This is a genomic window from Hymenobacter telluris (assembly GCF_017313265.1).
In the GTDB taxonomy this organism is placed as follows: domain Bacteria; phylum Bacteroidota; class Bacteroidia; order Cytophagales; family Hymenobacteraceae; genus Hymenobacter; species Hymenobacter telluris.
This window is the reverse complement of record NZ_JAFLQZ010000012.1, coordinates 1-57671: the sequence shown is the minus strand read 5'-3', so window position 1 is coordinate 57671 and position 57671 is coordinate 1. Positions and strand designations below refer to the sequence as shown.

Sequence of the window (57671 nt, the reverse complement as noted above, 5' to 3'; positions counted from 1 at the left end):
ACTGTTGATAATAATTTTTTATTGCTTGGTTGAAAACCCGCTTTCCAGCCTTATAGGCGGGATTATAAATACTTTGAAATTCACTGTATGGGCAGCTTACCAAAACCGGACTCCTGATACAGGGGGAGTTGGAGCCAGCTGCATGCTGGGCGCTTTGGTTGCTAGCCTATATGGCTTAAGGCGCCGGAACGAGAAGAAACGGCGTAACGGTATTGGCAGCTTAGCCGCTGGCATTCACATAGGTACAGGGAATTAACACCGAGTTTTCAAGCTTGACGCACTAATATGTAGTACCTTGCGTTGGAAAGCGGATTACTCGTTTTTAGCGCATTTCTCTATGAAGCACTTCTTCCGTACTGCTACCTTATTTTTCGGCGCGGCCGGCTTGTTATTTTCCGCCTCTACGGGCGCCCAAGCCCAAGACAAAACCCCCAAATACAGCAACGAATTCCTGAATATCGGGGTTGGGGCGCGGGCGCTGGGTATGGGCAAAGTGCAAGTCAGTCTTGCCCAGGATGCTACTGCCGGCTACTGGAATCCGGCCGGCCTGCTCAGCCAAAAAGCCAAGTACGACGCGGTGCTGATGCACTCCGAGCTGTTCTCGGGCATTGTAAAGAACGATTACGCCGCCTTCTCCATGCCCCTCGACGACAAAAGCGCCATCGGCATCAGCGCCGTGCGCGTGGGCGTGGATGATATTGCTGACACCCGGGACTTAATCAACGAGTTCGGCTATATCGACTACTCTAAAATTCGCTATTTCTCGGTGGCCGATTACGGGGTGCTGCTGTCGTACGCCCGTAAAATTGGGAATGTGGAAGGGCTGAAATTCGGGGCCAACGCCAAGGTTATCTACCGCAACATCGGTGAGTTTGCCGATGCCTGGGGCTTCGGTATTGATGCAGGGATGCAATATGATAAAGGCAATTGGCGCCTCGGCCTTATGGCCCGCGACATTACCACCACCTATAACGCCTGGTCCATCAATGCCGACGAGTTGAAGCCAACGCCCGGTGCCCCACTTGAGGAAATTCCTACTAACCGCACCGAAATTACGCTGCCCACTTTCGTGTTGGGGGTAGGCCGGTTGGTGAAGCTACCAGGCGAGTTTACGGCCTTAGCCGCTGTGGACCTAGAAGTAACCACCGACGGACAGCGCAACACCTTGATTTCAAGTAGTGCGGTAAGTGTTGATCCGCGTGCCGGCTTAGAAATTGGCTATAAGAACGTGGCTTATCTGCGGGGCGGCGTCAGCAACGTGCAGCAAATTCAGAGTTTCACTGGGAGTGAAGAGTGGAAAGTACAGCCCAGCCTGGGCGTAGGAGTGGCGCTAAGCGGACTGCGCCTGGATGTGGCGTTGTCGCAGCTGGCTATTGAGAAGCTAGGCGGCCGTACGCAAACCAACAACATCATCGTCTCGCTAGGCTACGGTATTAAGTAATGGTTGATTACTGGTGCTGATTGTTGGATAACCTCGATAATCAGCATCGGTAATGCAATGAGTAATAATCAGTAATTAGTATGAAACAACGCTACTACACCACGCAACTTCTGGGCTGGTGCGGACTGCTACTCGGATGGCTGCTGGCGGCGGCACCGGCGGCAGCGCAAAACACCACGCCTTACGGCAACGAGTGGATAGTGCCTGGCCAGCAGTATTATAAAATTAAAGTTACCAAGGATGCCCTCTACCGCATCGACCAGCAGTATCTGGCGCAGGCGGGTATCAGCGGCGTGAATCCCCAGCGGATTCAGCTGTGGCGGCGCGGGCGGGAACTGGCCATCTACGCCGGTGGCAACCAAGCCACGCTCGACGCTACCACGTTTTTCGAGTTTTATGGCCAGCGCAACGACGGCAAGCTCGACCAAGCCATTTATAAAGGCGGTGCTAGCGCGCAGCCGCACGACCTATACAGCCTCTACACCGATACGGCTGCTTACTTCCTGACGTGGTCGGCTACTACCAACGGCAAGCGCATGACGGCCGTGGCTACCACGCCTACTGCCACACCACAGGCCGCCCGGTTGGCGCAACGCCAATTGATTTACAATGGCAACCCCGTGCAGGGGCAGTTCGCTTATGTGAACGATGAGCCAGGGGTGAACGTGTACCAACCCTGGGGCGAATCAGGGGAAGGCTTTTTATCGGTCCAATTTGGTGGTAGCACTCCGAATGCAAACCAAGTAGCCAACATGGTATGCGACTCAGTGTGGGCCGTGCCTCGTGCCGGTGCAACTCAGCCGCAGGTTGAACTGCTGTTTGTTGGAGCTTGGAGCGGGCCCCACACCGTACAGATAAGCGTATTACAGCCCGGCACCAACACCGAACGGGTAATCGGCTCGGTTTCATTCAACGGGTACGAGAAGCGCATATTTCGGACGCAGTTGCAAAACTCCGACGTGAGCGGAGCCGGTGTGCTGTGGACATTCGCACGGGACACGGGCCCTCGGATTGCAGGCCAGCAGCATGGTTTCCGAGTGGGGTACGTACGCTACACGTTTCCGCAGGCCAGCCGGTGGCGCGCTGGTATGAAGCAAATGGCGTTCCGCAACGATTCCACGCTGGCGGGGCCGGCTTACTACGCCGTGGACAGCATTCCGGCTACCGTACGCGGCTTCGACCTGACTGATATTTACAACATGCAACGCGTGGAAGGTATTGCCCTGGCCGGCCAGCAGCGTGGCTACAGCTTCCCTGGGGCCACTGCCAGCCAAACCCGGCGCCTGCTTTTAGCCGATGAAGCCCAAGCCGCAACGCCCCGGCCCGCTACGCGCGTGCAGTTCCGAACACTGAATGGTGCGGCTTCCAACTTTTTGATTATCACGCACTCTACTCTTATGCGGCCTGTAAATGGCGTGGATGCAGTGCGGGCTTATGCCACCTACCGGGCTTCCACTCAGGGTGGGCGCCACGACACCGTGGTGGTTACCTCGGAGCAGTTGTACAACCAGTTTCACTACGGCGAGAAGTCGGTAGGGGCTATGCGCAACTTTGTGCGCTGGGAGCTGGCCAATTCGCCGGCTTCGCAAACCAACTACCTGTTGATACTAGGCAAAGGCCTGATTGTGGCCGAGCGGCGACAAGGCTCCCCGCTTGACCTGGTGCCTAGTACCACGCGCAGCGGCTCCGACAACTTCCTCTCTGCCGACTGGGAAAACAACCAGTATACCGCCCGCATGCCTACCGGCCGGCTGCCAGCTACGAGCCCCCAGGAAATAATCCGATACTTGGATAAGCTGAAAACCCACGAGGCACTGGGCGCAGAACCGTGGCGCAAGAATATTGTGCATCTGGGCGGCGGCGACGGGGTAAACCAGCAGTTGGAATTTGAAGGCTACTTGGATAGATACAAGCGCCTGGCCGAGAAGCCGCTGTTTGGTGGAACTGTAGTGAATACCTACCGCCGGCGTTTGTCCGGGGGCACCAACTTACCGGTAAACATGACTATTGCCCCGGAAATAAATGCGGGCGTTTCCTTGGTCACGTATTTCGGGCATGGCTCTACATCCACGTTCGACCTCAACTTCGGTGACCCCACTGAACCAAGCAAAGGCTACAACAATCTTGGTAAGTACCCGGTATTTCTGCTGAACGGTTGCGCTGCCAACGCAGTGGATAGAAACAACAGCACAAAAACCGTATCGGAAAACTGGATTTTTGCAGAAAACAAAGGAGCAGTTGGCTTTATGGCTGCTTCCGATGAAGCTTTTGCTTATGACTTGGATGTATTCAGCACCGAGTTCTATAAAGTAGCTTTCAACGAGCCGGCTTGGTATGGCAAGCCGATTCCGGTGTTGCAAGCTGAAGCAAACCGCCGCTTGCTACTTGCAACCGGTGGCGGTGGCTCGGCTATAGCCTTGGCCATGATGAATACCTGGCTTGGCGACCCGGCCCTACGATTCTATGCTCCCGAACGGCCTGACTTCATCACCAGCAACGCCGACCTCCAGCTTCAGCCCAATGGTACAGGAACAATTCAGGCTTCCTCGCCCGATTTCAAGCTGCTGGTACGCGTCAGTAACCCTGGCAAAATCACCTACGACTCGTTGGATATCCGCATCACCCGGACCTACCCAGTGGCAACCGGCCGCATCCCCGATATCAAAACGTACACCGTTCGTCAGGCGTGGCATGACAGTACTTACACGTTCGTGCTGCCCAACACCGGGAACGTGTTCGGGGATAACCGTTTTGAAGTAGCCCTCGACTACCGCAACCGGGTAACCGAACTGAGCGAAACCAACAACACCGGGCAAATCAACTTCAACTTCCTGCAAGGTGGTGTCCGGACGGTGTGGCCGCCGGAGTTTGCCATTGTGCCCGCTACCAACCTGCGCTTAGTTGGCCAAACCAACGACCCGCGCGGGGCGTCAAGGGTGTATGAAATGGAGCTGGATACGGTACCTACTTTCACCAGTGCCAGTCCCATCAGGCAAACCCGCACCATCACCACTACGCTGGTGCCCGATTGGCGGCCAACCTTGCCAACGCTGGCTGGGCGCGATAGTGTGGTGTGGTACTGGCGGTTGCGTTTCCAAGCGCCGGTAGGAGATGAAAGTCCGGAGTGGGCTACCAGCTCGTTCCGCGTGATTCAGGGCACCAACGGAGGCTGGTCGCAGAGCCACCACGGGCAGTTCCGCCGCGACCAACTGACAGGCGTGAGCGTAGCTGCCCCATCGGGACGCTGGGATTTCGCGGATATCAGCGAGCCAATAGCGTTGGCTACGCGTGGTGGCGGCACCGGAGCCGTACAAACTTTCAATGCGTTAACAGATGGCATCAGCACATCGGTTTCGCCTTATGTAGCCAACTGCGGACCTAACAAGCCTAATATGATGGTGGCGGTGTTCAGTGGTCGTACGCTGCGGCCCGTGCGCAACGTGGCAGGGGGCTACGACTCCTGCGGCCAGGGTAACCTGCGTTATTATCATTTTGCCTCGGCCGACCCTAATAATACCGCCGACAACCTAAACACGCCTACCCGGCAAGCGCAGCTGCAGTCTTTGCTAACCAATGTGCGCCCCGGCGACTACGTAGCGTTGATTTCCATGAACAAGGTGAATTTCTCCTCGTTCCCGGCTTCCTTGAAAGCTGCCTTTACGGCTCTGGGCGCAACGCGCATCAACACGTTGCAGGATGGCGAACCATACGCGCTACTGGTACAGAAAGGCCCAAACCCGCGGGTGGTACGCGAAGTAACCGCCGACCCTACTAACCCAACCCCCAGCATCAACCAGGTGATTACGCTGAATGCGGCGCTTCTGACCCGGGCCGGCAGTGGCAGCGTGACGTCCACGCGGATTGGGCCGGCCCAACAGTGGCAGAACCTGTACCACACCGTGCGCACGCCCGATGCCACCGACCAGTACACCCTGAAGCTGATTGGCATTGATACGCTGAACGTGGAGCGGGTGCTAAATGCCAACGTAACCAGCCGCAACCTAGCGCTGGCAAATATTTCGGCCCGGCAGTATCCCTACCTGCAACTGGTGCTGGAGCTGCGTGACACGCTGAACCGCACCGCGCCCCAGTTGAAACAATGGCTGGTAACTTACCAGGGCGTGCCGGAAGGCATTGTGCGCCGCGACCTGGCTACCCCAGCTTCCGCCTACGACCCGGCCACGCTGGCCCGGCAAGCCAGTGAAACGGGCTTTGTAACGGTACCGGTGGTATTCCAGAATGTGTCGTCCATCAACTTCAGCGGGCCGATGAAAGCCCGGATTCTGCTGCGCAATGAAAGCAACGGAGTGAAAGAAGCGTTGGTAGACGTACCGGGCGGGGCCTTGCAAGCCAACAGCCAGGTCAGCTTCGATGCCCGCGTGAACGTGGTAGGCCTGACGGGTAGTGTGAGCGGCAACGTAGTGGTGAATCCCAGCCCGCGGGCCTTGCCGGAGCTGTATGCCTTCAACAACGAGCTGGTGCTGGACGCTTTCCGGGTGGAGGACCGCAACGTGCCTCCCACCCTGGATGTGGCTTTCGACGGCCTGCACATCTTGAATGGCGACATTGTATCCCCGGCCCCAACCATTACGGTGCAGCTGCGTGATGATGACCGACTACGTCGGATTCAGGGCACCAGCAACTTTGACGTGCTGCTGACTGGCCCCAACCAACCCACCAGCCGCCTCGACCTGACGGGTAGCAACGTGCGCTTCTCCTCCGACTCAACCAAGGGCACTGCCCAGCTAGAGCTGCGCATGGGCCAGACCACCCCGCTTGATAACGGTATCTACACACTGGAGGTGCAAGGGCGAGATGCCACCGGCAAAGCCGCCGCTGCCGAGCCGTACCGCATTACGTTCGAGGTTGTCAACGAATCGACCATCAGCAACATCTACCCGTATCCGAACCCGGTTACCAGCAAAACCCGGTTTGTGTTCACGCTGACGGGCACCGAGCCGCCGCGTAACATGAAAATTCAGGTGCTGACGCTGACCGGCCGGGTGGTGCGCGAGATTATGATGGCCGAGCTCGGCCCCCTGCGTATCGGTAACAACATCAGTGAGTACGCCTGGGATGGTACCGACCAGTTCGGTGACCGGCTGGCCAACGGCACCTACCTGTACCGCGTGATGCTCGACGACCCGCAAGACAAGTTCAGCCGCCGCGCCACCGCCGGCGACCAGGCCTTCAAAAAAGACTGGGGAAAGATTGTGCTTCTGCGCTAGCCTTCAGGAGTCCGGTTTCAAAAAAGCCCTTACCATTCACATGATGGTAAGGGCTTTTGCTTTTCCATTATCCCAAGCAATAGATACCGACAGGAACAACCACTTCGCTATCTTCTTTTCAGCGTTACGAAGCTGAACGGGTAAGCATGCTTGTCGTCGGCTTCGTGGCGCTGGCGGGATTCCTCGCGCCACACGGCGTGGTTTAGCTCCGGAAACAGTACGTCGCCTTCAAACTCGTGGTGTACTTCGGTCAGGTAGATGGTATCGGCGGCGGATAGGGCCTGCTGGTAGATTTCGGCGCCGCCAATCACGAACACCTGCTCGTCGAGCTGCGCGGCCCGTTCCAGCGCGGCCGGTACTGAATGCGCCGTTTCGCAGCCTTCGGCCTGCCAGTCCTGCTGCCGAGTGACTACAATGTTGGTGCGGTTAGGCAGCGGCCGGCCGATGCTTTCATAGGTGCGGCGGCCCATCACGACGGGGTGGCCCTGGGTGAGTTGTTTGAAATGCTTTAAATCGGCGGGAAGATGCCAGATGAGCTGATTGTCGCGCCCGATAACCCGATTTTCGGCGGTGGCTACTACGAATGCAAGCATTAGGTTGATGGCTGATTGTTGATGTGCTGATTGATGCCGCTACCAACGCTTACTGCTTGGTTCCTGAGTTTAACTGTGCCGTGTTGAAACCGCGCAGGAACTCCACTACCGTCATGCGTTTTTTGCCTTCCAGCTGCACGTCCAGCAAATCGAGTAGGCCGTTGGCGGTTTGCACGCGCAGATAGGTGCGGCCATCGGAATACCAGCGTCCCATGTGGCCCGAGTCGGGGCCGCTGGCTTCCTCGTCATCGAACGGTTGGGCCTTGAAAACCTTGAGCGTACGGCCATCCGGTAGCTGCGTGAAGGCCGTGGGAATGGGGGAGAGGCCGCGCACCAAGTTGGCTAGCGCCACAGCCGGCTGCGTGAAATCGAGGCGGCCGGTTTCCTTCTGAATTTTGGGGGCCGCGCGCAACGCTGCACTTTCCACCTGGGGCAGGCTGGGCGCGGTGCCAGCCGCAATGGCCTGCACCGTGCGCAGGGCGAGCTGCGCGCCAGTGGTTTTCAGCTTCTCATACAACGACCCGAAATCATCCTCGGCCGTAATGGGCACCACGTCCTGAAAAATAAGGTCGCCGGTATCAATTTCGTGGCGCAGAAAGAAAGACGTGACGCCGGTTTCGGTTTCGCCGTGGATGAGGGCCCAGTTGATGGGCGCCGCGCCGCGGTACTGCGGCAGCAACGACGCGTGAATGTTGATGCTACCCTTCGGCGGCATATTCCACACTGCCTCCGGCAGCATCCGGAACGCAACTACCACCTGCAAATCAGCCGCGTAGCTGCGCAGCTCCTCCTGGAACTCCGGGGCTTTGAGGTTAGTCGGCTGCAACACCGGTAGGCCATGCCGCACCGCCGCCTGCTTCACCGCCGACTCGGCTAGTTGCCGCCCGCGGCCCGCGGGCTTGTCGGGCGCCGTTACCACGGCCACCACCTGGCACCCGTCCCAGTTTATTAGGGCTTCCAGCGTGGGTACCGCAAATTCGGGGGTGCCCATGAAAACTATTTTCAGCATGTCGTTTTAAGAGTTTTTAGCCCGCAGAAGGCGCAGAAGGTTACGCAGAGGACGCAGAACGTTCTGTGCACTCTACAAACCAGGGGTGTCTGTAAATCACTGAAAGTCCGGATACAGCAGATACTTCTTGCGCATGGCCTTATACTGCCCCAGCGCCGGCTCCCACGACCTCCGGATTTCCGTTTCCGACTTACCGGCAATAATCTGCTGCCGCAGCGCCGAAGTGCCCGAAAGCTGCTCGAAGTACTTGCCGAAGAACTTGTCTTTGGCGGTGCTTTGCTGATAGAAATCCAGCAGATATTTCAGCGTGAAGCCCACGTTGTTGCCGGTTTCACGCAGGTCGAGGCCGTAGCAGAGCTTGCCGTTCTGGGGCGGGGTGGGCGAGCCGGCATTGGGCTTGGGCGTGAAGCTGAACGGGCGGGTGGCCGGCTGCGTGGGTGCTCCAATTACCTCAAACGGCATGGCCGTGCCGCGGCCCACGCTTACGTCGGTACCTTCCATCATGCACACCGTGGGGTAGAGGGCCACGGAGTGCGGGTTAGGCAGGTTCGGCGACGGGGCAATGGGTAGGGCATAGCGCGTAGAGTGCGTATAGCCCGCTACCGGTACTACCGTTAGGCGGCACTGTTTGCCACCGGCCAGCCATTTCTCGCCGTTTATCATCTTCGCCAATTCGCCTACTGTCAGGCCATGCACAATCGGAATGGGGTGCATGCCCACAAACGACTTGTGCGCCGGCTCTAGCACCGGGCCATCAACGTACCAGCCGTTGGGGTTGGGGCGGTCCAGCACTATCACCTCCTTGCCCTGCTCGGCGGCGGCTTCCATCACGTAGTGCATCGTGCTGATGAACGTGTAGAAGCGCGTGCCTACGTCCTGAATGTCAAACACCAGTACGTCCACGTCGGCCAGCATTTCGGGAGTGGGCTTTTTGGTGGCCCCGTACAAGGAGCGCACCGGCAGGCCGCTGCGGGCGTCTTTGCCGTCTTTAATAGTAGCCCCATCGGCGGCTTCGCCCCGGAAACCGTGCTCCGGCCCGAAAATTACTTTCACGCCCACGCCTTGCGCCAGCAGCGTATCAACCAAATACGCTTTGCCCACGCGGGCCGTCTGGTTGACTACCAGACCCACCCGTTTGCCCTTGAGCTGCGGCAGGTACTGTGCAAACTGTTCGGCTCCCACCCGCAAGGCCGGCGCAGCCGGGAGGGCATCGGTAACTACCTGTGGGGCCGAGCTGACCACCGCAGATGGGGGAGGGGTAGTGGTGGCCGGCGCAGTGGTAGCGCAGTCGGACAGCAGGAGAGTCAGGCCGAGGAGGCTGGAGAAGTTGGGTAGAAGCATCAGGAAACGAAGCTAGGAAACTGGCCGTAGACATGTAGCTTTACGGCAGTGAACGTCTCGCGGTACATATCCCACAAGATTGACGGAGCCGACTCGGGGTCTTTTACTTCGTCGGTGACAAAGATAGCCATCATCAGCATTGCCCTCGGGCTGGCGGTGATGATAGTGTCGTTTGCCATTTTAGAAGGCTTCCGCAACGAGATTCAAAGCAAGATTTTCTCGTTCGGCTCGCATCTCACGGTCAGCAAATACGACACCAACAACTCCATTGAGATTGAGCCGATTGGTGGCCCCGGCCTGATTGAGGAGCTGCACCGGTTTCCGCAGGTGCAGTCGGTGCAGCCCTTTGCCCGCAAAACGGCCATCATCAAAACCAAGGACGAAGTGCTGGGTGTGGTGCTCAAAGGCATATCGGAAGAAGACAGCCGCTCGCCGATGCGCCAGAACCTGGTGGCCGGCCAGTTCCTGAGCTTCCCCGATTCGGCGGCCTCCAACGACATCCTGATTTCACGCAAAGTAGCCGACAAGCTGCGCCTGAAAGTGGGCGACAAAACGCTGTTCTACTTCATCCAGAATCCGCCCCGGGTCCGGCCATTCCGGGTGAGTGGCATCTACCAAACCGGCCTGGATGAGTTTGATGATGTGTACGTTATCGGCGACTTGCGGCAGATTCGGGAGCTGAACGCCTGGCCCGACTCCTTGGTGGGTGGGGTGGAAGTGGTGCTCAAGAACTTCAACCGCCTCGACCCGGTGGCGGAGAATATGTACGAGAACCTGCGCTACGACCTCAAGCTCGATAAGATTACCGACCAGTACGCGCAGCTTTTCGACTGGCTGCAGCTGCTCAACCGCAACGTGGTTATCTTCCTGCTGCTCATCATCTTCGTGGCTACGTTCAACATGGTGGCTACCATTTTCATCATGATTCTGGAGCGCACCAACATGATTGGCATCTTGAAAGCCATTGGGGCCACCGACCGGCAGATCCGGAGCATGTTCTTTTTCCGCGGCATCAGCCTGACGCTCCGCGGCATGTTGTTCGGCAACATTGTCGGCTTGGGTTTCTGCGCGTTGCAGTACTACACCCACCTCATCCCCCTCGACCCCGAAAACTACTACATGGACCGGGTGCCAGTGCATTGGGACCTGGCCATCATCGTACTGCTCAACGTAGCCACTTTCGCCACGTCCCTGCTGGCCGTCCTGATTCCCACCTACCTGATTTCGCGCATCAAGCCCGTAGCCGCCATCAAGTTCGATTAAAGCAGTTGCGTAAGACAATAGCAATGCCGGAACAATGTAGAGACGTGACACTTCGCGTCTTGGCGTCCGCGCCGTTCGGACGACACAGGGTAAACAACCTCAGCAACGAGAGACGCGAAGTGTCGCGTCTCTACATTGTTCTGCGAATCCAGGATAGGACGTAGCCCTACAGCCATTGGCTCTGCAAAATCAGGTTGGGGTCGGGGCAGAGGGCGGCCCACTTATCCTGTTCTTCGGGCAGCGCCACGCCGGGAAAGTCTCCCGTTAGGCCGAGCATATCGGCAATGACTTGGAAATGCAAGTGCGGCGGCCAGTCGCCGTTTTCGGGGGCGGGGCCGACTTCCGTGAAAGTCTGGCCTTTTTCGATGGCCATTCCCGGCCGGAGCAAAGCGGTTTCGCGGCGGGTGAGGTGGCCGTAGAGCGTGTAAAACGTTTCGCCTTCCAGCTGGTGCTCTAAAATAACCGTGGGTCCATAGTCACCGAAATTGTCGTTGTCTTGCACGCTGTGCACCACCGCATCAAGCGGCGCCAGCACGGGCGTACCGGCGCGCAGCCATACATCCACACCCAAATGTAAAGAACGGGCGGGCACGGCCGGGTCGCCGAACAGGCCGGGGCTGCGCCGGTAAATAACCCGGTTTTCCAGGTAACCACCCACCCCAATATGCGCCTCTTGCGCGGCCAAGAGTTCGGCAACCAGTGCCTCGAAGGCGGCCGTGTCGCGCAGGTCAGCGTCGCGCACCAGGGGGTTGTTGGCGGTGAAGTCCAGGCGGGCCACGTCAGGGGCATTCAAATCTACGGGCAGAATGGCATGAAACTCGTGCTGATGACGTTCGAGGAGTTCGGCAAGCATAAATCAAGTAGGTATCAAGGACGAAAGCCGGGCATGATAGCCCGGCGGACGGTGTTCATACGGGGTAGTGGTGTGGCCTGGTACGCCGCACCGGCAAGCAACAGGACAATCTTTTACACCACACGAAGGGGAGTGCAAGCTAAAGCATCCGTAATAGATTCCCGTACTTTGCAATTCGTCTGAACCCCGTGGGGGTAGGCATAGTTATCATTTCCTTAGTTACCCGTACCCAAGCCCAGTCGCTGCGCAACCAATGAGCACTCCGTACCTTTTCCTCAACGTCGTCGAATTAACCCAGGAAACCGATGACGCTGTTACGATTCACCTTGAGCACCCCAACCGCCAGACGCTGCCCAGCGAAGCCGGTCAGTTCCTGACCCTGATTCTGCCTTGTGGTCCCGGCGGCAAAAAAGAGCGCCGCGCCTACTCGCTCAGCAGCACGCCCAGTGAGGCGCCGCGCCTCTCGGTTACGGTGAAGCGCGTAACGGGCGGGTTGGTAAGCAACTATCTGCTGGATACCGTGCGCGTAGGGCAGCAGCTGGAGGCTATGGCCCCGCTGGGTAATTTCGTAATTAAAACCAGCCCCAAAACGGCCCGCTCGTTGGTGTTGGTGGGTGCCGGCTCGGGCATTACGCCGCTGATGAGCATGCTGAAAGCCGTGCTGCGCGAAGAGCCGCAAAGCCACGTGCTGTTGGTGTACGGTAACCGCAATGAGGCTTCTGTCATCTTCCGGGAGCAGCTACAGCAGCTAGAGGCGCAGTACGCTGGCCGCTTTCAGGTAGAGCACGTGTACAGCCAGCCTACTGGTCCGGTGGCTGCGCACCAGCATGTGGGGCGCCTGAACCGCACCATGTTGCTGCGTATTCTGGAGCAGCGCCACCAGTTTCCGGCGGCGCAGGCCGAGTATTATCTCTGCGGCCCCGACGGTATGATGCTGGAAGCCAAGTCGGCGCTGGAATTACTGGGTGTACCGGCCGGTAACATTCGGCGCGAAAGTTTCGTGGCCGCCGCCGAAACCCAGGAAACGGCCGCCGCTCAGCCCAATGGCCACGGCGACGTATCCACGGCCGACGACGATGGCCAGCTGAAAACCCGCACCGTCACGGTCAACTATGAGGGTTCGGAATACCAGATTGAAGTAGCGCCCGACCAAACCATTCTGGAAGCAGCCCTCGATTTGGACATCGATTTGCCGTACTCCTGCCAGGCCGGGCTCTGCACGGCCTGCCGGGGCAAATGCCACTCCGGTAAGGTGCATTTGGATGAGCGCGAAGGCCTTTCCGATTCAGAATTGAAGCAGGGCTATGTGCTGGTGTGTGTGGCGCACCCGCTTACCAGCGACGTAGTAATCGAAATCGATTAAAACAACCAGCCGCTCCTACCGACTGGGGCATTTTTCCGTATCTTCTTGCTTATGATGAATTCAACAGAACCGCAGGTCGCCTCGGCCACCGACACGCAACGGCCCCCCCGGCAGTATTTGCCCGAAGACTTCCACGTAACGGATTGGGCGTCGTTGGAGCCTTTTTTCGGTGAGTTGCGCGGCCGGAACATCACTTCGGGGGAAGAGTTGGAGCGGTGGCTGCTCGACCGGTCGGAGCTAGAGGCGGCGCTGAGCGAGGATTTGGCGTGGCGCTATATCCGCATGACCTGCGACACGCAGGACGAGCAGCGGGCCGCTAATTTTCAGTTCTTCGTGAGCGAGATTGAGCCCAACGTGGCCCCGTACGACCACGCCCTGAACGAGAAAATGATGGGCTCAGACTTTTTACCGGAGCTGGACTCACAGAAGTACCGGGTGTTCTTACGTTCGGTACGGCAGGCGCTGGAAATCTACCGGGTGGAAAACATTCCGCTTAAAACCGAAATCAGCACCAAGCAGCAGCAATACGCCGCCATTGCCGGAGCCATGACGGTAACGCTCGACGGCGAGGAAATGACCTTGCCCCGCGCCGCCGACCGGCTGAAAAGTCCCGACCGCACCATACGGGAAGAGGCCTACCGCTTGATTCAGGCCCGCCGCCTGCGCGACTCAGAAGCGCTGGACAAGCTGTTTACGGAGCTGGTAACCTTGCGCCACAGCATGGCGCTGAATGCTGGTTTTGCTAACTTCCGCGACTATATGTTTGCCGCGTTGGGCCGCTTCGACTATACCCCGCAGGACTGCTTCGACTTTCACAAGGCCATCCGTGAAACCGTGGTGCCTCTCATCGACGACCTGGACTTGGAGCGGCGGCAGGACTTGGCTTTGGCCGAGCTGCGCCCCTGGGACTTAGACGTAGATGTGTCGGGCAAGGCACCGTTGCGGCCCTTCGAAACGGGAGAGGAATTGCTGGAAAAAACCATTACCGTTTTCCAGAACCTTGATTCTTACCTCGGCGACTGTCTGCGCACCATGCGCCAGATGGGCCAACTGGATCTGGAGTCGCGCAAGGGCAAGGCGCCCGGCGGCTACAACTATCCGCTCGACGAAACCGGTGTGCCGTTCATCTTCATGAATGCCACTAGCTCCCTACGCGACGTGGTGACCATGTTGCACGAAGGCGGCCACGCGGTGCATTCCTTCCTCACGCGCAACCTACCGCTGGGCGCCGACAAGCACCCACCGTCTGAGGTGGCTGAGTTGGCTTCGATGAGCATGGAGCTGATGAGCATGGATCACTGGGACGTGTTCTTTACCAACCCCGACGACCTGCGCCGTGCCAAAAAAACGCACCTCGAAAGCGTGCTGGAAACTTTCCCGTGGGTAGCTACCATCGATAAGTTTCAGCATTGGGTGTACGAGAACCCGCAGCACACCGAAGCGGAGCGCCACCAGCGCTGGACTGCTATTTTCGACGAGTTCAACCAGCGTACGGTCAGCTGGAAAGGGTTGGAAGGCTTCAAGCCGTATTTGTGGCAGAAGCAGCTGCACCTCTACGAAGTGCCGTTCTACTACATCGAATACGCCATGGCACAGCTCGGCGCTATTGCCGTGTGGCGTAACTACCGCCAGAATCCGCAGGAAGGGCTGGCCGCTTACAAGCGCGCTTTGGCCTTAGGCTATACCGCCCCGATTGGCGAAATCTACGCCGCCGCCGGTATCCGCTTCGACTTCAGCACCGACTACCTGCGTACCCTCGCCGATTTCGTACGGGAGGAAATGGCTAAGCTATAGCAGAACCAGTTGTTCAGCAGATAGCAGCAAAAAGGGCCTGGTTCCAATGAGCCAGGCCCTTTTTGCTGCTATCTGTCGCTGCTGATACTTGTTAGCGACGGGCAAGGCAATATAAAAAAGCGGCCGGAAAACTCCGGTCGCCTTTCCACAACCAACTCAACCAAAGCAACCGCCAGCGCGGTAACTGTGGTTGCCACAAAGAAGAGCCGCTAATGCTACATTCGGTTGCATTGGAATAAATAAAATATTTTTATCGTTGATAATCAGCTGATTAAAATGAAAACGGCCACTCAATCAACATTGAGTGGCCGTAGCGGCAGAGTTGCAGGAAGTGCTACTGCGGTATTTCGAACAGTGGGAGCGGGGCCAGCTGCTTGTATTTTCCGCCCAAGGTTTGCAGTTCGGGTTGGTGCAATTGCAGGTAGTTATTGAACTGCTTGGCCGCCCGGTCGTATTGCACCCGGTAGCCGGCTACTTGCCCATCGTACTGCCCAATGGTATCAAACGTGTTCTGCACCGTAGCACTGGCACTGGCATTCACTGAAACCACCGTGCGCAACACGCTCAGCAGCGAATCCTGGGCAGCATCGTACCGGTCAATATCGTCTGACTGCATGGAAAGCTGCTGGTAGCGCAGCTTTTTAAAGCGGTTGTTGGCAGCCGCTAACTGCTGAAGCTGCTGTTTATCGGCGCTAGGTGAACGTTCCAGCTCGTTCAGAATTTGGTTGGTGGCCGATATTTTGGCGTCGTCGCTGGCTATCATCTGCGTCCAACGAGTGTCAACGGTGTCGCGCAGTACGTCGAGCTGCTCTTTAGCAGCGGCGGCCGAAGCTGGGTCGAAGGCTTTCGGGGTGCGGTTGCAGGCACCCAGCGTAGTGAGGGCAAGGAGTAATACCAGCCAAGAGGAGTGTTTGAACACAGATTTCACGGGTTAATTCAACAGACAGACAAAGTAAACAAGCAAGCCTCAGAATACATGCGTGCATAATGGGCCGAAACGCCCTATACACTTCTCGCCTCAACGCACAGCCAGGTGTAGATAGTGCCTGCTGCTTGAAGCAGATGCGGAAGATAGCTGAACTCGCCAGGAAACCACTGCGTTGTATCTTGCCCCTTGTAGCCAGCGACAAGATTATCTTCAGGCTGCCTGCCTATACTAGGGCTTGTCTACCTTTGCAGCCCCGTTTACGCCAATACGGCAAGTGCCGGCATCGTACGAGTACACCGGCAGCACCAACCCAACCAGCGCAACAATTCAAATTTATGAGCGACATCACGCCTCTCGATACCGTAGGAGAGTTCGGTCTTATCCGCCGTATTCAGAACACCATCACGCTACGCCAGCCCAGCAGCAAGCTCGGCATCGGCGACGATGCCGCTATTCTGGCCCCGCCCGCTGGCCATGAGCTGGTTATCAGCACCGATATGCTGGTGGAAGGCGTGCACTTCGACCTCACGTTCTGCCCGCTCAAGCATCTGGGCTACAAGGCAGTGGCCGTCAACGTGTCGGATGTGGCGGCTATGAATGCTACGCCCACCCAACTGGTAGTGGCGCTGAGCGTACCCGCCCGGTTTTCAGTGGAAGCCGTGGAAGAGCTATATGAAGGCATGCGCCTGGCCTGCGAAGCCTACGACGTAGATATTGTGGGCGGCGACACCACCGCCAGCCGCGGCGGCCTGACCATTAGCATCACGGCGCTGGGCCAGGTGGCCGCTGGCAAAGCCGTGCGCCGCAGCGGGGCCGGCCCCAACGACCTGCTGTGCGTAACTGGCGACCTGGGCGGCGCCTACCTGGGGTTGCAGGTGCTGGAGCGCGAAAAGCAAGCCTGGCAAGCTGACCCCGAAACCCAGCCCGAACTCGCCAAATATCCCTACGTGCTCCAGCGCCAGCTCCGCCCCGAAGCCCGCATGGATGTGGTACACGAGCTGCGCGACCTGGGCGTAGTACCCACCAGCATGATTGATATTTCCGACGGGCTGGCCTCCGAAGTCCTGCACCTCTGCCAGGCCAGCGGCACCGGTGCGCGGGTGTTCACCGAGAATCTGCCCATTGCCAACCCCACACTGGAAGTAGCCGAGGAATTCAACCTCGACCCCATCATGTGCATGCTCAACGGCGGCGAAGACTACGAGCTGCTCTTCACCGTCCCGCTTTCCGCCCACGACAAAATTAAGAACCACCCCGACATCACCATCATCGGCCACATGGTAGAAAAGAGCGAAGGCGCCAACCTCGTCACCAAATCCGGCCAGTCTATACCGCTACGAGCCCAAGGCTTCAACCACTTTCAGAATTAAAAATTGAGAATTAAGAATTGGCCGTTCAACAATTCCCACTTGGGACGCTGAACGGCCAATTTTTAATTCTTGATTTTTAACTGACGTTAGTCCTCCGGATAAGGCACGTACACGAAGTTGGTGAATTCCTCGTCCAGCACGAACAGGCAGCAGAACTCGTCGGGGTCTTTGTAGGTCTGCTGGAAGGCTTCGATACCGTCGGTTCCGACAATGCCTTGCTGCACAAACAACTCCAAGTACGAGGCGAAGATGTGCCACTCCAGGTTCAGCTCGTCGGCGTTGATGAGCAGACCACCCAGCGGTACTTCCTGGCGGGCAAACACGAAAATGGGGTACTTGGAAATGTCCCGCTTACGAATCTGGGCAGAAGCTTCTTGCAGCGTATCAGAAACAGTGGCAAAATCCTTGGTGATGGTACCGAGGTATTTGCCGTTCAGTTCGGGGTCGTTGGCGTAGTCCATATAAACTTTGCTGTTATTATTTAGCGTGTCATCCTGAGCTTGCGAAGGACCTTATCACGTCTGGTCTTTCACTGAAGCGGTATGAAACTCCAGTCCGGATTGCTAATAGCAATTAGTGTTTCCTTTTTTGCTCGTGTCCAGCCTTTCAATTCCTTCTCGCGGGCAATAGCGGCTTTGCTGTCAGTGTACTCTTCAAAATACACAAGGTTGTAGCAGAAATAGCGTCCGGCAAACGTCTGCTCTGTGCCCCGGTTCGCATAATGTTGTGCTATGCGCCCAGACAAATTATTGGTTATCCCAATGTATAGAACCTTTCTAGCCGGATTTGTAGTGATATACACATAGTACGGCATAAACTCGATTGTTCCGGCGTGATAAGGTCCTTCGCAAGCTCAGGATGACAGATGTGGTTACCAGCTGACAATGACAATCGTTCGGCCTTCCTCGAATTGCTTGACGAATGCAGTATCAAAATCAGCTTTATGTTTTTCATCAACATAAGTCAACATCCGTTCAACCTCATGCTGACGGGTTAAACATACATCGTCAACAAAATCGTTGTAGAAAACGGCCACTACTCTGGTGACTCTTCTGCAAGAAAGTAGTCATAGTCATTGACTTCATCGCCGACAACTCTAGCTAGGGTCATGTCAAGTCCCATAAGATTTCGGTGTAATTCAATTACCGCAGTTCCAGCGCCACTACGTTCTCCACGTGGTGGGTATGCGGGAACATATCTACGGGCTGCACGCGGGTTACTTTGTAGGCTTCATCGAGTAGCTCCAAGTCGCGGGCTTGGGTGGCGGGGTTGCAGCTGACGTACACGATGCGGGGGGCACGCATTTCCAGCAGGCGGCGCACTACGTCTTCGTGCATGCCGGCGCGGGGCGGGTCGGTGATGACTACATCGGGGCGGCCGTGCTGCTGAATGAACTCGGCGCTGAGCACGTCCTTCATGTCGCCGGCGAAGAACTCGGTATTGGTCGTGCCGTTGATTTCCGAGTTGATGCGGGCATCAGCAACCGCCTGCCCCACGTATTCCACGCCCACCACGTGCCGGGCCTGGCGAGCCACGAAATTGGCGATGGTGCCGGCGCCGGTGTAGAGGTCGTACACTAGCTCGTTGCCGGTTAGTTGGGCGAAGTCGCGGGTTACTTTGTAGAGGTTGTAGGCGCCTTCGGAGTTGGTTTGGTAGAACGATTTCGGGCCGACGCGGAACCGCAGACCTTCCATCTCCTCGTGGATGTAGGGCTCGCCTTTGTAGCACACCACATCCAGGTCGTGGAAGGTTTCGTTGCCCTTGTTGTTGAGCACGTAGTTGAGCGAGGTGATTTGCGGAAACCGTTCCGCCAGGTAATCCAGCAGCGGAAGCAGGGCGTCGTGGGCGTAGTAGCACTGCAAAATCACCATCAGGTCGCCGCTGTTAGCCGTCCGGATGATGAGGTTGCGCAGGAAGCCCTGCTGCGTGACGAGGTTGTTGAACGGCAGGTCATGCTCGCGGGCATAGTCGCGCACGGCCAGCCGAATCTGGTTGCTGGGGTCGGGTTGGAGCCAGCAGTGGTTGACGTCCAGAATCTTGTCGAAGCGGGCGGGGGTGTGGAAGCCCAGTACGCGCCGTTCGTAATTCTCACCCGAGCTGATCTGCTCGTTGGTGAGCCAGCCGTTGTGGCTGAACGTGTATTCCAGCTTGTTGCGGTAATAGGTCTGGTCGGGGGAGGGCAGGATGGGCTGGATTTCGGGCAGCGCCACTTTGCCGATGCGCTGCAACGTGTCCGTCACCTGCTGGTGCTTGAATTGCAGCTGGGTTTCGTAGCCCAGATGCTGCCACTTGCAGCCCCCGCACGTCCCGAAATGCTCACAGAATGGCTGCACCCGCAGCTCTGAGTACTTGTGGAACTTGGTGGGCACGGCCTCCAGGTAGTTCTTGCGCGACTTGCTGATGCGCAAGTCCACCACGTCGCCGGGTGCCACGTGGGTTACGAAAATAACGAGGTTGTTGACGCGCACCAGGCATTTGCCCTCGGCCACCATGTCCTGAATCTCAACTTCACGCAGATCCTGCGGCGGGATATTTTTAGCAGTCTTATTCACCGGGCAAAGGTAGAACGCGGATTTTGCAGATTGACGCGGATTCGTCGGATTTTGTGGCCGATTACCTTGGCGGTGCTCCTTGCGCTGGTAATTGGATTGGGGATTAGGTGGACTTGGCAGTATAACACACTAATAGGAAACCCGGCTTAAAACAAAAAACCTCACGCAGTGAGGCTTTTTGTTTGTTAGAATAGACGAAATACTGGAATCAGAATCGTCCACAAAATCCGATTAATCCGCGTCAATCTGCGAAATCCGCGTTCCTACTTCACCACTTCAAACCAGCCTTTGTACGAGCGGCCACTGGCTAGCTGAAACTGGTAGTAATACACGCCGGCCGGCGAGTTGACGCCGTCGTAGGTGTTGCGGTAGTTGCTGCCTTTATACACTTCCTTGCCCCAGCGGTTGAATACGGTGAGGGTACCGTCATACAGTTCTACGTTTTTGATAATGAATTGGTCGTTGAGGCCGTCACCGTTCGGGGTTACCACGTTGTAGAACACCAGGTCGTTGGCAAACTCCACGCAGGCCACGTTCGACGATGATACCAGGGTGCTGGTGGTGCCAACGGCCTGCACCCGGAAGCACTGATTGAAGCCGGCGCTACCGGTTGCCAGTGTGAGGCTGGTTGTGCTTGCCGGTACAGTTTGCAGCAGGGTTTCAGTGCCATTGTCGGGGGTACGGAACACCTGGTATTCGCGTACTGCAAAGCCCACATACGGGTTCCATGTCACGGTTACTTTGCCTTCGTCGCGGCCGGCGCCGCCTTCCGTGGCCGTGGCCTGGGTGCGGATGGTGGTGTGCTGCGTGCTGCTGAGTACGGTACCGCAGGCGTTGGTGAGGTCGAGGCGGTAGTCGTAGGCGCTGGCGTCGGCATCCACGCCGCTGTCGGTGAAGGTAGTGGCGGTGTTGGCTACGTTGCCTACGTTGGTGAAGGCAGCCGTGCTACCGGCAGGCCGGCGCAGGATGTTCACTCGGTTGGTGTTACCGGTATTGTTGGGCACATTGAGCGTGAGCACCACTTGCCGGTCGTTCTGTGGGCCTACCGAAGCTGCTGTGAGGGCTACGCTGGCATTGTCGGGGCGCACGATGAACGTGGCACTACACCCGGCACTGGCCGTATCCGTCACCGAAATAGTGGCCGGGGTGGTACCTGCCGGGAAGCTCACCTGAATAGTGCCCGTACGCTGCCCGCTCACAATGGTGCCACCCGTTACGGTCCAGCGGTAGCCAATCAGCAACGACGATGGCCCCACGGTGTACGTGAGGTTGGTACGGGTTTCGGGGCAGTAGCTGGCCGGCCCGGTGATAGCCAAAGCGGGTACTACGGTCAAGGAAGTGGAGTACGTCCGGCCGGTGCAGTTGCTGGTGTTGGTTTCGCGTACCGTAATGGCGTAAGTGCCTGGTGTAGTGGTGGCTACGGGCAAAGTGCCTGCTGGGCTGGCCTGCGGTACCCCGTTCACCGTCCAGGCGTAGGTGGAGCCGGCACCGCCCGGCAGCGAGAAGTTCACCGAGGATTGCGGACTGGCACAAGCGCGGTTTGGGCCACTAATCAGCAGGTTATTCGCCGGAGAAGGCCGCACCGTCACGTACAAGGTGTCGCTCTGGCCCAGGCAGCGCCCGCCGGCCGGGTTGCTCGACTCGGTTACCACGATTTTGGCAATGCCGGCCCGCGTGAAGTTCACCTGCACCGTGTTCTGGCTGGTGCTTACCTGCGTACCGCCCACAATCTGCCAGCCATAGGTCGAGCCGTTGGTGAGCTGAGTTTGGTAGGTGAACGGCCCATCGGCGAGGCACACGCTCAGCGGGCCCGTCGGCCGCTGGGTTACCAGCAGCTGATTGACGCGCACCGGGAACGTAATGGTATCGGAAGAGCAGCCAAACGAATTCAGCTGGAACGCCTTCACGCTGGCCGTGGTAGTGGCCGCGCCCCAGTTCACGGTAATAGCGCCGGTGCCCTGGCCGCTGGCCAGCGTACCGCCCGTTACCAGCCACTGATAAGCCGTGCCGCGGGGGCTCCGAATGGAATACGCAATGCCTTGGGCCGTAGGGCACACCGAAGCTGTACCCTGGATGCTGTCGGCTAGGGGCCGCGGGTTCACGGTGATGCGCACCGTGTCGCGCCCGATGCAGTTCTGGGCCGTAGTGGCCGTTACCACGTAAGTAAGCGTGAGGGGAGCTTGGGTGGCGTTTACCCCCGTGAAAACAGGCCGTGCAGTAGTGGCACTGCTGAGGTTGGTAGCCGGGCTCCAGCTATAGGTGTAGCCGGTTAGGGCCGTGGTACCTAGCGTGGTGCGCTTCCCATCACAAACGGCCGCGTCGGTACCGGCATTAGCTACAGCGGCAGGGTTTACGGTCACACGAACGGTGCTGGTGTTGGTGCATCCCTCAGTGGTGGTAGCCGTTACGGTATAGGTAAGCACTTGCGGCGTAGTGCCGGTATTGGTTTGCGAGAAAATAGGTTGCGCTACCGTGTTGCTGCTGAGGCCAGTAGTCGGGTTCCAGCTATAGGTATAGCCAGTAAGGCTAGCCGAGCCCAACGTGGTTTGCTCGCCGGAGCAAACGGCCCGGTCGGTACCCGCGTTGGCTACCGATACGGGGTTGATAGTGACGCGCACCGTGTCCTGGGCCACGCAGCCGTTGCTGGTTGTAGCCGTTACGATGTAGCTCAGCACTTGCGGCGCGGTGCCGGTGTTGGGCAGGGTGAGGGTGGGGTTGGCAACGGTAGCACTGCTCAGGCCCGTGGCGGGGCTCCAGCTATACGAATAGCCCGTCAGGGCACTCGCGCCAATGGTAGTAGCCACCCCCGAACATACGGCTCGGTCGGGGCCGGCGGCGGCAGTGGCGGCAGGGTTTACGGTCACGCGGACGGTGCTGGTGTTGGTGCAGCCCTCGGCAGTGGTAGCCGTTACGGTGTAGGTAAGTACCTGCGGCGTAGCGCCCGTGTTAGTTAAGGTTAAATTCGGGTTGGCGGCTGTAGAGCTACTGAGGCCGGTAGTCGGGCTCCAGCTGTAAGTGTAGCCCGTCAAGGCGGCGGCCCCGAGCGTGGTAGCCACACCAGAGCAGGTGGCCCGGTCGGTGCCGGCAGTAGCCACGGCCGCCGGATTTACCGTTACGCGCACGGTATCCCGCGCCACGCAGCCATTATCAGTCGTTACGGTCAGAATATACTGATTGACGATGGGAGCCGAGGTAGTGTTGATTAACGTAACGTCGGTGGTGGCGGCGGTGGGGGTGCTTAGGCCCGTGGCAGGGCTCCAGGCGTACGTACTGCCAGCTACAATGCTGGCTGTATTGCCTAACGATGCCACACTGCCCGAGCAAAACACCCGGTCGGGACCAGCCTGCGCAACGGCGGCTGGGTTCACCAACACGCTTACTGTGTCGCGGGCCAGACAGCCGGCGGCGGTGGTAGCCGTTACGACATAGATATAGGTTTGCGGCGTGGTACCGGTGTTGGTCAGCAGGAAAGTAGGCTGGGCCGCAGTGGCACTGCTCAAGCCCGTAGCGGGACTCCAGCTGTAGGTATAACCCGTTAAGCCCGCCGAGCCCAGGGTGGTGCCCACGCCCGAACAGGTAATGGCATTAGGCCCGGCATTGGCCATGGCCTGCGTATTCACTGTTACGGTTACGGCGCGCGTGGTGGTGCAAATACCGTCGGACGTGGAAACGGTATAGGTGGTAGTAGCAGTAGGGCTGACCGTAATAGTGGCTCCAGTAAAGGTCTGGCCGGTGCTGCTGGTCCAGGTGTAGGTGGTGCCGCCCGAGGCCGTGAGCGTAGTGGATGCCCCCTGGCAGATGGTGCTGTTGGCCGGAGTTACGGCCAGTGCCCCGGCCGGCCGCACGTCAATCGTGCGCGAAACCGAGTCGGTGGGGCAGCCCAGCGCCGACACGCCGCGTACCGTTACGCGGCCCGCGCCCGAGCCGTTCCAAAGTACTTGCACCGTATTGCCAGTGCTGGAACCCTGAATGGTACCGCCGCGCACTGTCCAGAGGTAGGAGGCGGGCGTAGCGCCACCGGCCGCGTACGAGCGGGGCACGGTCCGGTCACAGATAACGGCGTCGCCGGCAATGCTGGCGGGGCCGGCGGCTTTGGTTACCAGAATCTGAAATACTTCGGCTACCGTTTTCGACCCGCAAGCCACATCGGAAGCCGTTATTACCACGTCGTAGGGGGTGCTGCGGGCGTTGCCGCACTGGCTGTTGAACACGAACTGGCCGCTGACGTTGCCGCCCGTGCCTTGCAGCGTTACGCTGCCGGTAGGGGCGCCCGGTAGCACCGTGCCCTGGTTGCCCCCAAAGCTGGCATTGAACGGCCCCGACCCATCGAGCAGCACACTATTAGCCCTGAGGTTGATGGAGTTGCCGTCGGGGTCGGTGGCGGCCAGGTTGAACGTGAGGGGCTGCCCTTCCTCGATAGTAAATGTGCGAACTGCCACCGAAGCCGGCGTAAACTGCGGCGACAAGTTGGGCTGACACGTGCGCGACACCAGCTGGATTTCCCGTCGGGTGGAGCCAATCAGCACCTCGCTGCCGTTGATGCGGCGGTACTCCTTCACTTCCACTGCTACCACAAACCGCCCCACCCTGGAGGTAGCGTAGCGGCTGATGCCGTTGCTGGCGTTCAGAAAAGCATAGTTGCCGGCCGTGGTGCCGAAGGGGTTGATAAACGAGAAGCCCGGCGCATACGTGACGCTGGGCGGGGGCGGCGTGAACGTGGGCCCGTTGATTTGGCCAGCGTTGTAGGGCGTGCTGAACGAGTAAATCAGCCGGTCACCGTCGGGGTCTACGGCGTTGTTTACCAAGATGCTGGTGTCGCCCTGGCAGATAACCACCACGGCCGTATCCGAGAAAGTAGGCGAGGAGTTGGGTAGCAGCGGACCCGCCATTTCCACGTACAGCGTCTGGTTCTGGTTGCTGGGGTTGCTCAGGTTGTCGATGTTGAAGTTGCGCGTGCCGTCGCTGTACACCGCGTAGTAGCCATCAATCGAAACGGGCAGGTTCACAATGGCCTCGTAGCGGGCCAGGCGCACCGGCGGCACCGTGCCGGCCGGAATGCTGCACCCGCCGGGCAGCGGGGGCGTGATGTTGGGGTTGGAAACCCGCGGCAACCGGAACGTGCCGGCCGGCTGCTGGTCGGGCTGGTTTACGCTGCTGCCGCAGGAGGTCTGAACACACGGAAAGCTCTGGGTGCCCTGCCCGCTGACGATGCGCTGGCCGTTGCTCTTGTTATAGATACTCAGAAAGATGTTGCAGCGCCCATCTGGTACGTTCGACACCGTTTGGGAGGGGCTACCCGGTACGGGGCATTCGGTGTTCAGATAAATAAAAACCGTGATACGGTACTGAAATTGCGTGCCCGCTGGTCCGTTGGCACCCAGGTATTGATAGGTCATTTCGCCGCCCAGCAAGTGGGAAGCCACCGCCGACCCTGGACGCAGCCCCGCAAGGAGCAGCAGCAGAAATAAGGCCCGGAGTAAAGTTTGGCGCATAAAGGAGGGAATTGTTGATGTGCTGATGAGTTGATGTGCTGATGTGTCAATTGTTAATGGGTGGATTGTTGATGTGTGGATTGTTAGTGTACTGACCATTGGCTACCTCAAATCCGTACACTATCAATCCACACATCAACACATCATCAATCAGCATATCATCTGATTTCCACGCGGCGCACGGCCACGGTGCCGTCGGCGGCTTGCAGGCGCACTAGGTACAAGCCGTGGGGCAGCCCCGACAGGTCGAGTTCGGCATCTTGGCTGGGACTCAGGCGCACGGCCGCGCGCCGTACTTCAGCGCCCACCACGTTATCAACGCGCACGGCATACGTACCGGCCGCGGCAGGGTCGGGCAGGCGGAGGCGCACGTGGCCATCAATTGTGGGGTTCGGAAAAACCGTCAGGCCCGGCAGACTGCGGGCTTCGGCTGTGCTCAGCGGGGCATTCACCAGCACCGAGTAGTCTTCGGTTTCCGAATTTGCCTGGTTGATTTGGCAGGCCGTGGGCGTGGGCAGGTTGTTGAGCCGCACCATTACCCGCATCCTCGTAAAGCCCCGGCTGTTTACGGAAGTAGGCACTGCAATGGAGGAGGTCAGCACCGTTGCGGTGGTGATACTGTTCATCACCTGCTCACTGGTTTCGAAAGTGCCGTTGCGGTTCCAGTCAATCCAGGCCCACAATATGTGCTGGAAGTTGGCATTCACGGTGGCACTGAGCTGCGTGTTCTGGCCCTGGTATAAGTTCACCACCTGATTAACGTAGTTGCCATAACCCGCCGCCGAAGCTGTGCTGGTGTTGTTGAGGTCGGTGAGGGTGCCGCGCCGAACGGCCACGTTGGTCAGCCAGATGTTGGGCGTGGTGCCGGTAGCCGCGCAATACGTTACGCAAGGTTGCATCAGAGCCACATAGCCGTTGCGCGTTACCACGTTGTTACCGAAGGCGTTGGTGGCGGTAAGTGTCACGTTGAATACCCCCGCCGTGGAATATTGGTGCGAAGGATTCTGCTGGGTGCTGGTAAACCCATCCCCAAAGTTCCAGAGCCAGCTGGTGGGGGCATTGGTGCTTTGATCAGTGAATTGCACCGGATTCTGGCACTCACCCAGCACATAAGTAGAAGTGAAGGCGGCTACCGGCGGGTTGGTATTCTGTTGCACTGTTACGGTGTAGTCTTCAATCTGCCCGAGCTGCGGGCTGGTGCAAGGGCTGCTCGTGCCACCCACAAAATCGGCGAGTACCCGCAGGCGCAACGGCACGTTTTTCAAGGCCGAGCCTGGTACGGTAAGCGTGCCCGAGGGGCTAGCGCGGTTCAAGGCCGTGTACAGTAGCTCGTTGGCCGTGAAGGCCCCATCGTTGTTTAAATCCAGCCACACGCGGGTATCGTGGGCGGTGGTGCCGCCCGTAGTGATGCTGATAGCAGTGGCCTGGCCCTCAGTTATTTGGGTGCGGCTGCCGCAAGTGAAGTCCTCGTAGCCTGCCTGCCCATTCAGCGAGGTTTTGGCAATAGTACCCAGCGCAACTCGCGTGATACCATAGTCGCAGCAATAGGCCGCCGTGTTCGGCGAGCAAGTGGCGGCTACCGGCACCACGTTGTTATACACAATGTAGTTGGTGCGGGTCCGCACGTTGGCGCCTATCGTGTTGGTGGCCGTTAGCGTAACGGTGTAGGTGCCGGCTGTGGTGTAGCAGTGGTTGGGGTTGCGCAGAGTGCTGGTGGTGTTGTCGCCGAAGTTCCAGAGCCAGCTGGTTGGCGCGTTCTGCGACTGGTCGGTGAACTGCACGCAGCCCGAGCAGGTGAGCGTCTGGTCGGCCACAAATTCGGCAATGGGGGCCGCGGTATTTGCTGCTACCGTTACCGAATAGTCCTCGGTTTGGGAGTATTGTGGAGTGGAGCAAGGCGTTGGCACCGGCGAGTTTTCCCAGTCGGCGGCCACCCGCAACCGCAGGCGAGTACCTAGTACGGTGCCCGCCGGCAGCGAGATAGTACCGGTGTGCAGCCGGGTGGAATTCGAGGAGAAAATCAGTTCGGTGGTGGGGTTCAGGGTACCGTCATTATTCAAATCCAGCCACACCCGCACCGTCTCGTCGGCATTGGCATTGGTCCGGATGCTGATGGGGTAGTTCTGGCCTACCGTGAGCGTGGTGCCCAGGGTGCAGGCGTAGTCCCGGTAGCCATCCTGTACGCCCGCCGTAGAGTTGTTGATTGTGCCCAGCGTTACGTTCAGAATGCCCATTCCGAAGGGAAGGCTGGCGCTAGGCGCCGAGCCGGGCGTGCAGGCACTGGTAGCTGGTGGGCATTGCGCCCAGCCCGCCAGTGGGGCTAGCAGCCAGCCCACAAATAGCAAAAAAGCGCCCAGCCGGAGGTTTGCCGCATAGCGCCGAGTAGGTAGAAGTTGAATCATAAAATGCAATAGTGAGAAGGGCAAAAAGAGGACGCTCAATGTAGCAACATTGCGGCGACAAAATGCAGGTTTCTACATAGAAAATACAATATATGAGTGGATTAATTATGATAAGGAATTTATCGACCAACCTGTACCAAATACCGACGACCAATTACGGAATCGGTAGTTTTGTTGGCGCTCCTGTGGGAAGGCACTTAATTCCTTGTTTGGCATGAAAGACAACGTAGTTCTCATCACCGGGGGTACTTCCGGTATTGGCCGTGCCTGTGCGGTAGCCTTTGGGCAGGCCGGCGCACGGGTAGTGGTAACGGGCCGCGACGAAGCCCGACTTCAAGAAACGGCTCAGCACCTAACCCGCCTCAACATTCGGTGCCACACCGTCCGCGCCGACGTAGGAGTTGCCGCCGATTCGGAACGGGCTGTAGCGGAAACTATCAAGGCGTTTGGACGGCTGGATGTACTGCTCAACAATGCAGGCATCAGCATGCGCGCCCGGTTTCAAGACGTAGACCTGAGTGTGATTGAGCGCCTGATGCAAACCAATTTCTTTGGCACCGTGTACACCACCAAGTTTGCGCTGCCCCATCTGTTGGCCAGCAAAGGCTCGGTAGTGGGCATCAGCAGTATTGCCGGCTATCGGGGGCTGCCCGGCCGCACGGGCTACTCGGCCTCTAAGTTTGCTATGCACGGTTTCCTGGAAGCCCTTCGTACCGAACTACTGCCCCAGGGGGTGCACGTGTTATTAGCCTGCCCCGGCTTCACCGCATCCAACATCCGGCAGGTGGCTCTAGCCGCTGACGGCTCGGCCCAGGGTGAGTCGCCGCGCAACGAGCAGAAGATGATGAGCAGCGAAGAAGTGGCTGGTTACATCCTGGAAGCCGTCCGCCGCCGCCGCCGCGACTTGGTGCTGACTGGGCAAGGTAAGCTCACGGTGTTCCTCAACAAATGGCTCCCCGGCCTAACCGATAAGCTAGTGCTGAGCCACTTCCGCAAAGAGGAAAAGGATTTCGAAGTATAATAAGCTATAGAAGGTAGAAAGTAGGTGACAGGCAGCACGTAAAAGGAACCAGCGTACAGCCCCTGTCACCTATTCCACTACCAATACATCGTGGGTGCGGATATACGCTTCCTGGCCCTGCCATTGCACCTGGTACCACGTATCCTGCTGGCCCTGCACCACAAGCCGGTCGCCGGCGGTGGTGGTAGTGAGCCAGGCCGCGCCTGCGCTGGGGCCAGCCATGAGAGCCGCCCGTGGCCGCACGACCAAGGCCGCGCGTTCGGTACCAAGCAGGTTGAGGTACACCCCTGTGAGCAGCAAATACACTCCGTACGTCACCCACCACCCGCGCTGTACCCGTTGCCGCCGCACCACCAGCAGAGTACCACCTACCACGGCCCCAAGCAGCAGCCCCTGCAACCCCAGGTAGTAGTAGCGCCGAAACGTAAGCTGTAAATCTTGTCGCCAGGTTTCGGGGTAACCAGTGAGGCGTTGGGTGCGGGCCAAATCGGCCATTTTGCGCCAGGTGGCCAGCCGAGGTTGCCGGGCCAACGCCATGCTTAAGTAATAAAGCGCGGCCGGATAATGGCCTAACCCTTCCTGCACGTAGGCCATGCGTACCAATACTCGCGGCGATGCTACGGCTTCTTGCCGTACCAACTTTCGATATTGGCGATAGGCCTGCTGGTAAGCACCGGCATCGAAGGCTGAATCGGCACGGAGTAGGTCGGGGCTAACTTTTTGGGCGGTAGCTAGTTGAGAAAGGCCCAGCCAAACCAAGAAAAAAAGAAAAGGCTTTTTTAGCAAAACGTTTGGAGTGTACAGGGCAGCCGGCTACTTTTGTGCCACCATTAGCAAATCAGAGCACGTTTGATTGCAAAGTAACTGATTCTGTAGCTCAGCTGGTAGAGCAATACACTTTTAATGTATGGGTCCTGGGTTCGAATCCCAGCGGGATCACCAAAAGCCTCGTCTGCAACTTGTAGACGAGGCTTTTTTGTGCTGGGTCTTTCCTATTGTTTCCCTGAAATGGATAACTAACATGCTGCTCACAAGTAAAGCAGTTGTACAGTTGGCTGCTCAGGTTTGGGAAATGCGCCGTAAGGGCATAATCTGGGCGCTGGGGGCAAGAGTTGGTTAACCGACCTAATTAGCTACGGACGCCAACACCGCCCTGCCCACTAAGACTGCCCAGAACGTGGCTGCACTGGCAGCTGTGCCCACACCTTTCTGGAGCAAGGTAAGTTTCTGGTTAACTCAGCTAGGCGTACAAACCGTGATGATATTCGACCAGCTTGTGCGGCAGGTGGCCGAGCTACGCAGTTCGGTTTTAGGAGAGGTTGTGTGGCTGCCCGGCCCGCAAGTGCCTGCTGGCTTATACCTAGCCCGCTCCGCCGATGGGCAACAGGTAGCCCGCCTCCTGCGCACCGGCACCGAATAAAGTACGCACGGTCTTATTTAAAAAAGATGGCCCCATCAGCGTATGCTGGTGGGGCCATGCTTATACAAGGCTGCTTCAAGGTTGTTTTTCAGCCAGGGCGAAGCTTGCACGGACTACAACTCCCGCACCCAGATGTTGCGGAAGCTGATGGGCTCACTTGGGTCGCCGTGCGACTGGAGCTTAATGGGGGAGGGGCCGTGCGTCTGGTAGCTGGGCTGGCCGATATACACGGTAGCACCTTTTAGTTGGGTGTTGTTCTGTACCAATACGCCGTTGAAAAACACCGTGACGCGGGCCGGAGTCAGCAGGGTGCCGTCGGCGTTGAAGGTGGGAGCAGTCCAGGCCACGTCGTATGACTGCCATTGGCCGGGCTTCTGGGTGGGGTTGGCCAGCGGAATGAACTGCTTGTAGATGCTGCCGGCCATGCCGTTCACGTAGGTGGCGTTCTGGTAAGAGTCCAGAATCTGGAGCTCGTAACCTAAGTCGCCTTTACCGAGCGAGGCCAGAAACACGCCGCTGTTGCCGCGCACCTGCCCGGTGCCTGCAATGGTAGCTGGCACCCGCCACTCCAGGTGCAGCTGGTAGTTGGTGAATTTCTGCTTGGTTTCGATGTTGCCGGTTTTCTTGTCCACGGTCAGTAGCCCGTTGGCCACTTTCCAGCCGGCCGGCTTGTTGCGGTCCTCCACCGATACCCACTGGCTGAGGTCTTTGCCGTTGAAAAGCACCACCGCATCAGAGGGCGGCGGGGTGAAAACGCCGGTGGCCGTTACCACTTTCGGCACGGGCTTCCAGACCTCCGTATCCTCGGGTTTGCCGGTTTGTGGGGTTTGCGCCATGGCAGAAAAGCTTAGGAGCGAGGAAAGAGCAAAGACAGCGGATTTCATGGTGGGAACGAAGCTAGTAGGCGAAGAAAAGGGAAGCGGTACAGGCCAAGCCTATACGTCGCAGAGTTGCACGGCTTGGCGCAACGAGGCTAGGCCGTCGGCTTGGCGCGGAATGAACTCCTGGGCCACGAAGCCTTTGAAGCCGGTTTTTACAATGGCCCGCATAATAGCGGGGTAGTTCAGCTCCTGGGCGTCGTCTAGCTCGTGGCGGCCCGGTACGCCGGCGGTGTGGTAGTGCGCAATGTAGGGGTGATATTCGGTGATGTTACGGATAACGTCGCCCTCGTCAATCTGCATGTGGTAGATGTCGTAGAGGAGCTTGAAGTTCTCGGAGCCGAGTTTTTTGGCTAGTTCCGCGCCCCACCACGTCCGGTCGCACTGGTAGTCTTTGTGGTCGATTTTGCTGTTGAGCAGTTCCATTACCAGCACTACCTTGTGCTTGGCGGCCAGCGGCATAAGCGGCTTCAGACCATCCACACAGTTTTTCCAGCCGGTTTCGTCCGACATGCCCCGGCGGCTACCGCTAAAGCAAATCAGGTTGGTGTAGCCGGCCTGGGCCACCTTCGGAATCATGTCGGCGTACTGCTTTTGCAGCTGCGCGTGGAACCTGGGGTCATTGAATCCGTCAGTGAGGTTGATTTCGGCACCGTTGCACATGGGCGAATCCAGGCCGTGCTTTTTAAGCGTGGGCCAATCAGCCGGGCCTACCAAGTCGATGCCTTTAAGGCCCATGGCTTTGGCGGCAACGCATAGTTCCTCCACCGACATTTTCCCGAAGCACCAGCGGCACACCGATTGTTTGATATTGTTTTTCAACGGCATAGTGCGAGTTGCTTGTGTTTCATCGGCAGCACTTGCTGCCGATACGCCTAGCGTGGTGGCCGCTACGGCTCCCGTTACCATGCCCTTCAAGGCCGACCGACGATTCCAATTTGTCATGTGAAAGATGTAGGTAGTAAAATCAAAGTAATAAGTAGCTAGCTTAAGATTCTATAGTTGGCTTAGAAATCTATCCGCGTTGTCTTATTACTTACTACTCAATTCTTACTACTCAGATAGCTTGTGATAAAGGAGTGGCTGGGTCCTGAAGCGCTTCGGCCGGCGCGGCTTGCGGCTCTTTCTGGTCGCGGAAAAACGCCAGGAACGCCAGTAGCACTGCTACCGCAATACCGGCCGGAATCAGCCAGATCATGCGCCAGTCGTGGGTGGTGGGGGTGGTTTGGTAGGCATCAAAAATACGGCCCGACAGCAGCGTGCCAATCAGCATACCCACGCCGTAGGTAGCCAGCGTGATGAAGCCCTGGGCCGAGCTTTTGAACCGTTCCCCGGCCAGGTTGTCGGTGTAAATCTGGCCCGTTACGAAGAAGAAGTCGTAGCAGACGCCGTGCAGCACAATGCCGGCAATCAGCATCCAGTAGTTGTTTTCCCCGTTTCCGTAGGCGAAGAACACGTAGCGCAACACCCAGGCCGCCATACCAATAGCCAGCATTTTCTTCACGCCCAGCTTACTGAAGAACAGCGGAATAGCCAGCATGAACAGCAGCTCCGATACCTGCCCCAAGCTCTGCACACCCGCGGCCGATTTCATGCCGACTTCGTTGAGAAAGGGGTTGGTGAAACCGTAGTAGAACGCCAGCGGAATGCAGATGGCAATGGAAGCCAGGAAGAAAATCAGGTAGGAGCGGTTGCGCAGCAAACCAATGGCATCGAGGCCCAACAAGTCGCCAATTGAGGTTTGGGCGCCTTGCTTAACGGGTGGCGTGGCGGGTAGCGTGAAGCTGAATACGCCCAGCAGCGCCGACGCGCCGGCCGCCATCAGGAAGGTGGCTTGCAGACTGTTGGTTTGCTCCCAGTTCAGCCAGCCGATGGTGAGGCCCGCTACAATCCAGCCCAGCGTGCCCAGCACCCGGATAGGGGCAAACTCCTTCTGCGGATTCTGCATCTGCCGGAAACTGATGGAGTTAACCAGCGCCAGCGTGGGCATATACAGCACCATGTAGGTGAGGATGTTGGGGTAGAAACTGCCAAAATCCGGGGCCGAAGAAGCCCGCCAGAGCAGCAGCGCCCCCGCCAGGTGCAGCACCCCCAGTATCTTCTGCGCCGAGAAAAAACGGTCGGCAATCAGCCCGATGATGAAGGGCGCTACAATGGCCCCGATGGACTGCGTCAGGAAGGCCACGCCCACTTGGGTGCCCGAGGCGCCCAGGTTGCGCAGCAGGTACGTGCCCAGCGTCACGAACCACGCGCCCCAGATGAAAAACTCCAGGAACATCATGATAGACAGCTTGATACGGATAGAAGCAGTCATACGGCAGGTGGGGTTGGGGTAGGTGGGTGTAAGAATTGGTTAGCTGTCATTCCGACGCAGGAGGAATCTGAGAAAAATCGTTTTGCAGCTTAACTCAGATTCCTCCTGCGTCGGAATGACAGGAGATGCTACTTCAGCGCCAGGATGTAGCGAGCCATTTCCTGGGTGTCTTTTTCGGAGAGGGCGGGGTGGGGCGTCATCGGAATTTCGCCCCAGTTGCCTTTGCCGCCGGTGATGATTTTCTTGGCCAGCATATTCACGTTGGCGACGGTATTGGGGTATTTCTTGGCAACATCCTGGTAAGCCGGGCCAATCAGCTTTTCGTTTTCGCGGTGGCAGCTGGCGCAGTCGGAGGCGGCAATCAGCTTGGCCCCGGCTTCCGAGGGAGTACCCACCGGTGTCGTGCCGATTTTGGTGGCGTTGGTATCCACCTGCGGCTGCCGGGCTACGGCGCTGAGGTTGGAGTTCGTGACGCTGTCCTGGGGCGGCTCGGTTGCCTCGGCCAGGGTGTATTCTTCTTTCACCTTTTTGTTGTCGGAGTCGGAGCCGCAGGAGAAGAGCAGGGGCCCGCACAGCAGGAGTAAGAAAGCCTTTTTCATGGGAAAGGGAGGAAATTAAATACCGAGGATCTTCTGGTTGAAAGACTTGTCGATGCCGGAAGCGGCAAAATCATCGAAGGCCTTCTCCGTGACGTGGATAATATGGTTTTCGATGAAGGGCGCACCTTCGCGGGCGCCGTCTTCGGGGTGTTTGAGGGCGCATTCCCACTCCAGCACGGCCCAGCCGGGGTAGTCGTACTGCGCCATTTTGCTGAAAATAGCTTTGAAATCAACCTGCCCATCCCCCAGGGAACGAAAACGGCCGGCGCGGTTCACCCAGTCTTGGTAGCCGCCGTACACACCCTGCCGCCCGGTAGGGTTGAACTCGGCATCTTTGACGTGAAACGCCCGAATCCGCTCGTGATAAATGTCGATGTACGCCAGGTAATCCAGGCATTGCAGCACGAAGTGCGAAGGGTCGTAGAGCAAGCAGGCGCGTGGGTGGTCATTTACTTCGGTGAGAAACCGCTCGTAGCTGATGCCGTCGTGCAGGTCTTCGCCGGCATGGATTTCGTAGCACAAGTCCACCCCGCAGGCGTCAAACTCATCCAGGATAGGCCGCCAGCGGCGGCCCAGCTCGGCAAACCCGTCGTCAACCAGCCCCGCCGGACGCTGCGGCCACGGGTACATCATGGGCCAAAGCAGGGCTCCACTGAACGTAGCATGCGCCGTAAGTCCCAGCCGCCGCGAGGCTTTGGCCGCGTACGTAAGCTGCTGCACCGCCCACTGCTGGCGGGCTACCGGGTTGCCGCGCACGGCTTCGGGGGCAAAGCCATCAAACAGCTGGTCATACACCGGATTCACAGCCACCAGCTGCCCCTGCAAATGGGTGGACAACTCGGTGATTTCCAGGCCGGCCGCCTGCACTTTGCCTTTCAGCTCGTCGGCGTAGGTTTGGCTTTCGGCGGCCAGCTTAAGGTCGATAAAGCGGCTGTCGGTGGTTGGTATTTGTACGCCTTTGTAACCCAAGCCCTTTGCCCAGGCGCAGATGCTGTCCAGGCTGTTGAAGGGGGCTTCCTCGCCGATGAATTGCGCCAGAAAGATACCCGGTCCTTTGATGGTTTTCATGAGTTAGCTATTAGCTGTTGGCTGTTAGCTATTAGCTGTTGCTGGCTGTTTAACTAAGAAGAAGCCAACAGCCAGCAGCTAATAGCTAACAGCTAAACCTAGTCCACTTTTGCTCGGAGCGGCCCGAGGCAATAACGTTTTCAATGAAGGCCATGCCCCGCAATCCTTCCTCGATGCCAGGGTAATCCTGGGCTTCGGGTGGGGCCGGGGGGCCGCCCTGCTCCGCCAGCAACGTCAGGGCGAAGTTGCGGTACAGGTTGGCAAAGGCCTCTAAGTAGCCCTCAGGGTGGCCCGGCGGGATACGGCTGTTGTGGCGGGCGGGGGCGCTGAGGTAAGCCGCGCCGGTGCGGCGCACTTCGGTGGGGCGGTCCAGCCACTTCACCAGCAACGTGTTAGCGTCGGCTTGCTGCCAGTCGAGGCCGCCTTTTTCACCGTAGATGCGCAGGCGCAGGTTGTTTTCCTCGCCGGCTGCTATTTGAGTGGCTACTAATACGCCGCTGGCACCGTCACCAAGCTTCAGTAGCACGGCGCCGTCGTCGTCAAGGCGGCGGTTGGGTACCACGGTGTTGATATCGGCGCACAGCTCCGTGACGTGCAGGCCGCTTACGTATTCGAGCAGGTTGAAAGCGTGGGTGCCAATGTCACCCATGGCGCCGGCTATGCCGCTACGGGCAGGGTCGGTGCGCCAGGCGGCCTGCTTGTTTTCGCCGCTTTCCTCGGGCGTGCTTAACCAGCCTTGTGGGTATTCCACGTACACTTTGCGCACCGTGCCAATGGCACCGGCGGCTACCAAATGGCGGGCCTCCTTGAGCATAGGGTAGCCGGTGTAGGTGTGGGTCAGACAGAGCTTGCGGCCGGTGGCCTTTAGCACGGCGGCTAGCTCCTGCGCTTCGGCCAACGAAAACGTTATGGGCTTGTCCAGCACCACATCGAAGCCGTTTTCCAGCGCCAGCTTGGCGGGCGCGAAGTGCAGGTGGTTGGGCGTCACGATGCTGATAACCTGCACCCGCTCCTCGGCTGGTCGTTGGGCTTCCTGCTCCACCAACTCCTGGTAAGAAGCATACACCCGGTCGGGGGCCAGCCCAAGCTCTTGGCCGGTGGCGCGGGAGGTATCGGGGTTGCTGCTGAAGGCACCGGCTACCAGCTCGTACAAGCCATCCAGGGAAGCCGCTATGCGATGCACTGCCCCAATAAAGGAGCCTTGCCCCCCGCCAATCATGCCCAATCGTAATTTCATGCGGTACGTGTTGTGGTTGGTCGTTCTGGCGTGGGGCCTCACCCCCTAGCCCCCGGTTCGCTTAATGCGCGAAGCCTCGGGGAGAGGGGGGACTAGTTACTAGTTTTCTGGAAATAGAATTTCCTGTAATAGAATCTAGAGCTAGTTCCCCTCTCTTTTATTCCGCGCATCAAGCGGCGAAGGGGTTAGGGGTGAGGTTCGCCATTAGGTGGTAGCCCAGGCCCGGTCACCCTTCTTATAGGGTACGTCGCCGTCGTACTTGCCGGGTACGGGGTTGTAGCGCAGGGCTTTGGTGGCGCCTGGCTCGGAAGTGAAGAAGCCGAGCAGCGTCAGCTCCTTGAACATGCGGAAATAGTGGTTGGGCTGCTCCAGCGTTTTGGTTTTGCTGTACTGCTTTTGCTCGGCGTCGAGGGCGGTAAGCAGCTTGGTGCGTTGGGCAGCATCCAAGGATAGGAAATCTTTGCCGCCCTGCTTCTTGGCGGCCTCGTCGAGCTTGGTAATGCCTTCTACAAAGATCTTCTGATCCTTGGGCGTGTAGCAGTCGCGCACCATAACGGCCATGAAGCTGCCCACGTCGGCGGCTTTGGCGCCGGGCGTTTTGGTGGCGGGCAAAATCGTTTCGCCCACCTCATTCATAAAGCTGATTTGCTTGGCGTCCAATACTTCAGCCAGCTTGGGCGGGGCCTTGTCAGCCGACTTCGTTTTGGTTGTTTCCTTCTTCTTGTCGGTGTCGGTGGTGCAGCCGCTCAGCAGATAGTCGCCGCCGATGAGGGCACCGCCCATGATGAGGGCCACCCGGGCCATTGCGTCTCTTCTATTCATGGTCGGTGAAATTAGACGTTCTGTTTCTTTAACTCGCTCACGGCATGGTCCACGGCGCGGGCCGTGAGGGCCATGTAGGTAAGCGAAGGGTTCTGGCAGGCGGCCGAAGTCATGGCCGCACCGTCGGTTACGTACACGTTCGGGGCGTCCCACACCTGGTTGAACTTGTTGAGTACCGAGGTTTTCGGGTCGCGGCCCATACGGGCAGTGCCCATTTCGTGGATGCCGCCCCCCAACACGTAGCCATTGTTGTAGGTCTTCACGTTTTCGAGGCCGGCTTTTTCCAGCATTTCCTTGGCATCCTCCATCATATCGATGCGCATTTTCTGCTCGTTCTCGCGGATGGTGGCGTCCATTACCAGAATCGGCAGGCCCCACTTATCCTTTTCGGTTTTTGAAAGGTAGGTGCGGTTGTCGTGGTAAGGGAGGGTTTCGCCGAAGCCGGTGATGCCCATCGTCCACTTGCCGGGCTCGGTCAGGGCGTCTTTGTAGTCGCCGCCGATGCTCATTTCAGCAATGTCGCGGCTCCAGCCTTCGCGGCCGGCGCTGCCCTGGTAGCCGAAGCCTCGCACGTAGTCGCGCTTGTCGCCGAACAGGTTGCGGTAGCGCGGAATGTAAATGCCATTGGCGCGGCGGCCGTACACGTATTTGTCTTCGTAGCCGGGCATGTCGCCGTGCGCGCCGGCCCGGAAGTGGTGGTCCATCAGGTTGTGGCCCAGCTCACCGCTGCTGCTGCCCAGTCCGTCGGGCCACACGTCGGTAGCCGAGTTCATGAGCACCCACGCCGAGTTGAGCGCCGAGGCATTCAGGAAGATAACCTTGGCGTAGTACTCGTAGGTTTGGTTGGTTTCCGCGTCCAGCACTTCTACGCCCTTGGCCCGCTTGGTGTCTTTGTCGTAGAGGATTTTGGTGACGATGGAAAACGGCCGCAGCGTGAGGTTGCCGGTAGCCACAGCCGCCGGCAACGAGGCCGACTGCGTGCTGAAATACGCCCCGAATGGGCAACCCAGCCAGCACTTGTTGCGGTACTGGCAGTTCACGCGGTTGTTGTGCGGCTGGGTGATGTTGGCCGTCCGCCCGATAATCATGCGGCGGTGCTCGTAGTTTTTCTTGATGCGGGCCGCCACGTCTTTCTCCACCACGTTCATTTCCATGGGCGGCATAAAGTCGCCATCGGGCAGCTGGGGTAGGTTTTCACGTGAGCCACTGATACCGGCAAACTTCTCTACGCGGCTGTACCACGGAGCCAAGTCCTCGTAGCGAATCGGCCAATCCACGGCAATGCCTTCCTTGGCGTTGGCCGTGAAGTCGTAGTCACTCAGCCGGTACGACTGCCGGCCCCACATCAAAGAGCGGCCGCCCACGTGGTAGCCCCGGAACCAGTCGAAAGGCTTGGCTTCCTTATACGGGCTTTCCTTTTCGTTGACCCAGTAATTCAGGTTGCTTTCGTTCAGGGTATAGTCGCGGCCGAGCACCGGATAGTCCTTGATCATCTGCTGCGTTTTGCCACCCCGGTGCGGAAACTCCCAGGGATTTTTATTGGCATTCACGTAGTCTTTGATGTGCTCTATGTTTTCGCCCCGCTCCAGCATGATGGTTTTCAGGCCTTTCTCGGTCAGCTCTTTAGCCGCCATGCCGCCCGAAATGCCGGAGCCAATGACGATGGCGTCATATGTGTTCTTTTCCATGAAATACGGTGGGATAGGAATGAGTTGTCAGTTGCCGGTTGCCAGTTATGAGTTGTCAGTTGTGAGTTATGAGTTTTCAGGAGACTGGCAACTCATAACTCACAACTGACAACTGAACTACACCAACGTCCGCTTGATATGCGTGATGCTCTTCTGAATGCTGTCGAAGGGAGAGCCGGGGGTTTGGTCCTGCTCCACGAAGAAATACTTCAGGCCCGAAAGCTTGCTCTGCGCGAAAATGCGCTTGAAGTCGATGGAGCCGTTACCCACTTCGGTGAAGTTGCGGGCCGGGGTCTTGTCCATGTCCTTCACATGCCAGAGCGGGAACCGGCCGGGGTGTTTTTTGAACAGTGCCACTGGGTCCTGGCCAGCTTTAGTGGCCCAGTACAGGTCCAGCTCCATCTTCACTAGTTCCTTGTCGGTGGCCAGCAGCAAGTCGTAGGGCATCTTTCCATCCTGGGCCATAAACTCGAAGTCGTGGTTGTGGTAGCAGAGCTGGATGCCGGCTTTCTTGCACCGCTCACCGGCTTTATTGAGCTGGTCGGCTACGTACTTGTAGTGGTCGAGGCTGCCCCGCTCAGACTCTGAGAGGTAGGCGCACACCATGTATTTCACGCCCACTTGCGCGGCGTCGTCCACGGCTTTGTCCCAGCCGTGCAGCATGGTGCCTTCTGTTACTTTGCCTTCGTACAGCTCCTCGCCCAGCCGGTAGTGGCTGCTCGGCATGGTAAGGCCCGTCTTTTTCAGCTCTTTGGCAAAGGCCGCGGGTGCCATGCCGTAGAACAAGCCGCTGCCGGTGTAAGTAGCTCCTTCCACCGTGGTATAACCCATTTTGGCCACGCGGGCCAGTGTGCCCATGGGGTCTTTCTGCATGGCGTCGCGCAGGGTGTAAAGCTGCAAGCCAATATCCGTTTGGCCTTTGGCAAAGAGGGCAGGTGAGGTCAGTACCCCCGCAGAAAAAAGAGCGGCGGACTTGACGAAGGAACGGCGGGAGGTCATAAGGTGGAAAGGGTGGAAGAGGAAGGAGTTGTGCTGTAAGTGGCAGCCGGCTATGGCAGGCTGCTGTAGCCTGTTTTAGAAGCTGCTACAGTAAGAAGACAACTTAAAACAAGTGTGGATGCAGCAGTTGAGTTACCCAAGGTATTGTTGCTTGCTCTGCCAATGCAAGCTTTTTCTTAGTTATTGTTGTGATTTAACCTTGTGGTGAGTGGGTACTTATACACTTAGTGCACACATGAGCATCGAGTATTCTTAGCTCATAATCAATTGCTTGCATTGGACTGCTTGATGAAGTAACTCACCTAAAAAACAACTACTAGTCGGGCGAAGAGTCAAGCGTTTTATTCCCCGGAAGATGCCAGGCAGTAATCTGGGGTATGAATGATGCAGCAGCTACTATATAGGGTTGCGCTTTTGCCTAGTACCAGTAGTAGCAGCCAGCCATAGGCCAACTGCTACTGTGAGGTGGTTCAAATAAGCTACAATTAATAGCCAGGGTTCTGGGTGATATTACGGTTGATATCTACCTGGTTTTTCGGTACCGGATAAATCAGGTATTTCGGGTCGCTCTGGGGCTTGTCTTTGCGAGCCAGCAGGAATTTGCCGAACCGAACCATATCCTGCCGCCGCCACGACTCGCCGTACAGTTCCCGGCCCCGCTCATCGAGCAGTATATCCAGCGTGAGGCTGGTGAGGGCGCTGGCGCTGCGCGAAGGATGAGTGCGCACCGAGTTGACGATGGCCAGTGGGGTAGCGCCATACGTGCCAGCGCTGGTAGCCGTGCCGCCCCGCAGAATAGCTTCGGCTTTCATCAGCAGCACGTCGGCCAGCCGGAAGGTCACGTGGTCATTTTCGCACCCGTTACCGCCTTTGCCTTCGCTCACATAGTCAACCGGGTACTTGTTGGGTCGAATGCCTTTGGCTTCCAGGTCAGAACCGGTTTCGGAGAGGTTGATATCCCTGGTGAAAGACAATGGTGCGCCGCCGCGGGTAGTGAGCGGAGCATCGGTGATGAGGTTGTACTGCTGGCCGGCCAGGAAGCCCACGTTGATGCGCCGGCCGGGGTTAGCAGGACCACCACTGATGTCGTACGCCACGCCGCGGCGCTTGTCGGTGGCCTCAAACAGGTCGTAGAACGTGGTGGTGGTAGCCGGCCCATTGTAGCCATCCACAGGGCGCATGTTGTAGTGCGATACAAACTTCCAGAAGTCGCGCGTAGGGCCGCTGTTGCCGAACGTGTTTTCCTGCGTGAAGATGTTCTCCCGGCCAATGGCGCCGTTGTTGGGCGCGAAGTTGTCGAAGTAGTTGGTGGTGAACGAGTACTTGTTGCTGTTGATAATCTGATCAGCCAGCGCAATTACCTGGTTCATGTCGGCTGCCGCGAAGGTGGGCGACTGCCGGTTGGCATACACGCCCTTGTTGAGGTAGCACTTCATCAGCAGCACCCGGGCGGCGTCTTTGGTCGCCTTGCTAACCGGCGCGTCGGGGAGGGTGTTCTGAATGGCGGTGAGCTCACTCACAATGTAGTTGAGCGCCTCTGTGCCTTTGCGCACCTTGGCCGGCTCGTTCAGCGGCTCACCCGGCTCCCGATACAACACCTGGTCGTAGAGGTCGAGGAGGAGATACGTGGCCCAGGCCCGCAGAAACCGGGATTCAGCCTGCTGCTGCGGCGTGGGGTCGAAGCGCAGCAGGTCGGTGGAGGCAAAGATGATGCCTTCCAGCTGGTTGAACGTGTCGCGCACCCGCTCGTTGTTGGGGTCCCAGGTGTGGTTGAATAGGGCCCGCCACTTGCCGTTGTCGTCCCAGTCTGGCCCGCGGGTGGGCATGATGCGCGCGTCAGTCGATACTTCTTCGAGCGCAAACACACTCACGCAGCCTTGAATAGGGTCGCGCTGGGCATTGTACACGCCCTGGAGCAGGGCCGCCGGGTCGCCGCGCGGAATTTGATCCAGGGAAAGTTGGCCTTGCAGCGTTTCATCCACATCACAGCTAGTGGCACCTTGCAGCAACGTCAGCAACGTAATGGCACTGGCAATCTTAGCGTATTTCATGGTGGGAATAGGTTAGAGATTACAGGTTGAAGTTGACACCGAGCGTGAAGGTGCGGGCGCTTGGGTAAGGCAGGTAGTCGATGCCAACCGAAGGCACCTGGTTGGCACCACGCTTCACGGTGTTGATTTCCGGATCAAACCCGTCGTATTTGGTAATCACAAACAGGTTCTGACCGGTGACGTACACGCGGGCCCCTTTCACTACGCTGCCCACGTCGCCAAAGGCATAAGCCAGCGTCAGGTTCGACATTTTCAGGTAGTTGCCTTTCTCGAGGTAGCGCGTAGTGGCGGCGGCAGGGTTGCCAATCGACTCCTTGATGGGGTTCTCGAAGGTGGAGAGGGCAATGTTTTTGCCAGCACCAATCTGCCCCACGTTGCCCACTGCATTAAGCGTGTTGTTGTAGATGTACTGACCGAATACGCCAGTCATGTTGGCAATCAATGACAGTTTGCCGTAGCGAGCATTGGCGCTCAAGCCCAGCAGCGTGCGGGGGTTGGGGCTGCCAGCGTACACCGGGTTTGCCAGGTCCACCGGGTTCGACAGGCCCTGCTCATTCAGGCCGTTGTAACGCGGCAGGAAGAAGGCATTCAGCGGGTAGCCGCTCCGGATAAGCTGTGAGGTAGACCCCGACAGGCCCTGCCCGTTGATGGCGCCCGTAATGATATCAGCCCCCACCAGGTCTTTCACTTCGTTGCGGATAAAAGTGGCGTTGGCATTGAAACCAATTTCCACTTTATCGTTGCGCACCAGCGTGGTACCCAAAGCCATTTCCACCCCTTTGTTCACGATTTTGCCATCGAGGTTGTCCCAGAAAATGGCCTGCACTTGCGGAGCGGGCTGCCCCGGTACGGTCGGGAACAGAATGTCGCTGGTGGTTTTGTTGAAGTAGTCGACCGTGAACGTGAGGCGGTTCTCGAAGGCGCCGATGTCGATACCCACGTTGAACTGGCGGTCGGCCTGCCATTTCAGGTTTTCGTTGCGGCTGTTAAGCGGAATCTGGGCTCCGTTGTCGCGAATCTCGAAGCGGTCCTGGGCGGCACCCGCCGGAAACTCCTGGTTGCCGGTGAGGCCGTAACCGGTCCGCAGCTTGAGTTGAGTGAGCTTTTCAGCCGGGAAGAAAGATTCCTGGCTCAGGTCCCAGGCGAAGGCAAACGAGGGGAAATAGCCCACTCGCTCGTTGGCGCCGAACTTGCTGCTTTCGTCGCGGCGCAGGGTGCCGGTCAGCACGTAGCGGTCCTTATAATTCAGAATGGCCCGGCCAAAGAAGGATTGCAGCTCTGACGATGGGTCTTTGAACGACGAGATAGTACGCGACCCGGTGGCCGACGTCTGGATATAGTTGGTGTAATCGAGGCCAAAATTGCCGAAGCCGCCCGTGGCCGGGTTGCCGTAGGCGCTTATGCTGGAGCCCAGGTTGATGAACTTCGTGTACTCGTAGCCCAACACGGCATTCAGGTTCAAGTCGGAAGCAACAGCCTTGTTGAAATTGAGCGTATGTGCTATCTGCTGCGTGGTCAGCTCGTTGTTGCTGATGCTCGCAAAGCCTTGGTTTTCAATGCCGGGGTAGTTGATCAGGCGCTGATTGATGGATGTGCGCCGCTCGCCGGAGTTGTAGTTTATACCGAGCAACATGCGGTACTGAAGCCAATCGGTGAACTTATAGGAAGGCGTAATGCTAGCCAGCACGGTGTTCACCCGCGAGTTGTCGTCGTACAGTTCCTGGGCCGCCAGGGGGTTCACCACGTCGCCGGACTGGATGAAGAGCGAGCCGTCGGGGTTGCGCAGGGGCTGCGTGGGGTTCCATTGCAGAGCCTGCCCAATGAGGCTGCCCCGGAAACCAGCGTCGGTGGTGATATTGGCCAGCTGTTCGCGGAACTGGCTGGTGGCAATATTCACATCAACGCCCAGCTTTTTGCTTTCCAGGAATTGCAGGTTGGTAGACAGGTTGGCGCTGTACTTCTTGAAGCCAGTCTTGTTCACGATGCCATCCTGGTCGAGGTAGCCGAGCGAGAGACGGTAGCGGCCGGTTTCGCCGCCGCCGCTCATGGCTACGTTGTAGTTCTGGAGGTAGCCGGTGCGCAGAATTTCGTCTAGCGCGTCTACGTCGCCGCCTTTGTCGTTGCTGGCCGGCGCGCCGTAGTAGCCAATGGCTTCCCGGTACTGGCTGGCATTAAGAAACTCGGGGCGGCGCAGCAGCTTCGAGAAGCCACCCGATACACCTACGCTCAGTACGGGGGCTCCGGAATTGCCTTTTTTGGTGGTAATGAGCACTACCCCGTAGGCAGCACGAGAGCCGTAAATAGCAGTGGCCGAGGCATCTTTCAGCACCGTAAAGGTCTCAATATCATCAGGGTTGAGGAAGTTGAGCGGGTTACTGTCGGCACCCGCTCCCACGTCGGCTGAGGCAGCCAGGCCGGGCCGAGCCGTGCGGCCATCGAGCGGTACGCCATCTACCACATAAAGGGGCTGCCCTGAGCCTGTTACGGCCGAGTTGCCCCGGATGCGAATAGTAGTCGGTCCGCCGGGCTGGCCGCTGTTGTTGCCCACCTGCACCCCCGATACGCGGCCTTGTAGCAGCTGGTCGGGCGAGGTGAAGGTGCCTTTGTTGAAGTCTCGCTCGCCAATAACTGATACTGCGCCAGTTACGTCTTGCTTGCGGGCCGTGCCGTAGCCCACTACTACTACCTCACTCAGCGACTGCGCATCCTCTTTCAGCGTCACCTGCACCGACGATTTGCCGGTGATGTTGATCTGTTGCGAGGCATAGCCTACGTAAGAAACCGTGAGGGTAGTGGCCGTGGCCGGTACTTGCAGCTCGAAACTACCGTCGCCGCCGGTACTAGCTCCCACGGTAGTGCCCGTCACGACTACCGTCACGCCCGGCAAGCCATTAGACTGGGCATCAACCACCTTGCCTGATACAGGCCGAGTGGTTTGCGCCTGGCTCAAAGAAGGGAGCATGCTCATCACGACAATAGGAGCCAGTGCTACTCGCAGCCAATGCGGCCTGTCAGCAGCAACCCTTACCGACGAGTACTCAGTTGTAGTGTACTGTTTGTAGCTCATACAAGGAGAATGAAAAGATGGGAATTTTGAAAGGGCTCAGTAGCTGTATTGACTTCACGCAAACGATTTCGAGGTAAGCAGTAAAGCAGGCTGAGTGAGAATGAAAAACCAGGGTGTTGATGTGGGGTGGCTGTACTTACAGCAGCGGCATGACCACCGCCTGCCAGGGCTGCAACTCAAAAGACGAGCCGCTAGGAGTGGTAGGGTAGTTGTTGAGCCAAGCCGAACTGGCGGGCACCAGGCCCGTTGGTAGAGGCCAGATGCGCTTCTCGGATGAGAAGTTGAGGGCCACCAGCACCTTGTCGTTGCCTTGGGTGCGGGTGTAAGCGTAGATGTGCGGGTTGGTAGGGTCGAGCAGGCGGTATTGGCCGTACACCAGCACCTTATGCTTCCCCCGCAGCTGGATGGCCCGGCGGAAGTGGTTCAGTACCGAAGTGGAATCTTTATCTTCAATAGCCTGATTAACAGTCAGGTAGTTAGGGTTGACTTTCAGCCAGGGGGTGCCGGTGGTAAAGCCGGCATTGGCGGTGGCATTCCATTGGAACGGTGTGCGGCTGTTGTCACGGGAGAAGCGCTGGAGCTGCTTGATGTACGCCGCCTGGTTGCCGCCCTGGCTGCGGACCAGCGCGTAGCCGTTCAGGGCAGCCACGTCGCGGTAGTCGGCCATGTTGCTGAACCGGATGTTGGTCATGCCCAGCTCGTCGCCATTGTAGCAGTAAGGCGTGCCGCGCATAGTCAGCAGAAACGTGTTGAGCAGCTGCGCTGAGTGCGTGCGGAACGCCGGCCGGTCGTCGCCGAATTTGCTGACCATGCGCGGCTGGTCGTGGTTACCTAAGTCAATAGCCTGCCAGCCTTTTTGGGCAAACGCGCTGTCCCATTTCGTGAATACGCGCTTCAGTTCGGTGAGCTGGTAGGTATCGGTATTGCTGCCCACGCCCGTGCCCTCGAAGTGGTAGGTCATGTCCAGTTCCTTGCGGGTGGGGTCCACGAACAGCATGGCCTCCGTAACGTTGCGGCCGGCGCCCTCAGCCACGCTCATCACGTTGTACTTGCTGAGCACCTCGCGGTTGATTTCCTGGAGGTAGTCGTGCAGGTGCGGGCCGTGGTTGTAGGCATTGGCGAAGTTCTGCTCATTGAGGCCCGGCATGGGCGGAAACGCGGGGTCTTTGGCCACAAACTGGAAGGCATCCATCCGAAAACCGTCGATACCCTTGTCCAGCCAAAACCGCATGATGTTGTGCACTTCCTGGCGGAGCTTGGGGTTGTTCCAGTTCAGGTCGGGCTGCTTGCGCGAAAAGATGTGCAGATAGTAGGCTTTCGTGAGCGAGTCGTACTGCCAGGCGTTGCGCTTCACATCGAAGGTGCTGTAACGAGCTGGGGGCGTGCCTTTTTCGGCGGGCCACCAGTAGTAATAGTCGCGGTAGGGGCTGGTGCGGGAGCTGCGCGCCTGCTTGAACCACTCGTGCTCATCACTGCTGTGATTAACCACCAAGTCCATCACCAGTTTGATGCCGCGTTGGTGCAGGCCCTTTAGCAAGGCATCGAAGTCCTGCATGGTGCCAAACTCCGGCATAATCCGCCGATAGTCAGCTATATCGTAGCCGTTGTCGTCGTTGGGCGAAGCATAAATCGGGTTCAGCCAAACCGTACCCACACCAATGCTTTCAAGATAGTCGAGGCGGGAAATGATGCCTTTCAGGTCGCCTACTCCGTCGCCGTTACTGTCCTGAAAACTGCGCGGATACAGCTGATACACCACCGTTTCTTTCCACCAGCCGGGCTTTTTGCTAACGGCTATAGTATCTGCGCCAGCTCCGGCTGCCGTGGCAGCAGTTTCCGTTTTGGTGCCCTGCTGGCAGGCGGCCAACACTAGCAGCAACAAAATAGATAGCAGGTGATGCAGGTTTTTCATAAAAGAAAAAGCGGGGCTACCACAGATAATAGCAGTTCACGTCGGGCACTCACTCCAAGCTAAGGCAAAGGCGAAGTACAGCGGTACTTCGCCTTTGCCTTAGCTTGGAGCCACTTGCCAACGAAAGCTCCTAACTAGTCGTAACAGACTTTAATATCGCAAACGTTTGCGAATCTGATGCAGCAAATGAATTAGCTTACCGGTTCTTATGGAAACCAACATTGCCAGTATCAGAAAGAATATTAATATGTATTGCACGTAATCAATTGATAAACAAAAATTTACATTTTAAAAGAGCTGGTAAAATATCAGGTCATTATTAAGCGGATAGTTGCTTTTTAAGCGGTAAGTTCTCTTAGTATAAGCCCGGTTAGTTAGGGTTTCAGTGCAATTTTGGTAGCCTGGTATAATTCAGATAACGAACCGTGCTCAACTCAAGGCAAGTGCTAAAAAATAGTTGAAAAGTAAAGTGCCTTGTGCTTCCGTGTTTTTCGTGCTGAAGAAGATGAGTGGCGCTGCTACACATGAGCTTATAGCAAACTATGGTACGTGCCGATTCAAGTTGAGCTTAGCAAGGGTAAATTGATAACTTGTGCATTAGTTAATAGTTAGTAATCGCCTACTCACTAATCTGGTTTCGTGTTGTCGCTGCCTATTCCAAGAGTATTCTGGTTTTCCGGGGTTTACAGCCTGCTGCTGTGGGTGCTGCCAACCCTGGCCTGGGGCGGGCGGACGGATAGCCTGCTGCAAGTGCTCGACCGCACGCTTACGCAGCAGCACCTCTACGACCAGCAACGACTCGACCGCCTCACCAGGTTGAAAGCTGCCCTTCGTGCCAACCAGCAGGACAAGGCTGCCAGCTTCAGTGCGGTGCTGCTGATTTGCGATGAATATCAGGTGTTTAAGTACGACTCGGCTTTTGTTTATAGCCTGAAACTCAACAAGCTGGCCCGGCAATTGCGTGACCCCGCTAAACTACAAACAGCCCGCACCAAGCTAGCGCACACCCTCCGCTCAGCCGGTCTGTTCAAAGACGCCTTTGATACGCTGGAAGTCATCAATGTCCGGCAGCTTGAGCCTCAATACCAAGCCGAGTACTATGAGGTTTATAGTATCGTGTCTGTGGAACTAGCTGAATACGACCAGGATGGCTACTTCCAGCCGTTCTATAAGGCTAAAGCCTACGCCTACGCCGACACGGTGGCCCGGCACGAGCCGGTTGGGTCGTACATCTACCTCAACCAACGCATATTCCAGGCCCGCCAGAAAAACGACCTGCGCGCCGGTATTGCCGCCTACAACCAAATGCAGGGCCTGTCGCTGACCCCGCACCAAGTGGCTATGTCGGCTAGCTCGCTGGCCCTGATTTTTGAGCGGGACGGGCAACACGAAAAGGCGCTGGAACTGATGACGTTAGCGGCTATTAACGATATTCGCTCGGCTACCAAGGAGGGCATTGCGCTTTTCAGCGTTTCCACGTACTGCTACCAAAAAGGCGAGTTGCAGCGGGCGTACACCTACATCAACGCGGCCAAGGAAATGGCGGTGTTCTACCGTGCCCGCCAGCGGCAGCTGCAGATGTCGTCAATTGCGGCCCTCATCGATGGGCAGAAGATAAGCTTGGTGGAAAGCCAGCGGCAGCAGGCCCGCACCTCGGCCTGGGCCATTGGCTTGCTGGCCGCGCTGGTGCTGGGCTTGGCGCTGGTAATTTACCTGCAACTGCGGCGCTTGCGCAAAGCCGGACGGCTGTTGGCCGCCACCAACCAAGAGCTGCACGTTAATAATAATAAGCTGCAAGAAGCCAACCACACGCAACAACAGCTGAATGGCAAGCTTCAGGAACTAAACCGAGGCTTGAATGAAGCTAATCATATCAAGGAAGAGTACATTGGCTATTATTTCAGCAACTCTTCGCGCTACGTAAACCAGCTGGAAGACTTGCAGCGCAAGCTCAGTACGCTGCTGAAAACCAAACAGGCAGCTACGGCGCAACGCTTAGTGGAGGATATCGACATCAAGGTGGAGCGCACCAACCTATTCAAGGGTTTCGATACGGTGTTCGTGCGGCTATTTCCCAACTTTGTGGCGGACTTCAATGCGTTGTTTGCAGAAGCTGATAGAATTGTTCTGGCTGAAGACCAGGTGCTTACCACTGAGTTGCGCATATTTGCGCTGATTCGGCTGGGCATTACCGACAGTGAGCAGATTAGCCGGGTACTAGGCTATTCTATCCATACGGTGTACGCCTATAAAACGCGGGTGAAAAATCGTTCCTTCGTGCCCAATGAGGCTTTCGAAGCCCGCATTCTAGCCATTCAGGCCACTCCTAATGAGGAATGGGAAACCGCCTGGGAAGCCGCGGCTGCATCCGTTGGCTAAGTGGCTGCTAGTTGATACACAACACGTTGGGCGTCTGCCCGTCATTTTTTCTCTTCCGCGCACGTATGCTTGCTTCCTTTCGGTGCGGCCTGCCACTTCTGTTGGTTTGGCTGCTGGCTGGTTTCCAACCCTTAACTGCCCAAACGCCCGACCCGTGGCGCATCACCGCCGACAAAATCGACCCCAGTAACTACTATGGCGTGACGGTGGCCAACGGTATGCTGGGCATTGTGTCGGCGCCGGTGCCGTTTCAGGTGAAGAACGTGGTGCTGGCCGGCGCCTACGACCAGTACGGCCGGGGGCGGGTCAGCAACTTCCTCAACAGCTTCAACCTGCTGAATATGTACCTGGAAGTGGACGGCCACCGCCTCAACGCGCAAGATGCCACCAACTTCCGGCAGCAGCTGGACATGCAGCGCGCCTCGCTCACTACTACTTTTGATTATCAGGACAAGGCCAGCATCAGCTACACCTACTACGCCCTGCGCCATTTGCCGTTCACGGTGCTGCTCGACGTGTCCATTACCGCCAAAAAGGACGTGGCCCTCACGGCCGCCAGCGTGATGGAAGTGCCGGATGCCTTGCGTGATGTGCAGAACTACTACAACGAAATTGACCGGCCGCACACCACGTTGAGCCTGCTTACGTCGTCGGCTAAGAGCCCTACCGGCAAGCTGCTGCTCTGTGCCAGCAACAGCTTTCTGTTCGAGGAGCCGCACGGGCAGGAGCCGCGCATCATCCACGAAATGTGGGACAACAACATGCACCTCATCAAGTTCAGCCGGAGCTTGAAAGCCGGGCAGAAGTACGCCTACGCCGTGGCAGGCTCATCCATCACCTCCGCCCACCACCCCGACCCGCTCAACGAAGCTGAGCGCCTGACCATCTTCGCCCGCCTGGAAGGGCGGCAACGGCTGCTTGATTTTCACGCCAAGGCCTGGCAGGACTTGTGGCGCAGCGACATCCAGATAACCGGCGACGCGCAGGCCCAGCAGGACGTGCACAGCATGCTCTACCACCTCTACAGCTTCTCGCGAGCCGGCACCGAGTATTCGCCTTCCCCGATGGGGCTTTCCGGCTTGGGCTACAACGGGCACGTGTTCTGGGATTCCGACCTGTGGATGTTCCCGGCCTTGCTGGTGCTGCACCCCGATATTGCGAAGTCGATGGTGGAATACCGGTTTCGGCGCCTCGATATGGCCCGGCGCAACGCCTTTGCCCACGGGTACCAAGGCGCCATGTACCCCTGGGAAAGCGCCGATACCGGCGTGGAGGAAACGCCAGTGTGGGCGCTCAGCGGACCGTTCGAGCATCATATTTCCGCTTGCGTGGCCCTGGCTGCGTGGCAGTACTACTGCGTAACCCAGGACAAGGAATGGCTGCGTGAGAAAGGCTGGCCGATTCTTTCGGCCACCGCCGACTTCTGGGCCAGCCGGGTGGAGCGCAACGGCCCCGGCCGCTACGACATCAAGAACGTGGTAGCTGCCGACGAGTGGGCCGAAAACGTAGACAACGACGCCTTCACCAACGCCGCCGCCCAAGCCAACCTGCAAGCCGCCACCGACGCTGCCAAGCTCCTGGGCCTGCGGGCCAACCCTGACTGGCTGCACGTCGCCCAAAACATTCCCATCCTGCATTTGCCCGACGGCACCACCCAAGAGCACGCCACCTACCACGGCGAGGGGATCAAGCAGGGCGACGTGAACCTGCTGGCGTATCCGCTGAAAACCGTCACTAGTCCCGCCCAAATCCGCAAGGACCTGACGTACTACGAAACGCGCGTGCCCAACGAAGGCACCCCCGCCATGACGCAGGCCATCTTCTCGCTGCTCTATGCCCGTTTGGGCGACGGGGCCAAGGCCCAGCATTTCTTTCAGGATGCCTACGTGCCCAACCTGCTGCCGCCGTTCCGCGTCATTGCCGAAACCAAGGGTGGCACGAATCCATACTTTGCCACCGGGGCCGGCGGCGTACTACAGGCGGTACTGATGGGGTTTGGGGGGCTCGATATTACGCCGGCCGGCATTGTGCAGCGTAAAACCACGTTGCCTACCAATTGGCAGTCGGTGAAAATAACGGGAGTAGGCGTGCAGCGCAAAACCTATTCGGTGGGGCGCTAGTAAGCAGGCAGAGCCAAGCGGAATAGCGCCATTTTCAGCGCTGCTATTTGCTTGGTGCCCCTACCTTCTCGCGCTATTTTTGAAAGTCATGGCCTCCGCTCAAGATACCTCACACCTCGACCAGGAAAAGCAACACGCCGCCCGTGCCGCCGTGCAATGGGTGCGCGACGGAATGCTGGTCGGGCTGGGCACTGGCAGCACTGCCGCTCACTTCATCACGCAGCTTGGCGAGAAAGTACGCGCCGGTGAGCTGCGCATCCAAGGAACCGCCACTTCCCTGGCTAGTGAAAACCTGGCCCGCCAAGTGGGCATTCCGCTAGTGGAGCCACGCCGGGGGCTGCGCTTCGACCTCACGGTAGATGGCGCCGACGAGCTAGACCCGCAACTCAACCTGATTAAAGGTGGGGGAGGGGCGTTGCTGCGCGAAAAGATAATAGCCACGGCTTCCGACTACATGCTGGTGGTAGCGGATTCGTCGAAGGCGGTGGCGCAGCTTGGCAAGTTTCCGCTGCCGCTGGAAGTGGTGCCGTTTGCGCTGCCCTGGGTACTTGATGCCGTAGCCGACCTCGGCGGTAACCCCGTCCTGCGCATCAACCGCCAAGACCCCAGCAAGCAAGCCCATTCCGACCAGGGTAACCTGCTAGTGGATTGCCATTTCGGGCAGTTGAATGACGTGGAGAAACTGGCCGGCCAACTCATTGTTATTCCCGGCATCGTGGAGCACGGCTTGTTCCTGGGCATTGCCAAGGCTGCCTTAGTGGTGCGCCACGACCAGATAGAAGTAATCCGCCCCGGCATGGCCCCGCAACCTGCTTCGGATTTTACGGAGTTACCGTAAGCCACTTTTTACACGGCCCAAGAAGCTTGAACCCTATGTTGAAATAAGTGAATGCCTTTTGAAAGTGGTATTATGTGCAGCCTGGTTTATCAGCGTAAGGCACATACGGGTAGCGTAGAGATACTTGCGAAAACTACTGCAAGCTAGGCTTGCAATAAAAACAGACTGAATACGCCATACCCAAGATTTTAATCTAATTTTAAGGTGTTGTCTGTGCCGTTTGAAACACCTCGCCGCTTTTCTGCTTCTCGCTGTCTTCCTCTATAATCTAGTGGGGGTGTACCCTGTGGCTATGTGGCAGCAGCACCAGCTACGGCGTGAAGCCGAGCGAATGCGCCACGCGGCCCTGCCCGACGAAGCCTTGGTGCGCATTGTGGTAGCTCGTCAGCCGGAAAAAGCAGCACCCCTTATACACTGGCAGGAAGAACACGAGTTTTCGTACCGGGGGCAGCTGTATGACGTGGTGCGGCAACGGGCCACCCCCGACTCGGTTACGTACTTCTGCTGGCACGACCACGACGAGGAGAAGCTGCTGGCTGGCCTCACCAAGCACGTTCGGGAGTATGCGCACCCGGCAGCCGGGGCGCGCAAATCGGCGAAGAAGGCGTTCAGCTTCTTGTTTAAACTAACCTACCTGGTTCCAGCCGGCGCCGCACTACCAGCAGTAGCAGACGTGAAAAGTCAGCTGGCCTATCCGGAGTACAGCGCGCCGCTGCCTGTAACTGACGCGCCGGTGCATTTTCCGCCGCCCCGGTGCCAGGCTATTTCACGAGGGTAGTTGCCGCCGTACTGGCTGGCTGCCCTGCTGTATCTGGAAATATCTGATTTGCTGTTTTGCCGCTTCTCTCACTGGAAGCTGGGCTTACTATTCCGACCGTTTCGGTCTTCCTTTTTTCATATGAAAACTATTTTTACCACATTACTGCTGTTGGCAGTGATGCTCATCAATGCGCCTGCCTGGGCGCAATACACCGCCACCGGTACTGTGCTCGATCAGCAAACCCGGCAGCCGGTGGTGGGTGCCGCCGTAGTAGCAGCCGGCCAGGTTACTGCCGTTGCTACCGATGCCCAAGGTCGCTTTTCGCTGACCGCCAGCGAGGAATTTCGGACCGTACGGGTGCAGTCGTTGGGGTACATCACGCAGGAAATTGCGGTGAAAGATGCTAGCGTTCCGCTGCTTATCAGCCTGGCTGCTTCCAATACGGGTCTGCGCGAAGTGCAGGTGATTGGCTACGGCACGGGCACCGAGCGCAAGCTGCTTGAAACGCCGGCTGCTCTTACCATTGTGACCGAAAAGGACTTGCAGCGTAACAACACTATTTTCCTGCAAAACACGCTCAACCAGGTGCCCGGCGTGCGCATGAACGTGCGCAGTGCCGCTTCGCAGTCCAACCTCGTAATACGCGGGATTGGCAGCACCTACGGGCGCTTCAGCATCCGCGGCATCAAGCTTTATCAGAACGGCATTCCGCTTTCGGAGGCCGATGGCACTACCTCGCTCGATGATCTGGATTTCACCACTCTTGGCCGGATTGAGGTGATTAAAGGCCCGGCTTCCACCATTTACGGCACGACGCTGGGTGGGGTGGTATCGTTCCAGACTCGCAAAGCTGCGCCCGGCACCAGCATCCACCTGGGTACGACGGTGGGCAAATACGGCCTGTTCCGGACCAACACCGGCATTGGCGTAGGTACCGACAAAGTGAACCTGCTGGTCAATTATGGCCACCAGGAAACCCGCGGCTTCCGCGAGGCGCACTCCAACAGCCGCAAAGACTACGTAACCGTGGCCGGCGACTTCTACGTGAGCGACAAGCAGACGGTGAGCGTGCTCGGTACTTACACCAATCAGCACGACAACTACGCCGGCGAGCTGGACAGCACCGACTTTTTCAGCAGCTACACCAAAACGGCCCCGGCCTACGTGCAGAAAGACATAGGCGTGGACGCCGAAATCACCCGCCTGGGGCTGACCCACACGTACCGTTTCACGTCCAACTTCGCCAATACCACCACCCTGTTCACCTCGAACACCTACTCGCTGAGCCCGGTGGAGCCGAACTTCGCGCACACTCAGCGCGGCAAGCGCGGCGTGCGCAGCGTGTTCACGTATGCGCCGGAGCTAGGTAAATTGCGCACTCGTTTCGTGCTGGGCACTGAGTACATGGCCAACCAGGACAACAACAAGCGCTACGCCATTTCCGCCACCGGCGTGTCGGGCGCCATCACCTCCGACCAGGAAGTACGGGCCACGCAAACCAACGTGTTTGCCCAGGCCGAGGCGTCCGTGACCGAGCACACCACCGTCACGGCCGGGGTGAGCTACAATGTGGTGTCGTACGACATTCAGGATTTGATTCCGAAGACGTTGCCGGCGCGGAGCCTCACGGGCTACCGGCAGTTCAAGCCGGCGTACACGCCCCGCGTGGCCGTGCTGCACTCGTTCAACGACCAGTTTTCGGTGTTTGCCCAGTACAGCACCGGTTTCTCACCGCCCATCAGCAGCCAGATTTCACTTTCAACGGGTCCGATTAATCCGGATTTGAAGCCGGAAACCAACCACAACCTGGAACTAGGCTCGCGCGGCACCATCCTGGGCAACCGCCTCAACTACGACGTGACGCTGTTCCGGATGCAGGTGAAAAATGGGCTTGTCTCCCAAACCAACGCCGACCGGGTAACCTACTTCGTCAACTCCGGCGAGTCGGAATACAAGGGCGTGGAAGTGGCGCTGTCGGGCAATTTGGTTGACGTAACCAAGCCCGGCGTGCTGACGCAAGTGCGGCCCTTCGTGAGCTACACTTACACCGATGCCGAGTTCAAATCCTACGAATTGGGCGTCAACAATTATAGCGGCAAGCAGGTAACGGGCTCGTTCAAGAACCTGTTTACCGGCGGCCTCGATGTGGAAACGCAGCCCGGTGTGTACCTGAACCTGACTTCCTACTACACCGACAAAACCCCGATGAGCGACAACAACGCCCGTTTCGCGCCCGCCTACTGGCTATTCAACAGCCGCCTCGGGATTCGCAACAAGCTGGCCGGGCACCTGAGCTACGACGTTTTCGGCGGCCTCGACAACATCGGCGACAAACGCTACGTGGCCTCAGTAGCCCTCAACCAAGCCACGCCGGTAGGTCGGCCCACGTTCTACAACCCCGGCATGCCGCGCAACTGGTACGCTGGCGCTAACCTGAGCTATACATTCTAAACTGGCACTGGCCACAGGGCCGTCATGCTGAGCTTGCCGAAGCATCTCTACCGCTTCGTCCTCCTATCAGAGGTTAGTTTGGCAGTAGAGATGCTTCGGCAAGCTCAGCATGACGTTCAGTTGGTTTTGCTTTCAAAATTTAGCCTCTCTACATGAAAAAAATATTCTACGCGACTTTGCTGCTGGCTTCCGTGGCTTGCAACCGGTTCCGGAACGAAGAAACCGCCAGCACTACGCCCCAGCCGGAGCGCATTGTGTCGGTTTCCAAGCAGCTAACCGAAATGATTTTCGCGCTGGGCGCGGAAAACCGGCTGGTGGGGGTGGACTTGTCGAGCACCTACCCGGCGGCGGCCAAAAAGCTGCCGACCGTGGGCTACCACCGCCTGCTCAACGCCGAGGGCATCATTTCCCTGAAACCCACCGTGGTGTATTCCGATGGCAACGTGGCCCCGGCGGCCGTTATTACCCAGGTGCAGAAAGTGGGCATCCCCATCAAGGAGTTTACCCCGTCCAAGACGATTCCGGAAACCTGCCAGCTGCTCCAGCAACTCGGCGACGAGTTCAAGCAGCGCCCCCTGGCCGACAAGCTGGCCCAGCAGCTCACCGCCGACATGGCGCAAGCCGCTGCCAACGCCAAGCAGTACCCCGACCATCCGAAGGTGGTCATCATTCACTACGGCCTGCAAAAGAACATCTATCTGGCGATGGGCCAGCAAAGCATTGGTACGCAGATGGTAGCCTGGGCCGGCGGCGTCAACTCGCTTAACGCTGCCGAAGGTATGAAGCCCATCAGCCCTGAGCTGATTGCCGAAGCCCAACCCGACGTGATTCTGGCCACCGACTTCGGCTACGACCGGCAGGGCGGATTAGAGAAGTTCAAGCAGCTGCCCGGCGTAGCCCTTACGCCGGCCGCCAAAAACAACCGCATTTACCGCGTAGAGGAGCACGACATGGTGTACCTGGGCCCCCGCACCGGCCAGAACGTGCTAATGCTGCAAAAACTCATCCACCAACAGCCCGCGCGGTAGTGAACCTGTCTGCTGGGCGTGTGCGCCTGTATTTCAGTGGGTTGACGGTGAGCTTGCTGGTCGTGCTGGTGCTGTCGGCGCGGCTGGGAGCCATGGCGCTGACGTATCCGGAGCTGGGTGGCTTTCTGGGTGAGGCGCTTGGGCTGGCGGCACCCTCTCCCGACCCGCTAGCGACGCTGCACCGGGGCGTGTTCTTTGAAATCCGGCTGCCACGGGTGCTGCTGTGTGCCTGCGTGGGCGCGGCCCTGTCGATGTCGGGCACGTTGATGCAGGCCTTGTTTCGCAACCCCATTGTGGAGCCGGGTTTGATTGGGACGTCGGCCGGGGCGGCGCTGGGCGCGGCCGTCATCTTCGTGCTGGGCAACTCGCTGAGTTGGGCGAACGTGCCCGTGCTGGGGGCGCTGGTGCTGCCGGCCGCGGCTTTTGCGGGGGCGTTGGCGGCTACGGCGCTGGTGTACCGGCTGTCGAGGATACAGGGGCGGGTGACGGTGGCTTCCATGCTGCTGGCTGGTATTGCCGTGAATGCGCTGGCGGCCGGCGGCACGGGGTTCCTGTCCTACATTGCCCGCGACCCGCAGGCCCGCTCCATTACGTTCTGGAACCTGGGTAGCTTTTCCAGCGCCGATTGGCCTTCGTTTTATTTGGTTGGGCTGGTTACGGTGTTGGGTGGCTGGGTGTCGTTGCGCTTTGCCAAGTCGTTGAATGCGTTGCAGCTAGGCGAGACGGAGGCGCAGTACCTGGGCATCAACGTGCGGTGCCTGCAAACACAGGTGCTGCTGCTCAATACGTTGCTGGTGGCCGTGGCCACCGCTACGGTAGGCGTTATCGGGTTTGTGGGGCTGGTGGTGCCGCACCTGCTGCGGCTGGCCGGCTTCTCCGACAACCGCCTGCTTGTGCTGGGCTCGGCGCTGCTGGGCGCTATGCTGCTGGTGGTTTCCGATACCGTGGCCCGCACCATCATTGCCCCGGCTGAGCTGCCGATTGGCGTGCTCACGGCTTTTGTGGGCGCGCCGGTGTTTCTGTGGCTGCTGTCGAAATACCGGCAGCTTTCTTCCCGCGGTGGTTTTTACGCTTAGCAAGTATGCTGCAAGTCAACCAGGCTTCCTACACCATCGAGGGCAAAACCCTGCTCCACCACGCCACGCTGGAATGCCGGCCCGGTGAGGTAACCGTGCTGCTGGGCCCCAACGGAGCCGGCAAAACCACGTTGCTGCGTCTGCTGGCGGGCCTGTATCCGCCCAGCACCGGCCAGGTGTTGCTGGATGGCCGGCCGCTGTCGGGTTTTGATAGTACCCAGCTAGCCCGGCAGCGGCCGGTAATGTCGCAGGAAATTCACCTGGCTTTTCCGCTCAGCGTGCAGGACGTGGTGCTGATGGGCCGCTACCCGCAT

At 58.2% G+C, this 57671-nt stretch carries 39 protein-coding genes and 1 tRNA gene; 17 read left to right on the top strand and 23 right to left on the bottom strand.

The annotated features are described in order from the left end of the window. The first annotated feature begins 337 nt into the window (after positions 1–337). Positions 338–1441: a putative type IX sorting system protein PorV2 gene (locus tag J0X19_RS16535; protein ID WP_206985533.1), complete on the top strand. Its 1104-nt coding sequence runs from the start codon at positions 338–340 to the stop codon at positions 1439–1441. A gap of 80 nt (positions 1442–1521) precedes the next feature. Beyond that, positions 1522–6669: a putative type IX secretion system sortase PorU2 gene (gene porU2 / locus J0X19_RS16530; protein ID WP_206985532.1), complete on the top strand. Its 5148-nt coding sequence runs from the start codon at positions 1522–1524 to the stop codon at positions 6667–6669. Positions 6670–6776: 107 nt separating this feature from the next. Here the strand turns inward: porU2 and J0X19_RS16525 are convergent, their stop codons facing one another. From J0X19_RS16525 to J0X19_RS16515, 3 genes are all read right to left on the bottom strand, one after another. Further along, entirely contained in the window at positions 6777–7262 is a 486-nt protein-coding gene (locus J0X19_RS16525) for a dihydrofolate reductase (protein WP_206985531.1), read from the bottom strand. A gap of 49 nt (positions 7263–7311) precedes the next feature. Then, positions 7312–8271 (bottom strand): methionyl-tRNA formyltransferase, encoded by a 960-nt coding sequence (gene fmt, locus J0X19_RS16520; protein ID WP_206985530.1) that lies wholly within the window; start codon positions 8269–8271, stop codon positions 7312–7314. Positions 8272–8367: 96 nt separating this feature from the next. Continuing rightward, on the bottom strand, positions 8368–9612 hold the full coding sequence (locus tag J0X19_RS16515) for an exo-beta-N-acetylmuramidase NamZ family protein (RefSeq protein ID WP_206985529.1): 1245 nt from the start codon (positions 9610–9612) through the stop codon (positions 8368–8370). Between the two features lie 114 nt (positions 9613–9726). Between J0X19_RS16515 and J0X19_RS25155 the strand changes: the two genes are divergently transcribed. Continuing rightward, positions 9727–10875 carry an ABC transporter permease gene (locus J0X19_RS25155; protein WP_317194785.1) on the top strand — a complete coding sequence of 383 codons (1149 nt, stop codon included), beginning with the start codon at positions 9727–9729 and terminating at the stop codon, positions 10873–10875. A gap of 166 nt (positions 10876–11041) precedes the next feature. On the opposite strand, the gene J0X19_RS16505 is transcribed toward J0X19_RS25155, so the two are convergent. Further along, positions 11042–11728 carry a peptidoglycan DD-metalloendopeptidase family protein gene (locus tag J0X19_RS16505; RefSeq protein WP_206985527.1) on the bottom strand — a complete coding sequence of 229 codons (687 nt, stop codon included), beginning with the start codon at positions 11726–11728 and terminating at the stop codon, positions 11042–11044. Between the two features lie 253 nt (positions 11729–11981). Between J0X19_RS16505 and J0X19_RS16500 the strand changes: the two genes are divergently transcribed. Both J0X19_RS16500 and J0X19_RS16495 read left to right on the top strand, forming a co-directional pair. Continuing rightward, positions 11982–13091, top strand: coding sequence for a ferredoxin--NADP reductase (locus J0X19_RS16500; RefSeq protein WP_206985526.1), 1110 nt, complete (start codon positions 11982–11984; stop codon positions 13089–13091). Between the two features lie 51 nt (positions 13092–13142). After that, entirely contained in the window at positions 13143–14885 is a 1743-nt protein-coding gene (locus J0X19_RS16495) for a M3 family oligoendopeptidase (RefSeq protein ID WP_206985525.1), read from the top strand. 334 nt (positions 14886–15219) lie between these two features. Here the strand turns inward: J0X19_RS16495 and J0X19_RS16490 are convergent, their stop codons facing one another. Continuing rightward, complete coding sequence (locus J0X19_RS16490; RefSeq protein WP_206985524.1) at positions 15220–15813, bottom strand: hypothetical protein; 594 nt, start codon at positions 15811–15813, stop codon at positions 15220–15222. Positions 15814–16148: 335 nt separating this feature from the next. Between J0X19_RS16490 and thiL the strand changes: the two genes are divergently transcribed. After that, positions 16149–17183 carry a thiamine-phosphate kinase gene (gene thiL, locus J0X19_RS16485; protein ID WP_206985523.1) on the top strand — a complete coding sequence of 345 codons (1035 nt, stop codon included), beginning with the start codon at positions 16149–16151 and terminating at the stop codon, positions 17181–17183. A gap of 86 nt (positions 17184–17269) precedes the next feature. Here thiL and J0X19_RS16480 read toward each other — a convergent pair whose 3' ends face one another. The 5 genes from J0X19_RS16480 to J0X19_RS25150 all read right to left on the bottom strand — a co-directional run bounded on the left by J0X19_RS16480 (position 17270) and on the right by J0X19_RS25150 (position 27629). Then, complete coding sequence (locus tag J0X19_RS16480) at positions 17270–17644, bottom strand: hypothetical protein (protein ID WP_206985522.1); 375 nt, start codon at positions 17642–17644, stop codon at positions 17270–17272. A 68-nt stretch (positions 17645–17712) separates the two neighbouring features. Further along, positions 17713–17997 (bottom strand): GIY-YIG nuclease family protein, encoded by a 285-nt coding sequence (locus tag J0X19_RS16475; RefSeq protein WP_206985521.1) that lies wholly within the window; start codon positions 17995–17997, stop codon positions 17713–17715. A gap of 328 nt (positions 17998–18325) precedes the next feature. Next, the gene (gene rlmD, locus J0X19_RS16470; RefSeq protein WP_317194784.1) at positions 18326–19735 is read right to left on the bottom strand and encodes a 23S rRNA (uracil(1939)-C(5))-methyltransferase RlmD; all 1410 of its coding nucleotides are present in this window, start codon (positions 19733–19735) and stop codon (positions 18326–18328) included. A 263-nt stretch (positions 19736–19998) separates the two neighbouring features. Then, on the bottom strand, positions 19999–25227 hold the full coding sequence (locus J0X19_RS16465; protein ID WP_206985520.1) for a T9SS type B sorting domain-containing protein: 5229 nt from the start codon (positions 25225–25227) through the stop codon (positions 19999–20001). Between the two features lie 158 nt (positions 25228–25385). Then, complete coding sequence (locus J0X19_RS25150) at positions 25386–27629, bottom strand: GEVED domain-containing protein (RefSeq protein ID WP_206985519.1); 2244 nt, start codon at positions 27627–27629, stop codon at positions 25386–25388. Positions 27630–27843: 214 nt separating this feature from the next. Between J0X19_RS25150 and J0X19_RS16455 the strand changes: the two genes are divergently transcribed. Beyond that, positions 27844–28650, top strand: coding sequence for an SDR family oxidoreductase (locus tag J0X19_RS16455; protein WP_206985518.1), 807 nt, complete (start codon positions 27844–27846; stop codon positions 28648–28650). Positions 28651–28719: 69 nt separating this feature from the next. Here the strand turns inward: J0X19_RS16455 and J0X19_RS16450 are convergent, their stop codons facing one another. Beyond that, positions 28720–29289: an SH3 domain-containing protein gene (locus J0X19_RS16450; protein ID WP_206985517.1), complete on the bottom strand. Its 570-nt coding sequence runs from the start codon at positions 29287–29289 to the stop codon at positions 28720–28722. A gap of 227 nt (positions 29290–29516) precedes the next feature. Between J0X19_RS16450 and J0X19_RS16445 the strand changes: the two genes are divergently transcribed. Continuing rightward, positions 29517–29592: transfer RNA gene (locus tag J0X19_RS16445), tRNA-Lys, on the top strand. 253 nt (positions 29593–29845) lie between these two features. Beyond that, complete coding sequence (locus J0X19_RS16440; protein ID WP_206985516.1) at positions 29846–30070, top strand: hypothetical protein; 225 nt, start codon at positions 29846–29848, stop codon at positions 30068–30070. Positions 30071–30183: 113 nt separating this feature from the next. On the opposite strand, the gene J0X19_RS16435 is transcribed toward J0X19_RS16440, so the two are convergent. The 12 genes from J0X19_RS16435 to J0X19_RS16380 all read right to left on the bottom strand — a co-directional run bounded on the left by J0X19_RS16435 (position 30184) and on the right by J0X19_RS16380 (position 46705). Beyond that, a complete protein-coding gene (locus J0X19_RS16435) occupies positions 30184–30906 on the bottom strand; it encodes a 3-keto-disaccharide hydrolase (RefSeq protein ID WP_242582837.1) in 723 nt (240 codons plus the stop codon). Positions 30907–31005: 99 nt separating this feature from the next. Next, the gene (locus tag J0X19_RS16430; RefSeq protein ID WP_206985514.1) at positions 31006–31893 is read right to left on the bottom strand and encodes a hydroxypyruvate isomerase family protein; all 888 of its coding nucleotides are present in this window, start codon (positions 31891–31893) and stop codon (positions 31006–31008) included. Between the two features lie 112 nt (positions 31894–32005). Then, the gene (locus tag J0X19_RS16425; RefSeq protein WP_206985513.1) at positions 32006–33262 is read right to left on the bottom strand and encodes a nucleoside permease; all 1257 of its coding nucleotides are present in this window, start codon (positions 33260–33262) and stop codon (positions 32006–32008) included. A 128-nt stretch (positions 33263–33390) separates the two neighbouring features. After that, the gene (locus tag J0X19_RS16420; protein ID WP_206985512.1) at positions 33391–33861 is read right to left on the bottom strand and encodes a c-type cytochrome; all 471 of its coding nucleotides are present in this window, start codon (positions 33859–33861) and stop codon (positions 33391–33393) included. Positions 33862–33876: 15 nt separating this feature from the next. After that, a complete protein-coding gene (locus tag J0X19_RS16415; protein ID WP_206985511.1) occupies positions 33877–34929 on the bottom strand; it encodes a sugar phosphate isomerase/epimerase family protein in 1053 nt (350 codons plus the stop codon). Between the two features lie 85 nt (positions 34930–35014). Beyond that, positions 35015–36166 carry a Gfo/Idh/MocA family protein gene (locus tag J0X19_RS16410; RefSeq protein ID WP_206985510.1) on the bottom strand — a complete coding sequence of 384 codons (1152 nt, stop codon included), beginning with the start codon at positions 36164–36166 and terminating at the stop codon, positions 35015–35017. Between the two features lie 204 nt (positions 36167–36370). Next, positions 36371–36988, bottom strand: coding sequence for a gluconate 2-dehydrogenase subunit 3 family protein (locus tag J0X19_RS16405; protein ID WP_206985509.1), 618 nt, complete (start codon positions 36986–36988; stop codon positions 36371–36373). Between the two features lie 11 nt (positions 36989–36999). Then, on the bottom strand, positions 37000–38676 hold the full coding sequence (locus J0X19_RS16400; RefSeq protein WP_206985508.1) for a GMC oxidoreductase: 1677 nt from the start codon (positions 38674–38676) through the stop codon (positions 37000–37002). Positions 38677–38793: 117 nt separating this feature from the next. After that, entirely contained in the window at positions 38794–39675 is an 882-nt protein-coding gene (locus tag J0X19_RS16395; protein WP_206985507.1) for a sugar phosphate isomerase/epimerase family protein, read from the bottom strand. 485 nt (positions 39676–40160) lie between these two features. Then, positions 40161–41726, bottom strand: a complete 1566-nt coding sequence (locus tag J0X19_RS16390; protein WP_206985506.1) for a RagB/SusD family nutrient uptake outer membrane protein — start codon at positions 41724–41726, stop codon at positions 40161–40163. A gap of 19 nt (positions 41727–41745) precedes the next feature. After that, positions 41746–44688 carry a SusC/RagA family TonB-linked outer membrane protein gene (locus J0X19_RS16385; RefSeq protein ID WP_206985505.1) on the bottom strand — a complete coding sequence of 981 codons (2943 nt, stop codon included), beginning with the start codon at positions 44686–44688 and terminating at the stop codon, positions 41746–41748. 241 nt (positions 44689–44929) lie between these two features. Further along, positions 44930–46705, bottom strand: coding sequence for a glycoside hydrolase family 13 protein (locus tag J0X19_RS16380; protein ID WP_206985504.1), 1776 nt, complete (start codon positions 46703–46705; stop codon positions 44930–44932). Between the two features lie 702 nt (positions 46706–47407). On the opposite strand from J0X19_RS16380, the gene J0X19_RS16375 reads away from it, so the two are divergent. The 8 genes from J0X19_RS16375 to J0X19_RS16340 form a co-directional block, all read left to right on the top strand. After that, entirely contained in the window at positions 47408–49084 is a 1677-nt protein-coding gene (locus tag J0X19_RS16375) for a DUF6377 domain-containing protein (RefSeq protein WP_206985503.1), read from the top strand. Between the two features lie 65 nt (positions 49085–49149). Further along, positions 49150–51204 carry a glycoside hydrolase family 65 protein gene (locus tag J0X19_RS16370; protein WP_206985502.1) on the top strand — a complete coding sequence of 685 codons (2055 nt, stop codon included), beginning with the start codon at positions 49150–49152 and terminating at the stop codon, positions 51202–51204. An 88-nt stretch (positions 51205–51292) separates the two neighbouring features. After that, positions 51293–52042, top strand: coding sequence for a ribose-5-phosphate isomerase RpiA (gene rpiA / locus J0X19_RS16365; RefSeq protein ID WP_206985501.1), 750 nt, complete (start codon positions 51293–51295; stop codon positions 52040–52042). A 220-nt stretch (positions 52043–52262) separates the two neighbouring features. After that, a complete protein-coding gene (locus tag J0X19_RS16360) occupies positions 52263–52820 on the top strand; it encodes a hypothetical protein (protein WP_206985500.1) in 558 nt (185 codons plus the stop codon). 120 nt (positions 52821–52940) lie between these two features. Further along, positions 52941–55253 carry a TonB-dependent receptor gene (locus tag J0X19_RS16355; RefSeq protein WP_206985499.1) on the top strand — a complete coding sequence of 771 codons (2313 nt, stop codon included), beginning with the start codon at positions 52941–52943 and terminating at the stop codon, positions 55251–55253. A 152-nt stretch (positions 55254–55405) separates the two neighbouring features. Continuing rightward, positions 55406–56281, top strand: a complete 876-nt coding sequence (locus tag J0X19_RS16350; protein WP_206985498.1) for a heme/hemin ABC transporter substrate-binding protein — start codon at positions 55406–55408, stop codon at positions 56279–56281. Then, complete coding sequence (locus tag J0X19_RS16345; protein WP_317194783.1) at positions 56281–57357, top strand: FecCD family ABC transporter permease; 1077 nt, start codon at positions 56281–56283, stop codon at positions 57355–57357. Before J0X19_RS16350 ends, J0X19_RS16345 begins: the two co-directional genes overlap by 1 nt. 5 nt (positions 57358–57362) lie before the next feature. After that, positions 57363–57671, top strand: a 309-nt coding sequence (locus tag J0X19_RS16340) for an ATP-binding cassette domain-containing protein (RefSeq protein ID WP_206985497.1), incomplete at its 3' end; no start/stop codon positions are given.

Excerpts from the sequence above, each read along its gene's own strand:
- J0X19_RS16535 (WP_206985533.1), top strand. The coding sequence starts at position 338 with ATGAAGCACTTCTTCCGTACTGCTACCTTATTTTTCGGCGCGGCCGGC.
- porU2 (WP_206985532.1), top strand. The coding sequence starts at position 1,522 with ATGAAACAACGCTACTACACCACGCAACTTCTGGGCTGGTGCGGACTG.
- J0X19_RS16525 (WP_206985531.1), bottom strand. The coding sequence starts at position 7,262 with ATGCTTGCATTCGTAGTAGCCACCGCCGAAAATCGGGTTATCGGGCGC.
- fmt (WP_206985530.1), bottom strand. The coding sequence starts at position 8,271 with ATGCTGAAAATAGTTTTCATGGGCACCCCCGAATTTGCGGTACCCACG.
- J0X19_RS16515 (WP_206985529.1), bottom strand. The coding sequence starts at position 9,612 with ATGCTTCTACCCAACTTCTCCAGCCTCCTCGGCCTGACTCTCCTGCTG.
- J0X19_RS16505 (WP_206985527.1), bottom strand. The coding sequence starts at position 11,728 with ATGCTTGCCGAACTCCTCGAACGTCATCAGCACGAGTTTCATGCCATT.
- J0X19_RS16500 (WP_206985526.1), top strand. The coding sequence starts at position 11,982 with ATGAGCACTCCGTACCTTTTCCTCAACGTCGTCGAATTAACCCAGGAA.
- J0X19_RS16495 (WP_206985525.1), top strand. The coding sequence starts at position 13,143 with ATGATGAATTCAACAGAACCGCAGGTCGCCTCGGCCACCGACACGCAA.
- thiL (WP_206985523.1), top strand. The coding sequence starts at position 16,149 with ATGAGCGACATCACGCCTCTCGATACCGTAGGAGAGTTCGGTCTTATC.
- J0X19_RS16480 (WP_206985522.1), bottom strand. The coding sequence starts at position 17,644 with ATGGACTACGCCAACGACCCCGAACTGAACGGCAAATACCTCGGTACC.
- J0X19_RS16475 (WP_206985521.1), bottom strand. The coding sequence starts at position 17,997 with ATGCCGTACTATGTGTATATCACTACAAATCCGGCTAGAAAGGTTCTA.
- J0X19_RS16465 (WP_206985520.1), bottom strand. The coding sequence starts at position 25,227 with ATGCGCCAAACTTTACTCCGGGCCTTATTTCTGCTGCTGCTCCTTGCG.
- J0X19_RS25150 (WP_206985519.1), bottom strand. The coding sequence starts at position 27,629 with ATGATTCAACTTCTACCTACTCGGCGCTATGCGGCAAACCTCCGGCTG.
- J0X19_RS16455 (WP_206985518.1), top strand. The coding sequence starts at position 27,844 with ATGAAAGACAACGTAGTTCTCATCACCGGGGGTACTTCCGGTATTGGC.
- J0X19_RS16435 (WP_242582837.1), bottom strand. The coding sequence starts at position 30,906 with ATGGCGCAAACCCCACAAACCGGCAAACCCGAGGATACGGAGGTCTGG.
- J0X19_RS16430 (WP_206985514.1), bottom strand. The coding sequence starts at position 31,893 with ATGACAAATTGGAATCGTCGGTCGGCCTTGAAGGGCATGGTAACGGGA.
- J0X19_RS16425 (WP_206985513.1), bottom strand. The coding sequence starts at position 33,262 with ATGACTGCTTCTATCCGTATCAAGCTGTCTATCATGATGTTCCTGGAG.
- J0X19_RS16420 (WP_206985512.1), bottom strand. The coding sequence starts at position 33,861 with ATGAAAAAGGCTTTCTTACTCCTGCTGTGCGGGCCCCTGCTCTTCTCC.
- J0X19_RS16415 (WP_206985511.1), bottom strand. The coding sequence starts at position 34,929 with ATGAAAACCATCAAAGGACCGGGTATCTTTCTGGCGCAATTCATCGGC.
- J0X19_RS16410 (WP_206985510.1), bottom strand. The coding sequence starts at position 36,166 with ATGAAATTACGATTGGGCATGATTGGCGGGGGGCAAGGCTCCTTTATT.
- J0X19_RS16405 (WP_206985509.1), bottom strand. The coding sequence starts at position 36,988 with ATGAATAGAAGAGACGCAATGGCCCGGGTGGCCCTCATCATGGGCGGT.
- J0X19_RS16400 (WP_206985508.1), bottom strand. The coding sequence starts at position 38,676 with ATGGAAAAGAACACATATGACGCCATCGTCATTGGCTCCGGCATTTCG.
- J0X19_RS16395 (WP_206985507.1), bottom strand. The coding sequence starts at position 39,675 with ATGACCTCCCGCCGTTCCTTCGTCAAGTCCGCCGCTCTTTTTTCTGCG.
- J0X19_RS16390 (WP_206985506.1), bottom strand. The coding sequence starts at position 41,726 with ATGAAATACGCTAAGATTGCCAGTGCCATTACGTTGCTGACGTTGCTG.
- J0X19_RS16385 (WP_206985505.1), bottom strand. The coding sequence starts at position 44,688 with ATGCTCCCTTCTTTGAGCCAGGCGCAAACCACTCGGCCTGTATCAGGC.
- J0X19_RS16380 (WP_206985504.1), bottom strand. The coding sequence starts at position 46,705 with ATGAAAAACCTGCATCACCTGCTATCTATTTTGTTGCTGCTAGTGTTG.
- J0X19_RS16370 (WP_206985502.1), top strand. The coding sequence starts at position 49,150 with ATGCTTGCTTCCTTTCGGTGCGGCCTGCCACTTCTGTTGGTTTGGCTG.
- rpiA (WP_206985501.1), top strand. The coding sequence starts at position 51,293 with ATGGCCTCCGCTCAAGATACCTCACACCTCGACCAGGAAAAGCAACAC.
- J0X19_RS16355 (WP_206985499.1), top strand. The coding sequence starts at position 52,941 with ATGAAAACTATTTTTACCACATTACTGCTGTTGGCAGTGATGCTCATC.
- J0X19_RS16350 (WP_206985498.1), top strand. The coding sequence starts at position 55,406 with ATGAAAAAAATATTCTACGCGACTTTGCTGCTGGCTTCCGTGGCTTGC.